Source organism: Halopolyspora algeriensis, assembly GCF_003337235.1.
Classification (GTDB): Bacteria; Actinomycetota; Actinomycetes; order Mycobacteriales; family Pseudonocardiaceae; genus Haloactinomyces; species Haloactinomyces algeriensis.
This window is the reverse complement of sequence record NZ_QPJC01000021.1, coordinates 1-40,620: the sequence shown is the minus strand read 5'-3', so window position 1 is coordinate 40,620 and position 40,620 is coordinate 1. Positions and strand designations below refer to the sequence as shown.

Here is a 40,620-nt window from a genome sequence, read left to right as displayed (position 1 = left end):
TCCGGCAACCGCTCCCGCGACGACGACGTCACCTGACCAGGCCTGGGCATGAACACACACTACCAGCCACACCCAACCTAAATCAGCGGTATTGCATCTAGGTGATTGCCGGGCGATAGGTGCAGATGTGCACCCCGGTCGAGGCTGTCCTGGTGTCGACGAGCGTCAGGGGGCGAGCGACCCCGTCATCCGGGAAGAGCTTCTTGCCTCCGCCGAGGACGATCGGCTCGAGCATCAGGCGGTACTCGTCGACGAGATCGTGGGCGATGAGCCGGCGGGCAAAGCTCACGCTTCCCATCACCTGCACATCGCCGCCCTCGGTCTCCCGGAGCTTGCGCACTGCACCGATCGCGTCTTCGGACGGCAACAGAGTGGAGTTGTTCCACTCGAGGTCGGAAGCGGTGAGGGTGCGCGAGGCCACGTACTTGAGGATCGCGTTCATCCGGTCGGCGAACGGGTCGCCGGCACGGCCGGGCCACGCCTGGGCCATCACCTGCCAGGTGCGCCTGCCGAACAGCAACGCGTCGGTGGTGCTCATGGCCTCGTCGATGGCCGAGCCCATGGTCTCCGGATCGAAGTACGGCATCGACCAGCCACCGTGTGCGAAGCCGCCGTCGGTGTCCTCGTCCAGGCCCTCCCGGAGCCTGCACAACACCGTCGAGGCTCATGAAATCGCTGAGTACGACGCGCATGGTGATCATCCAATCGCTTGGACTCGAGAGCGTGGAAACAGCTTAGCCGTACCGCTTCTGATCCTGCGGATACGATCCGTCACCTCACTCGTGAGTCCGGTACGGGAGTTCCCTGGTGGTGCAGCAACAGCCATGCGTCTCCCTCGCGGACCCATACCGAGGTCCGCAACGACGCCTCGTTGCGGCGTCGTGCCGTGTAGGTCAGCAGGATCGCGTCCGGACCGAGCCGTACCGGCCGAAAGTCCTCCGCATCGATGTACTCCGCGGTGGTACTCGTGGCCTGCACGATCGACTGTCGATCCCACACCGTGCCGGAAGCTCCGAACTCGCCGAAGTCACTGTGCAGGTGCGCTCGAACCGCCGCGTCGTCACAGCGAGTCTCCGGTTCGAGCAGCCTGCGTTCATTCGCGACGACTGTTTCGAGATCCTGATCCATGACGAGAGCCTATTGCCGCCTCGTGGGGAGCTCCCGTCCATGAGAAGAACCCACCGGACGCGGACACCGCGAGAGTCAACGCTGCTCCGCGACGAGGCGCGACGTGTAGCCGGCCTCGACCAGTCGCGCGTAAGCGGTCTGCACCACGTCCGGGACGTGCTGCTCGATGGCGAAGCCCGCTTGCGCGTATGCGGTGATCCGCTGCGTGTCGCCGACGAGCATGTTGACGACATGGTCGACGTCACCACTGCCTGCGAGGTAATCGTCGAGGGTCATGCGCTGGGACGAGCACAGGATGTCGATCCCCGGCCAGAGCTTTTTGGCGGTCGCGAAGGCTCGCCGCTGCTGATAAGGCCGCGAGGCGAGCAGGGCCGAACCGACGTCGATTCCCCGGTCTTCGAGCAGCTTGCGGGTAAGGGCGATGTTGTCCCCTGTGTTCCTGGCCTCGGTCTCGATCAGGATCGCGGCATCGGGAACACCGCGTTCCATCGCGATCTCGCGGTAGTGGACAGCTTCCCCACGCGGGAAACGATCCACCGTGGCCGGAGCGTTGGCGCCGGTGAAGACGATGAGCGGGAACAGCCCTTGCGCGTACAGGTCGGCCGTGTGGATGGCTACGCCGGAGTCATGGCCGCCGAGGCCCACCGCGACATCGACCGGACGGAGCTCGTCGTCCAGGCGGTGGTAGTCCCACAGGGTCTGCACGTCGCCGCGCAATTCGTCAGGCAGGAACTCGGTGGCCACAGCTGCTGTCCTTCCGGCCGGATCAATTCGTCGATCTTGGAGGTGTGGGACCGGGAGAGGCGCGATGCGGAGTGCCCGCCACGGGCACACTCCACCACGTCGTCATCGGCCGTACAGGTCACACGATGCAGGAGTCCCTTCGGCGCGTTCCGGCTTGCCGTAGCTCGTGAGCGTATGTGCCGGGCAGAGCCTCCGCAGGAGGGCGCCTGAGACGAGGACCGAGACGAAGCAAGAAGCGGGGCCCGATGACGTGATCGTCACCGGGCCCCGCTTTGCCTGCTCAGCGCTGCGGAAGCGGCGGGATTCGAACCCGCGGACCCTCTCGGGTCGCTCGCTTTCAAGGCGAGTGCATTCGGCCGCTCTGCCACGCTTCCAGTCCCGGACCCTAGCCAATCGGTCCACCAGCGGCCACACCAGGGGCTGGAGTCAGTCCTCCTCGCTGCGCAGATGTCCGGTGATTCGCCGGAAGACATCGGCGAGCATCCCCCGCTCCTCCGGAGCGAGAAGGTCCACCATGTGCTCGCGGACACCGGCGACATGCGTGGGCGCCGCCCGCTCGAGCAGGTGCTCGCCCTCCTCGGTGAGCAGGGCGAACACGCCCCGAGCATCCTCCGAGCACTCGCTGCGCTGCACCAGCCCCTTGGCCTCCAGGCGGCGGATCTGGTGCGAGATACGGCTCTTGGAGTGCGCGACATCCTCGGCCAACCGGCTCATCCGCAGCTGCCTGTCGGGGTGTTCGGACAACCGCACGAGGATCTCGTAGTCGGCCAGGGAGATCCCGTGTTCCGCCTGCAGCTCGTGACTGAGCCGGTGCTCCAGCAACGCGCTGCCGACGATGTAGGTTCGCCACGCCGCCATCTCCTGCCGGGACAGCCACCGGGTTTCGTCACCTCCGGTCATGGACACTCATTCAGGTTAGCTACCGTGCCGTGATACGTCCCACCGCGACGATCTCACCCGCGCGGGGGGCCACGAACGGTCTTTTCGACTCGATTCGCCGGACACTGATCCGGTGCCCCTGGGCGGTGAGCTCGATGGCCGGCGAGTCGTAGGATCATGTGTCCGCTGCCGTCGAAGAGCGGAGAAAGCTCGACGCGCACCGGCGGGCCGATCAATCCGCGGACACCGCGCTCGCCACCTGTGAGAGCACCTCCTCGGCATGCTCTTTGCGGCAGATAAGCAGGTCCGGCAGGTAAGGATCGAGGTTGTTATAGACGAGCGGTGATCCGTCGAGTCGGGAGACGTGAAGTCCAGCCGCAATCGCGACCGCGGCAGGTGCACAGCTGTCCCACTCGAACTGGCCGCCCGTATGCAGGTAAATATCGGCCTCGTTGCGGACGACGGCCATGGCCTTGGCGCCGGCGGATCCCATGGGCACCAATTCAGCCCCGAGCGCAGCCGCGACGGCCACCGCCTCGGCAGCGGGACGGGTCCGGCTGACCACCATACGCAGCCTGCCGGGCGCCTGCACGATGCCGGGTACGTTGTCACTGCTCAGCGTCAAGCCCAGGCCCGGCAGCGCCACCGCTCCGAGCTTCGGAACACCACCGACGGCGAGCGCGATGTGGACGGCCCAGTCCGTACGCGTCTCACCGAATTCGCGAGTGCCGTCCAGCGGATCGACGATCCACACCCGGCTCGCGGAACTGCGAGTCCCGTCGTCCCTTTCCTCTTCGCACAGGACCGCGTCCCTACCGCGATGCTCTCCCAGTGCGGCCATGATGAACGCACTCGACATCTGGTCGCCAACCCGGCCCAGAGTCTTACCCTCGAACAGGCCCGAACGTTGCACACGGACGAGGAGCTCACCCGCGGCGTTCGCGATCCGGTAGGCCAACTGGGTGTCGGTCTCCGTCATCATCGATCCTGAAGGATCAGATCGACGATCGTCGCCGCCGCGTCTTCTGGCGTCGTCGCAATGGTGTCGATGCGCAGGTCCGGGTTGGCAGGCGGCTCGTATGGCGAGTCGACCCCGGTGAAGTTGGGCAACTTCCCGGCTCGCGCCTTGGCGTAGAGACCTTTGACGTCACGGCGCTCCGCCTCGGCCAGCGTCGTGTCGACGTGGATCTCCACGAACTCGCCCGGCTCCATCATATCGCGCAGCATGATCCGTTCGGCTTCGAAGGGGGAGATGAACGCGGCGATGGCGATCAGGCCCGCATCGGTCAACAGTTTCGCCACCTCACCCACGCGGCGGATGTTCTCCACCCGGTCCGCGTCGGTGAAACCGAGGTCCTTGTTCAACCCGTGCCGGATGTTGTCACCGTCCAGAAGGAAGCAGTGCTTACCCAGCGCGTGCAGCCGCTTCTCGACCAGGTTGGCGATGGTCGACTTGCCCGAACCCGACAGCCCGGTGAACCAAACGACCTTGGGCCGCTGGTTCTTCTGCTGGGCGTGCGCGTCACGACTCACCTCGATCGCCTGCCAGTGCACGTTCTCGGCTCGACGCAGGGCGAAGTGCAGCATGCCGGCCGCAACGGTCGTGTTGGTCAGCTTGTCCATCAGGACAAACCCGCCGAGCGCCGGGTCCTTCCGGTAGGGCTCGAAGACGATGGATCGGTCGGTGGACAAATTCGCGACACCGATCGCATTGAGGCTCAACGTCTTCGCCGGCTGCTGTTCCATCGTGTTGACGTCAACCTGGTACTTCGGGCTCTGAATGGTCGCCGTCACCGTCTGCGTACCGATCTTGAGCCAGTAGGGTCGCCCCGGGAGCATCGGCTCCTCAGCCATCCAGACGAGCATGACCTCGAAGCCATCGGAAACGGCCGGCGAATCGTCGGCGGCCGCGATCACGTCACCCCGGGAACAGTCCTCCTCCTCGGTGAGAGTGATCGTCACCGACTGACCGGCCAGGCCTCGATCGAGATCACCATCGAACGTCACAATGCGCGCGACCGTGCTGGTCCGCCCGGATGGCAGGATCCGCACCGGATCACCCACCCCGACCGAGCCACTGGCGATCAACCCGGCGAACCCACGGAAATCGTGACTTGGGCGGTTCACCCACTGCACCGGCATCCGGAACGCCGCGCCATGGTCGAACGCGTCGCCGACCTGCACGCTCTCCAGCACCGGGATCAACGCAAGCCCCTCGTACCATGGCGTGTTATCGCTGCGCGCCGCCACGTTGTCGCCGGCGAGAGCCGAAATGGGAATGGCCGTGACGTCGGTGAGGTCGATGCTCTCGGCGAATTCGGTGTATTCGGCGACGATGGCGTCGAAAATGGCCCGGTTGTACCCAACGAGGTCCATCTTGTTCACCGCCAACACGATGTGCCGCACCCCCATCAACTGCGCGAGGTAGCTGTGCCGGCGGGTCTGAGTCAGCACCCCCTTCCGAGCGTCGACCAGGATGACGGCGACGTCAGCGGTGGAGGCACCGGTGACCATGTTACGCGTGTACTGCTCGTGGCCCGGGGTGTCGGCAACGATGAATTTACGCTTCTCGGTGGCGAAGAATCGGTAGGCGACATCGATGGTGATCCCCTGTTCGCGCTCAGCCACCAGTCCGTCGACGAGCAGCGCGAGGTCACTGTCTTGCCCCTGTGTGCCGACGCGTTTGCTGTCCGCCTCCAACTCGGCCAGCTGATCCTCGAAGATCAGCTTGCTGTCGTACAGCAGCCGCCCGATCAGGGTCGACTTACCGTCATCCACGGAACCACAGGTGATGAAGCGCAGGAGGCTCTTGTGCTGATGCTGCTCGAGGTAGGCGTCGATGTCCTCAGCAATCAGCCGATCCGCCTCGTAAACGCTGTTCCGGACGTCCTCCGTCATCAGAAGTAGCCCTCCTGCTTCTTCTTCTCCATGCTTCCGGCTCCGGCGTCGTGGTCGATGACGCGCCCCTGTCGCTCCGAAGTCGTTGTCAGCAACATCTCCTGGATAACCTCGGAAAGCGTTGCGGCCTCACTTTCGATCGCACCGGTGAGTGGGTAACAGCCCAGCGTGCGAAAACGGATCGACCTCGTCACCGGCTCTTCCTCGGGAAGAAAACGGAACCGCTCGTCGTCCACCATCAGAAGTTGCCCGTCGCGCTCGACCGTCGGCCGTGGCGCCGCGAAGTACAGCGGGACAATGTCGATGCCTTCGAGTTGGATGTACTGCCAGAGATCGAGTTCCGTCCAGTTCGAAATCGGAAAGACGCGGATGCTCTCTCCCTTGGCCTTGTTCGCGTTGTAGAGATTCCACAGCTCCGGCCGCTGATTCTTGGGGTCCCACCGGTGCGTCGCCGTCCGGAACGAGAATATTCGTTCCTTGGCCCGTGATTTCTCCTCGTCGCGGCGCGCTCCTCCGAATGCCGCGTCGAACTGGTACTTGTCCATCGCCTGCTTGAGGCCTTCGGTCTTCCACATGTCCGTGTGCAGGGAACCGTGGTCGAACGGGTTGATACCACGCGCCTTCGCCTCGGGATTGTGGTGCACCAAGAGCTCCATGCCGGCCTGCGCGGCGGCCCGGTCACGCAGCTCGTACATGTCCTGGAACTTCCACGTGGTGTCTACATGCAACAGCGGAAATGGCGGCGGTGACGGATGGAAGGCCTTCCGCGCGAGGTGCAGCAGGACCGAACTGTCCTTGCCGACCGAGTACAGCATCACCGGGTTCTCGCACTCGGCGACCACTTCCCGCATGATGTGAATGGACTCCGCCTCCAGCCGCTGGAGGTGCGTGAGCGTCGACGACGGATGCTCGATCGTACCGTCCTCGCCCATTGGAGCTCCCTTCCTGTTCACTTCTCTTGTTCTGTCCTGACAGGTTGGTAATGCGGCTGGCGGGCGAACCGCCGATGCTGGTGTGGTGCCGGTGATGGTTGTACCAGTGCAGGAAACCGGGCAGTGCGGCGCGTCGGGCGGTTTCGCTGGTGCAGGCCTCAGCGTAAGCCCGCTCGTCGAGCAGGATGCGGTCGAAGCGCTCGACGTGGCACCCGTTCACAACCTCCGTGGCCAGTACAGCGGCGGAACCGGACAGGTCTCCGAACGCACCGGCGGTGCCGGTGTCATGCACACCGACTCATCGGAGCCCTTGATGTGATCTTCCGTCTTCCGCGAGAAGGAATGATCGACCAAGGGATTCACTTATGCTCTACCGAGGTCATCTCAACCACACCCGGCTCGACAACGAGCTGGGCGGTGGGCTCGACATGACATCGAGCGCGAAGGAGGAACCACATGACCCCTGCGGTCGAGGTGCTCGATCTGGTCAAGCGGTATCCGAAAAGCTCGAGCAATGCCGTCGACAACCTGAGCTTCGAGGTCCACCCGGGTGAGGTGTTCGGCCTGCTCGGTCCGAACGGGGCGGGTAAGACCACCACGGTCGGGATCCTGACCACCCGGGTGACACTGACCGCGGGCACGGCCAGGATCGGTGGCGTCAGTGTCGGGTCGGACCCGGTTGCCGCCCGCCGGAAAGTGGCCGTGGTGCCACAACAGGTCAACCTGGACCGGTCGTTGAACGCGCGGCAGAACCTGATCTTCCACGCCGCTTACCACGGAGTGCCCCGCACCGAGCGGCGTCGGCTCGCCGACGAGCTGCTCGACCGCATGGGGCTGACGGACAAGGCCAAAGCCCGCATCGACGACCTCTCCGGCGGCCAAGCGCAACGGCTCATGATCGCCCGAGCCCTGATCCACCGCCCCGAGGTGCTGTTCCTCGACGAACCCTCCACCGGTCTGGACCCGCAGGCCCGGCTGTTCGTGCACGATCGGGTCAGCGGTCTGCGCTCGGAAGGAGTGACCGTCGTGCTGACCACGCACGACATGGACGAAGCCGAGAAGCTCTCCGACCGTGTCGGCATCGTCGACCACGGCAGGATGCTCACCCTCGACACCCCGGAAAAGCTGATCAAATCGCTGCCGGGCAGCGGCACCATCGACGCCACGGTCCACCCGAACGGCTTCACCCCCGACGGCCTCACCGACGTTCTGGCCGCCGTGCAGGGCGTCGAACAGGTGGAACCGGTCGGCACCGTGCCGTCGCAGACCGGGGAGGACCCCGGGCTGCGCATGCGGCTCTACGTCGCGGACGAACCGGCCGCGCTGCTCGGTCCGGTCGCCGCGGCCCTGCACGAACGACAGGTGACGGTCAACGATCTGTCGCTGGGATCGGCGACGCTGGAAGACGTCTTCATCGACCTGACGGGGAGGGAGCTGCGTTGAGCAGGACCGCGACGAACGGGTCCGCGGCGAGCGGGAGTGCGGTACGCGGAACCACGGCGAGCTCGGTACGCGCGTTCGTTGCCGTACTCGGTCGCGACGTGTTCGTGACCGGCCGCGAACTGCCGAGCTTTCTGGCTCAGGTCCTCGTGCAGCCGGTGGCGCTGCTGTTCATTTTCGGCAAGGTGCTCGGCCAGCTCGGCTACACCCAGCCCGGCTATGCCCAGATCCTGTTCCCCGGCATGATCGCGCTCAACGCGTTCCTGGTCGCGCTGCAGAACACGTCCTTCCCGCTGGTGCTGGACTTCTCCTACTCCCGCGAGATCGAGGACCGGCTGCTCGCGCCGCTGCCGATCAGCTGGGTCGCGGTCGAGAAGATGCTGTTCGGGGCGCTGCGTGGGCTGGTCGCCGCACTGCTGATGTTTCCGATCGGTCTGGTGATGCTCGGGGAGATCCACTGGAACCTGTCCGGGCTGCCGTTCGCGGCCCTGTGCATGGTGCTGGGCTCCCTGGCGGGAGGCACGGTCGGTCTCACGGTGGGTGCTGCCGTACCTCCGCGGCGGATCAACATCATGTTCGCGGTGATCCTGGCTCCGCTGATCTTCACCGGTGCGAGTCAGTTCCCGTGGGCGCAGCTCGACGGGCTGCGCTGGTTTCAAATCCTGTGCGCGTTCAACCCGCTGACCTACGTCAGCGAGGGGATGCGCGGGGCGCTCCTGCCGTGGGTGCCGCACATGGCGCCGTGGGTGTGCGTGCTCGCCCTCATCGGCGCGTGCGGTCTCTTCGGTGCCCTGGGCATCCGCTTCTTCCTGCGCCGGGCACTGGACTGAGCCGGACCTCGGTGCTCTATCCGGTACCGCCGCCCACGAGCATGTGCCTGCACTGCTCGAAACCCTCCACCTCGGGTTTCCAGCGAGGTCGGTGCGCGTCGAAGCGCTCGCGGGTCAGCAGCAGTCGAGTGATGTCGGCAGCCTGCCCCCGGCGCTGCCTGCGCTGCGTGCCGTCGGCGACATAGCCGAGCTTGCGGCTCACCCGCTGTGAGGCGGGGTTGTCGGTGAAGGCATCGGACCGGGCCTGCTCGGCTTCGAGGTGGTCGAACGCGAAAGCCAGCGCCGCCGCCCGCATCTCCGTTCCATAGCCCTGCCCCTGGTACCTGCGACCGATCCAGGAGCCGGTGTGCACCTGCCGGGTCACGGCGAAGTCCTTCGCCACCAGACCCTGGGTGCCGATCACCCGGCCGTCGAGCCGCACCAGGAAGTTCAGCACCCACGACTCCGGCATGAACTCCGCGCGCAGTTTCCAGTGGTGTTGCAGGGTATTGCGACCGAGCTCCTCGGAGGGAGCGTCGGTCCACGGGAACCCGAAAGGCATCGTCTCCGGCGGATGAACACCTCGATGTGCCTCGTCTGCGAGCTCCAACAACCCGGCATCGTCGTCGGGACGCAGCTGCAGTCCGGGTGTACGGAGGACGAGGTGCCGCAGCGGCCACGGTTCCGGGTGGTTCACACGGTCAGCTTGCACGAGGACACCCCCAAAGTGCACGCGATGACTCGTAAACCGGATGGGGCGTTTCCTGTGCGGAAATCGCCCCATCCGGTTACGTGTTCACCTCAGCGCGGAATCACTTCAGCGGGAGCTGGCAGGTGTGGCCCTGCGACTCCTGCGAAGCCTGCGACGAGGTCGTGAAGGACTGCGCCCCGACCGAGTTCGCCCGCACACTGGTGACTTCCTCGGCGTTCTGCGCGTACTTCGTGACGACCATGGCGATCGCCTTGGTGTTGCGCTTCAACGCCTGACGGTCCACGTTGTCCATGTCATCGCCGACCGTGTGGTAGTTCGGGTCGTAGGCCTTACCTGCCTCGCCGCCCCACTTCTCGGCCTGGGCCTGGGTCTTGACCCCCTCGGCACCGGTGAACAGGCCTCCGGCCGGGATGCCGTTGGCGATGAACGGGCCGTAGTCGGAACGGCCGGTGAAGTCGGTGCCCTCGACCTCGACGCCCTGCGAGTTCAGCGCGTCGACGAAGGCCTGCTCGATCGCGCCGGAGCCCTTCGGGCCCGGGCCCGCGCCGACACCGTCGGAGTTGTCACCGTCGTAGGCGAAGTACCCGGCGTTCGGCGAGCCGATCATGTCGAAGTTCAGGTACATCGCGATCTTGCTCTGCTGTTCGGAGCTCAGACCCTGCACGTACTTCGTCGAGCCGATCAGGCCGGACTCCTCGGCACCCCACCACGCGAAACGCACGGCGTTGTTGATGTCGGGGCTGCCACCGAGCTGGATCGCGGTCTCCAGCAGACCGGCACTGCCGGTGCCGTTGTCGTTGATGCCCGCACCCTCGGCGACGCTGTCCAGGTGGGCACCCGCCATGACCACGTTCTCCGGGTTGCCCGTGGAGGTCTGGGCAACCACGTTCTCGGTGGTGACCTCGTCGAACCGAGCCTGCAGGTTCAGGGTCGCTTCGGTACCGGCCTGGCCCACGAGCTGCTCACCGACGGCCTTGGTGACTCCGGCGGTGGGGATCACCCCGGCATCGGCGCCACCGAGCGTGCCGTTGAGGGCACCGTCGACGTTGTTGTAGATGATCGCCGCGTCCGCACCCTGCTCGGAGGCGATGCGCTGCTTCTTGGCGAAGGTGCAGGCGCCGCGCTTGATCAGCGCGATGGTGCCGGCGACGTCAGTGCCCTCGTAGTCGGTGGCCTCGCAACCGGTGGAGTCGTCGGCCGGGACGACCGACAACGGCGCGGTGACGTTGCCCGCCGGCGAGTACTCCATCGCGCTCGCCTCGACCGGTTCGCCGCCCACGCTCAGCTCGATGGACTCGAGGTAGTACTTCGTGTACCGGAACTCCGGGGTGGACACGTCGAAACCGGCGTCGCGGAGCTTGCTCACGACGTAGTCGACACTGGCCTGATACCCCGAGGTCCCGGACGCACGGTTGCCGTCGTTCTGGTGCGCGATGCGCTGGAACGCGGCCAGGTGGCGGTTCACCGCGTTGACATTGAGTTCCTCGCCCGGGTTCGCGGGCTGGGTGGGCACAGCCGTGGCCGTGGCGGGGACAACGGCCACCGCCGTCGCCGCGCCCGCGGCGACGAGTGCCTTCACCGCGCCTCTGGGTCCGACGTTTCGCACTCTCATCATACTCCCCGAATCGGGTGGATTATGTGCCGCACAAGCGTTCATAAAGATCCCCATCCGAGTCAATACTTCGCCGACAATGATCGGATATCGGAGCGCACCGAGTGATCCGCGTTACTCTGCGACAACATTTTCGAACGAGTTTTTCCCAGTTTTGCCGCAAATACCGCTCGTCCACTTTCGCCTGTCGAGTGTCGGTAGAAGCGACCCCGACGGCCAGTCGATCGAGGACGTCGGCACGAACGCACACCGCGCGGTGACTACGGTCGTGAGTATGTATGCGATCACCATCCGTGAGCCGGGCGCACCGAACGTACTGGAGTGGACCGAACAGCCGGAGCCGCAACCGGGCCCCGGCGAGGTCGCCATCGACGTCGCGGCCGCCGGGATCAACCGCGCCGATCTGGCCCAACGCAAGGGCGCCTACCCACCGCCGCAGGGTGCGAGCGAGATCCTCGGTCTCGAATGCTCGGGCACCATCGCCGAACTGGGCGACGGCGTCACCGGGTGGCAGCCGGGTGACAGGGTGTGTGCCCTGCTCGCCGGCGGGGGGTACGCCGAACGTGTCGTCGTGCCCGCCGCCCAGCTGCTGCCCGTGCCCGCCGGCATGGACCTCGTCGAGGCGGCCGGGCTGCCCGAGGTGGGCTGCACCGTCTGGTCGAACGTGATCATGGAGGCCGGACTGCGCAGCGGGCAGGTGCTGCTCGTTCACGGCGGCTCGGGAGGCATCGGCACCTGCGCCATCCAGATCGGCACGGCCATGGGGGCGAGGGTGGTGGCCACCGCGGGCTCGGCCGAAAGCCTGCAGCTGTGCCGCGACCTCGGTGCCGAAGTCGCGATCAGCTACCGCGAGCAGGACTTCGTCGAGGAGGTCAAAAAGCTCGGTGGCGCCGACGTCATCCTCGACAACATGGGCGCGGAGTACCTGGACCGCAACATCAGTGCACTCGCCCCGGACGGCCATCTCGCCGTGATCGGCATGCAGGGTGGTCGCAAGGCCGAATTGGATATCGGCAAGATGCTGGTCAAACGGCTGCACATGTCGGTTCTCGGCCTGCGCGGGCGTCCGGTGGAAGGTCCGCAGGGCAAGGCGGCCATCGTCACCGACGTCGCAGAACGCCTGTGGCCGCTGGTCGAGCGGGGCGAGGTCCGTCCCATCGTCCACGGAAGCATGCCCATGTCCGACGCGGCGAAGGCGCATGCGCTCCTCGAAGCAGGTGGTGTGCACGGCAAGATCCTGCTGCAGGTGCCGTAGGCGGAAAGCCGCCGTGAGTGAACTTCAACTTTCGTTACTTCTATGCGAGTGAAAGTTGGCGTTCACTCCGTCAGAGCCGGGGCTCAGCCGAGTTCGCTCACGGCTCGCAGGAGCTGGTCCACCTCGGCTGCGTTGGTGTAGTGCGCCAGTCCGACCCGGACGGCACCGCCGACCTCGCCGACCCCGAGCACCTCGTAAATCCCGTGCGTGCCGGGGTCGGCGAACACGCACACTCCCCGTTCCGAGAGGTGTTCGATGGCGTCGGCGGCCTTGACGCCCTCCACGGTGAACGCCATGGACGGCACCCTGCGCATCGCGTCACCGATGACCATCACATGCTGCATCCGACGCAACCCGTTGGTCATGTTCGCCAGCAACCCCGCCTGGTAGGCCTTGACCGACCCCATCGAGGTGAGCAGGCGTTCCCTGCGGGGGCCGAGCGCGGCATCGTCGAGCCCCGCCAGGTAGTCCACCGAGGAGACCAGACCGGCCAGCAGCGGATAGGCGTGCGGTCCGAGTTCCATGCGTTCGGCACCGCGGGCTTGTGGCTCCAGCGCCGGCGAGGGCAGCCGATCGAGTACCGCGGGATCCCGGAACACCAGGGCACCAACCGGTGGTCCACCCCAGGCCGAGGCATTCAACGCCACCACATCGGCACCCATCGACGTGATGTCCAGCGGCAGGAAGGGCGCCGCCGACGATGCGTCGACGACCACGAACGCGCCGTGCTCGGCGGCGGCCTCGGCGGCCTCGCGCACGTCGGGCCTGGTCCCGACCGCACCGGAGGCGGCGGTGATCGCCACGACCTTCGTCGTCGGCGTGACCAGTTCCCGGAACTGCCAGGCAGGCAGCTCACAGGTTTCGATGTCGACTTCCGCCCACCGGACGGTTCCCCCGGCGCGCTGCGCGGCACGCTGCCACGGCGTGACGTTCGCGGGGTCGTCCAGCCGCGAAACGACCACGTCGTCCCCGATCGTCCACTCGTCTCCGAGTGCGTCGGCCAGCCGCTGCAGGAGGACGGCCGCACTCGGGCCGAGCACCACTCCGGCAAGATCGGCCCCCACGAGGTCGGCCATGGAACGGCGGGCAGCGTCCACGATCGCCTCGGCGCGCTGCGAGGCGGGAAAGATCCCGCCCGGTCCGGACACCGGAGCGCGCAGCGCGGTCGACACCGCGGTGGCCACCTGCTCGGGAACCTGCATGCCCGCCGGCGCGTCCAAGTGCACCCAGCCGTCCCCCAGCGCAGGGTAGAGCCCGCGAACAGCAGCGACGTCGAACGCCATGCACCCACCGTACGGAGATCATCGAGCGCGTTCTCCGTCGGGTGACCGGTTGCGCGAAATCACCGAGCGTGTCCCCTCGCGCACCGGGCGTAGCCCGGCGAAGATGGAGGCATGAATCACAGTGATCAGACCCGCGGCGAGGGTCCGTCGCGGATGCTCGCGGTCAGCCGGGCCGGCTCCCCGGTCGGCGCAGGCGATCCTGCCGGCAGCACCGGCTCTCCCGCGGAGGAGGAAGCTTCCGCGGATCGTCAGGAACTCGCCGAGCTCGTCGAGCAGCCCGCGAAGGTGATGCGGATCGGCACGATGATCAAGCAACTCCTGGAGGAGGTGCGTGCGGCCTCGCTGGACGAGGCGGGCCGTCACCGGCTCAAGGAGATCCACCGGTCCTCGATCGCCGAACTCGAACAGGGGCTGGCACCGGAGCTGGTCGCCGAGCTCGAACGGCTGTCACTGCCGTTCGCCGCCGACGAGACTCCTTCGGAATCGGAGCTGCGCATCGCGCAGGCCCAGCTCGTCGGGTGGTTGGAGGGCCTGTTCCACGGGTTGCAGACGGCACTGTTCGCCCAGCAGATGGCGGCACGTGCACAGCTGGAGCAGATGCGCCAGGGCGCACTGCCCACCACCCACGGCCCCGAGGAAGCTTCCGGCGGGCGCAGCGGCCACCAGCACGGCAGGGGCACCGGCCAGTACCTGTGAGACGGCGCCCTCGGTGGGGCGGGCAGGACCGGAATCGGGCGCTTTCGCGAGAAGCCGACCAACGCCGGGCCCGCCGCGGCTCTGGTCACCGTCCGCGTCCGGACATCCGGAATGCGCCGTTCGTGCGATCACTGATCCACGGGAGAAACCCGGAGGAAGGCACATCCCGGCAGTCGGTACCCTGACGCACTGTGCAGGCCACGAGCACGCTAGACCGCCCACCGGCACCGCCCGAAGCTTCGTCGCGGACCTGGCGCAAGGCGTTTCACGACATCTCCGCAGGTGCACGGCAACGGCAGTTGTGGGCGCACCTCGGCTGGCAGGACATCAAGCAGCGCTACCGCCGCTCGGTGATCGGCCCTCTGTGGATCACCATCAGTATGGGCATGACGGTCACCGCGCTCGGGATCCTCTACTCCCAACTGTTCGACCAGAACCTGGCCGAGCATCTGCCCTACCTCGCGGTCGGCTTCATCGTGTGGGGCTTCGTCTCGGGCTGCCTCAACGACGGCACCGAGGTCTTCATTCAGAACGAAGGTCTGATGAAGCACCTGCCCGCGCCCCTGAGCGTGCACATCCTGCGCCTGGTGTGGCGACAGACGCTGCTGTTCGCACACAACCTGGTCATCTACTTCATCGTGCTGGCCATCTTCTGGATGCCCATCACGTGGACAGCCTTGATGGCCATCCCGGCGCTTCTGCTCATCATGGCCAGCGGTGCTTGGGTCGCTCTGCTGTTCGGTATCGTCTCCACTCGCTTCCGGGACATCCCGCCGGTGGTCGGCAGTCTCATGCAGCTGATCTTCTTCATGACGCCGATCGTGTGGAACGCCGACATCCTGGAGGAAAAGGGCGGGAACATGAGCATCGCGAAGCTCAACCCGCTGTTCCACTACATCGAGATCATCCGTGATCCACTGCTCGGTGAGAATCTGGTCATGACGAACTGGATCGTCGTCGGATGCATCACGCTGGCAGGATGGGCGCTGGCGTTGTTCGTCCTGCGCAACTACCGGGCTCGCGTCACCTACTGGATCTGATCGGGAGCGGGGAGAACAGTGGTCAGCATCGACGTCTGGAACGCGGCGGTCGACTTCCCGATCTTCGACGCGAAGTCCCGCTCACTGAAGAAGGCCGTCCTCGGCAAAACCGGCGGCAAGATCGGCACCGAGAGCAAGGTGCCGATCATCGAGGCGTTGCACGACATCAACCTGTCATTTCGACACGGTGACCGGATCGCTCTGGTCGGGCACAACGGAGCGGGCAAGTCGACCCTGCTGCGACTGCTGTCCGGCATCTACGAACCCACCCGGGGCAGTGCCCGTATCGAGGGCAAGGTCGCCCCGGTGTTCGATCTCGGCGTCGGCATGGATCCGGAGATCTCCGGATACGAGAACATCATCATCCGTGGCCTGTTCCTGGGCATGAACCGCAGGCAGATGGAAAAGCGGATGGACGACATCGCCGAGTTCACCGAGCTCGGCGACTACCTGGCGATGCCGCTGCGCACCTACTCCACCGGCATGCGAGTGCGCCTGGCGCTCGGTGTGGTGACCTCGATCGACCCGGAGATCCTGTTGCTCGACGAGGGAATCGGCGCGGTCGACGCGGACTTCCTGGACAAGGCCAAGGAGCGCCTGCACGAACTGGTCAAGCGCTCCGGCATGCTCGTGTTCGCCTCGCATTCCGACGAGTTCCTCGTCGAGCTGTGCAACACCGCGCTCTGGCTGGACAAGGGTGGGATCAAGGAAGAGGGCTCGCTGCGCGACGTGCTGACGCACTACAAGGGCAAGGATCCCTTCAAGAACCTGAACCCGCAGACTCTGGCCCGGATCGGTGCGTCCGATTCGGCGGCCCCGATCGGGAGCAACGAGGATTCATGAGCGACTCGCCGCAGCAGCCCATGCCCGACCTCGTCGACGATGCGGTGGTCACGGTGGTCGTCACCCGACACCGCCCCGAACTGCTGGCCGAGTCCCTCAAGGTCATCGCCACTCAGACCCGGGTGCCGGACCACCTCGTCGTGGTGGACAACGGTGCGGACGAGTCCACCGCGAAGGTCGTCGCCGAGTGCCCGCTTCCGTCGACCTACCTGCCGTCGCGGCGCAACCTGGGTGGCGCGGGCGGCTTCGCGCTCGGGATGATGTACGCGCTCGCGCTCGGCGCCGCGTGGGTGTGGCTCGGTGACGACGACGGCCGCCCCGCCGACGATCACGCACTGGCCACGCTGCTGGAGGTGGCCGAGGCACGCGGGCTGGCGGCCGTGTCGCCGGTGGTGGTCAACATCGACCATCCCGAGCGACTCGCCTTCCCGCTGCGGCGCGGACTGACCTGGAAACGCCGCCCGGAGGAACTGCGCGGCGCCGATACCCACGGTGACGACGAGTTCCTGCCCGGGATCGCGTCGTTCTTCAACGGCGCCCTGTTCCGCGCGAGCACCCTGGACGTCGTCGGAGTGCCGGACTACCGCCTGTTCTTCCGGGGCGACGAGGTCGAACTGCACCGCCGCGTGGTGCGCTCGGGGCTGCGGTTCGGCACCACGCTGCGCACACGGTTCGTGCATCCGGACGGCTCGGCGGAGTTCAAGCCGATGCTCGGTGGCCGCTTCCACGCGCAGGACCCGCCGGATGCGAACAAGCGCTACTACACCTACCGCAACCGCGGCTACCTGCTCTCCCAGCCGGGGATGCGCAAGATCGGGGCGCTGGAGGTGCTGCGCTTCGGGTTGTACTTCCTCGGACAGCGCCGAAGCCCGAAGGCGTTCGCGGAGTGGCTGCGCCTGGTGCGCCAGGGCCGCCGCGAACACTTCTTCCGCCGGTGAGCTGCACTGAATCCGAGCACAATCACTCGTGAAGACAACCTGTGGGTAGCGGAGGCCGGTGACCTGCACGGAGGTGTTACGGACGTCGAGCAGTTCGAGGACATCGAGGTGGAAGTCAGGGACATGATCCACTTGCTCACCGAACAACCCGAGGACTCCTTCGACATCGACTGGCATTACGTGCAGGCAGGCAACGATTACACCCGTGCTGTCGAGGATCTGCATCGCTGGGAGGAGCAGACCGCTCAGGCGGTCGCCAACCGGGATCGGGCGCGGCGCGAGATCATCGCGACGCTGAGGAGTGCCGGACTCAGCCAACGCGCCATCGCCGAGGTCATCGGCACGTCACATCAGCGGGTCGCCCAGCTCATGGCCGAGACGAGCTGACTCCACACGTGTAACCCCTCACACGAAGCGACGAGAAGGACACCGTGGGTTACCACGGTATCGAGATCACCCTGTGATCCACCTGAGATCACACTGAGATCGCAGCTCACCGCGTTACGGACAGTGCCGAGCCCCACAGGCACCGAATACCGCGCAAAGCCGTGTTCGTGCGACTACTATTCTTCACGCTGTGCGTAACGCGGGGCAGGACAACAACGGGCAGCCCACCCCGGACGGCGAATCGTCCGGGGCCACTGCGGCACGCGCCACGACGCAGCGCAGGGACCCGTCACTGAGGCGGTTGAAGGTGATCGCCTCGGTGCTGGGGCTCCTCGGCACGATCCTGTCGCTTTCCGTTCCCTTCCTGCCGGTGCACCACAACATCACCACATTGCACTGGCCCACCTCGCAGGGCACGAAATCGGTGTCGGCTCCGCTGGTCAGCTACTCGCCGATCTGGCTCGACACCACCATCCCCTGCGATTCGGCCCGGAGCCTGGACGCGCGTACCCAGGGTCCGGGCATCCTGCTCAGCACGAACCCGCCGTCCTCGGAGTACGGCAAGCTCACGGGCATGGTCATGCAGGTCGACAACGGCCGGCTGACACTGCTGTCCAAGGGCAGGCAACTCGGCACGACACCGCTGCCGAACGGCAACTGCACGATCTCGATGCACTCGGATGCATTCAGCACCACCGCCACGGTCGGCAACCAGCCCCTGGCCGACATCCACGGCAGCGACCGCCGCCCGCAACTGACCGGCATCTACTCCGACCTCGAGGCCCGGCAGGATCCCGTGCAGGGGCTGTCGTTCCAGGCGCAGGTGGACAACCGCTACGCCACCTCGGCGACCATCCTCAAGTTCGTCGCCATCGGGCTGGCGATCCTGGCGTTCATCGGATCGGTCATCACGCTGCGCAGGCTCGACGTGCGGGCGGGCCGACGGCCTCCCAAGCTCGCCCCCTCGGGCTGGTGGAAACCCACACCGCAGGACGCCTCGGTCTATGCCGTACTGATCATCTGGTGGCTGATCGGAGCGATGACCTCCGATGACGGCTACATCCTCACCATCGCACGCGCCCGCGAGGAAGCCGGCTACATCAGCAACTACTACCGGTGGTTCGCGGTCCCGGAAGCACCGTTCGGCTGGTTCTACGAGCTCTACTCGCTGTGGGTCCAGGTCTCCACGGCAGCTCCGTGGGTGCGCCTGCCCGCACTGATGATGGGCATCGTGAGCTGGTTGTTGCTCAGCCGGGAGGTCCTGCCCCGGTTGGGCCAGCAGGTGCGCCGCAGCCGCGCGGCGGGCTGGGCGGCCGCAGCGGTGTTCCTCGCCTTCTGGCTGCCCTACAACAACGGCCTGCGCCCCGAGCCGGTCGTGGTGGTGTTCTCGCTGCTGGCGCTGTGCGCGGTGGAGCGCGCGGTCGCCACCAACCGGCTCATGCCCGCAGCGGTCGGCCTCGTGGGGGCGGCTCTCGCCCTGGGAGCCAATCCGCACGGCCTCGTGGCGGTGCTGCCCTACGTCGTCGCGCTCAAACCGCTGATCCGCCTCGTCCGGGCACGTATCCGCGAATTCGGCTGGCTGCCGGTACTGGCCCCGATCTCCGCGTCCGGCTTCGTGATCCTGACGGTGGTGTACTGGGATCAGACGTGGAAGTCGGTGCTGGAGGCCACCCAGCTGCGCACCGAGCTCGGCCCCAGCCAGGACTGGTATCAGGAGCTCAGCCGCTACACCCTGCTGTTCAGCCAGACACCGGACGGTTCGCTGGCACGCCGGTTCCCGGTACTGCTGGTCATCCTGTGCCTGGTGACGTGTGCGGTGGTGCTGCTGCGCCGAGGGCGCATCCGCGGTGCCGCGCTGGGACCGAGCCGCAGGTTGCTCGGCGTGACGGCGCTGTCGTTCTTCGTCCTCATGCTCACCCCGACCAAGTGGTCCCACCACTTCGGTATCTTCGCCGCCGCCGGCGGTGCCCTGGCGGCACTGACGGCGCTGGCCACCAGCGACACGGTGCTGCGCTCCCGACGCAACCGAGCGGCGTTCTTCGCCGGGTTGATGATGATCTGTGCGCTGGCGGCCACCGGCCCCAACGCGTTCTGGTACGTCTCCGGCTGGGGCGTGCCGTGGTTCGACAAACCACCCTCCTTCCAGGGTTACGAATTCAGCACCATCCTGCTGGTCATCGCGGCGATCGCCCTGCTCGTGGCGTTCATCGAGCACGTGCGCATCGACGAGTACCGGCCCCGCGTGGTCAGAACGGCCCTGCGCGACAAGAACGGCCGCCGGACCGGGATGGAGCAACGCAGCCGAGCACTGCGCCTCGGGACGGCGCCGCTGTCGATGATCTGTGCGCTGCTGGTGGTCGGTGAGGTCGCGACCTTCGGCAAGGTGATCCAGGAGCAGTGGGGCACGTACAGCCTCGGCAGGGACAACATCAAGCAGCTGGCCGGCCAGAGCTGCGGCCTGTCCGACTACGTCTACGTCGAGAAGAATCCGCTGGCCGGGATGCTGCGGGTGTCGGCGCAACAGCCGCGCGACCCCGTGCCGGACGGCTACGTCCCGGACCGCAATGCCGACGAGGAAACCCCCGCGGAGTACCTGCACGCCACGATGCAGGGCTTCCGCCGCAACGGTCTGCCACCGGGCGACGGGTCGGACCCCCTCGAAAAGGACTGGCAACCGCCGTACGAGTTCGGTACCGACGACGCACCGGTGTGGGGAAGCTACGACCCGCGGGGGCTGGCCACGGGTGAGCTGCGCACGCAGTGGTACGACCTGCCCGAGCGAGCCCGGAAGGGCCACGTCCCCGTCGTGCTCACTCTCGCCGGAGTCGAGGCCGGCGCGAACTCGCTGTTCGTCGAGTTCGGCAAGCAGACCGACGAGGGCTTCGAGGTGATGGAGCGGCGGCCGGTGCTGAAGGGTCCGCCGCCCGGCTGGCGGGACGCGCGGATCAGCGTGTCGCACAAGGCCGAGGGCGCCGAGAAGATGCGGATCGTGGCCATCGACCAGTCACTGGGCACCGATGGCTGGCTGGCCGTCAGCGCGCCACGGGCACCGCGGCTGACCAACATGACCGAGTTCATCGGCGACGCTCCCACGTTCGTGGAGTGGCCTGCTGCTTTCGTGTACCCGTGCCTGGAGGTGCCGAGCATCAGCAACGGCATCGCCGAGATGCCCCGGTTCCGCATCACGGCAGGTGGCGGCGCCCGCGGCGTCGGGCAGGGCTGGTCGTCCCCGGACGCGGGCGGCCCGTTCGGGTGGATGAACGTCACGGCGAGCATGCGAGCGCTGCCGACCTATCTCCGGGGCAATATTCACCGGGATTGGGGCACGCTGTACGCGGTGGACCCGTACGCGCCGGAGGCACTGCCCGCCGAGGCGGCGATGAACGTGCGCTCGGAGACGCACTGGGGCACCTGGACGCCGGGGCCGGTGAGCAACACGGTGCAGTTGCCCGGGGACGTGCCGAGCTCGGACGATCGCAACGACATCAGCGGATTCGGCGACAGCGAGGACGACAACGACAACGGCGACGGCAACCGGGGGTAAGTGACCGCACGGATCGGGCCGGCCGGCCGGCTGTTTGCCGCCACGCGAGCCAACCCGCGCACCCGCTGACCCACCGGAGCGGGCGGCACGGGCGGACCGAGCCACCGGCCGGGAGCCCGGCTGCGCTCACTCGCGGAAGACGACCCACTTGAGCAGCACGAAGTTGAGTCCCGTGCCGAGCCCCTGGCCGGCCACCCAGCAGATGGTCCAGCGAAGCTGGGCACCGTAGTCGAAGGCGAGCTCGGGCAGGGTGAGAAACAGCAGCTGGTTCGTGCCGATGTTGACGAAAAACGTCGCGATGTAGACCACCACGAACGCGCCCGCCTTCGCCTTGGTGTTGCCCGTCCTCGCCCCGTGGAACGTCAACCTGCGGTTGGCGATGTACGAGCACGAGGTGCCCACGACGAAAGCCAGCGACCGCGCGGCCCAGTTCGGCCAGCTCAGGCCCAGCAGCAGCATGTAGCTGCCGTAGTCGAGCACGGCACAGACACCGCCGATGAGCCCGAAACGGACCAACTGGTGGAGGAGGCCGAGCTTCTTCGCCTCGGGATCGGCAGCGGATTCGGCCACGGCCACTAACTCACCTCAGACATCCGGCACAACGATCCGGTGGCAACGTACCCCCGGGCACTCCCAGGTACTCCCCCAGCGGACGCTGCAAGTATATCGGTCGCCGGGGACCGTACCGCTCGCACTGCTCACCCACCGGGGGACGGAGATAACAACTCGATAGACTCGGCCAGGTGGGATCGGTCAAGGACGAGCAACAGACGCTGACCGGCTGGGGGCGCACCGCGCCGACCCGGGCACGAGTCGTCAGCACGCCGGACGTCGAGGCGATCGCCCGCACCGTGCGCGAGTCCGGTGAGCGCGGCGTCATCGCACGCGGGCTCGGCCGCAGCTACGGCGACCCGTCGCAGAACGCCGGTGGCCTGGTCATCGACATGACCGCGCTGAACCGCATTCACTCGATCGACGCCGACAGGGGCGTCGTGGACGTGGACGCGGGCGTCAATCTGGATCAGCTCATGCGGGCCGCGCTGCCCTTCGGGCTCTGGGCGCCCGTGCTGCCCGGAACGCGCCAGGTCACCATCGGCGGCGCCATCGGTTCGGACATCCACGGCAAGAACCATCACTCGCACGGTTCCTTCGGCAATCACGTGCTGTCGCTGGATCTGCTCACCGCCGACGGCGAGATCCGCACACTCACCCCGGACGGGGAGGGCTCGGAACTGTTCTGGGCCACCGTCGGTGGCATGGGGCTGACGGGCATCGTCCTGCGCTCCCGGGTGGCGATGAAGCACACCGAGACGGCGTACTTCATCGTCGACAACGATCGCACTGCCGATCTCGACGAGACGTTGGAGCTGTTCGGCAACGGTTCCGACGCGAACTACGACTACTCGATGGCGTGGTTCGACTCGATCTCCACCGGCCCGAAGCTGGGCCGCGCGGTCTTCTCCCGCGGATCACTGGCCAAGCTCGAGGACCTGCCCAAAAAGCTGCGCGGCGATCCGCTGAAGTTCGACGCCCCGCAACTGCTGACGTTTCCGGACGTCTTCCCCAACGGGCTCGCCAACAAGCTGACGTTCAGCGCGCTGGGCGAGGTCTGGTACCGCAAGGCCCCGAAGAAGGGGCGCGGGCTGATCCAGAACCTCACCAACTTCTACCACCCGCTGGACATGTTCGGCGAGTGGAACCGGGCCTACGGGTCCCGCGGGTTCCTGCAGTACCAGTTCATCGTCCCGTTCGACGCCGAAGACGAGCTGCGCCGGATCGTGCGGCTCATGGCCGAGTCCGGCCACGTCTCCTTCCTCAACGTGCTCAAGCGCATGGGAGAGGGCAACCGGGCCCCGCTGTCGTTCCCGACCCCCGGCTGGACGGTCACCGTGGACTTCCCGATCGTGCCGGGGCTGCACGAGTTCTGCAGCCGGCTCGACGAGATCGTGCTCGGCGCGGGCGGGCGGCTGTACCTGGCCAAGGACTCGCGGACCACACCCGAGATGATCCAGCGGATGTATCCGCGCATCGACGAGTGGCGCAAGATCCGCGACTCGGTCGACCCCGATGGAATCTTCACCTCCGATCTGTCCCGAAGGCTGGCCCTGTGATCGACGCGGTTGGAAACCCCCAGTCCCTGCTGCTGCTCGGCGGCACCTCCGACATCGCGCTGGCCACGGCCGAGCGCTACGCCCGGCAGCGTCCGTTGCGCATCGTGCTCGCCGCGCGCCCGTCGGAGCGTCTCGAGGCCGCCGCCGAACGGCTGCGCTCCACCGGCAGCACGGTGACCACGGTTTCGTTCGATGCCCGCGATCCCGGTACCCACGGCGAGGCCATCGAGAAGGCCTTCGCCGACGGCGACATCGACATCAGCATCGTGGCCTTCGGCATGCTCGGTGATCAGGAGAAGCTCTGGACCGATGTGGAGGCCGCCCGCGAACTGGCCGAGATCAACTACGTCGCGCCGGTGACGGTGGGTGTGCTGCTGGCCGAGAAGCTGCGCAAGCAGGGGCACGGCCACATCGTGGCGCTGTCCTCGGTGGCCGGTGAGCGGGTTCGCCGGTCGAACTTCGTGTACGGCTCCTCGAAGGCCGGGCTGGACGGTTTCTACACCGGCCTGACCGAGGCGCTGCGCCCGTCCGGGGTGAAGGTCACCGTGGTCCGGCCCGGGCACGTGACGTCGAAGATGACCGAGGGCCTGTCCGAGGCCCCGCTGGCGCAGACGCCGGAGCAGGTCGCGCAGATCATCGTGGAGTCGGTGCGCAAGGGCAAGGAACTGGTGTGGGCGCCCGCGCAGTTCCGCTACGTCATGAGCGTCCTGCGCCACCTGCCCCGCGTGATCTTCCGCCGCCTGCCGTTCTGAAGCTCGCACCGTTTCTGCCGTGGGCCGCCGGGTGATCCCGGCGGCCCACTTTCGTGAGCACTCCGCCGGATTTCGCGGGTGAACTGCGCGGTACCGGTCGGCCGGTGGACGCACTGCCGCAGGCGTCCGGAGATTCGTTTTCGAAAGACGAGCACCAAATCCTCACCCGAATCAGTGAGAGCAACATTTTTATGCGCTCCAAGGCAACCTCGATCGGGTGCCAAACGTCCGTCGGCGCCCGCTTACCGATCCGCCTCACTCGACAGTGATGCTGAGCACGTACCGGGGGTTGCACGTCCACGATCGGATTGCGCGGCTGTGCTGAGCAGCGGATTTCCTCCGAAAGGGACTCCCTCTCACACCATCCGGTTCGAGCAGGTCGTCGCGTCCCCACACACCGTATCCACGGTATCCGTGGATCAATAACGATGCGGTGAAATATCGGACCAGTCTCGACATCAGCCCCGCACGCGCGGAGAGCAGTGATGTAATCTTTTCGCCGTTCGGGACGATTCCCGCAACAGTGGGGAGCAGCGGGAACCCCGTGATCACGTGTGCTGCGGCGAGGGGCCCGCCTGCTGAAAGACACCCGAGCACCCACCGCCCTCCTCGGAAAGGTCCTTGCGTGATGAGCTGGCTCGACGCCGTCCCGGCGCTGGTCGCAGCCGTAGCGTGGTTGCTGGTGCCGGGTGTGCTGAGCAGTTACGCGCTCGGGCTGCGCGGGCTCGCTGCCTGGACGGTGGCCCCGGTCTTCTCCACGGCCGTGATCGCCGTGTCCGCCATCGTCTTCGGCAAGCTCGGCATCGCCTGGTCGGCGAGCGCGGCGGGCGCCGCCGCGCTCGTTCCCGCCGCCGCCTTCCTGCTGGTCCGGCTCGCGTTCGGGCGCGGGTTCTCCCCGGCGGTACGGCCGGACCAGGTGAAGGTGCGGCTGGCTGGCTGGCTGGGGCTACTGCCGGCGTTGGCCATCGGCTTGTCCATCATCGTGCAGGGCTTCCGCACCCCGGCGAACCTGTCCCAGACCTACGATGCCGTGTTCCACTACAACGCGCTGCGCTGGGTCCTGGAGTCGGGCAATGCGTCCTCGCTGGCCCTCGGGAGCTTCGGGTCCAGCTTCTACCCGGCCGCCTGGCACGACATCACCTCCCTGGCCGTGCTGAGCAGTGCTGCCCCGCTGCCGGTCGCGGCCAACATGACAACCGCTGCGATCGCCGTGTTCATGTGGCCGCTGGCCTGCCTGTTTCTGAGCAGGCAAATCTTCGGGCCGTCGATCCCCGCTCTGGCGATCACCGGCACGGCCTCGGTCGCCTTTGCGGCCTTCCCCTGGGGATTGCTCCACTTCGGCGTGCTGTGGCCGAACGCGCTGAGCTTCGCCCTGGTGCCCATCGGCGTCGGCGCGGGGCTGTCGATTCTCGGCATGACCACACAGGGTCTGCTGAATCGCACGGCGGCGTGGGTGCTGTTCGGGACGACTCTGGTCGCCACAGGCCTCGCCCAGCCGAACGCGACGTTCAGCATCGCCGCGCTGCTGTTGCTGCCGGGCTGCCACGCGCTGGTGAGCTGGATGCACGGGCAGCACCGGGCCGGCCGGACGACCCGGGGACTGCTCGGCGGTGCCGCCGTGTTGGCGCTGGCGGTGGCGTCCTGGGTGTTCGTGCATTCACTGTCGAGGATCACGTCCGTCAAGAACTACGATAGATGGCAACCGTTCCAGTCGATCACGGCTGCCGTGGGCGAGGTCCTGCTCAATGCCACGAACGGGCGTGACGCGTTGTGGCTGCTCTCGGCAGCCGTGGTGGCGGGCATGTTCTTCGCGTTCCGCAGCCGCATCACGCTGTGGCTGCCGTTCGCGCACGTGGGCCTCGCGGCGCTGTTCGTAATGGCCGCGGCAGTCCAGACATCGACCACCCACATCTTCACCGGGTTCTGGTACAACGACTCGCACCGGCTGGCCGCCATGCTGCCGATCACCGGTGTGCTCCTCGCCGTGGGCGGGGTGATCGGAACGGCCGCGAAACTACGCGAGTGGGCACACACCCGGGAGCTACCGAGCCGGATGCGAAACACTCGTCTGATTTCTGTTCCTGCCCTCACCGGAGCACTCGGTGCACTGCTGCTCGTGGTGACCACGACCTGGTACCAGAATTGGGCGGTCGAGAGTCTCAGGATGACATACCGTGCAGTCGGGAGCTCAGCAGAAACATTGGTCGAATCCTCCGAACAGGAATTCTATTCCCGGGTCGATCGTGTGGTTCCGGACGATGCGGTGGTTGCCGGTGATCCGTGGGACGGCAGCGCGATGCTATGGGCTCTCACCGGTACACACGTGCTGTTCCCGCACCTCAATCCGAGCTCCGGGAACGAGTACCTCGCCGAGCATCTCAACGAGGCCGCGACCGACCCCAAAGTGTGCAGGCTGATGAGCAAGCTCAATGTGCGCTATGCCATCGAGGGAACATCACAATACTGGCTCAGCAACCCGGGGAACGACAGCTATCCCGGACTGACCGACCTTTCGAAGTCCGCCGGTTTCGAACTCGTGGAGCAGCAAGGCCCCTTGAGGCTGTACCGGATCACGGCGTGCGATCCCGAGCTGGCGTCCCACACCCCCGAGCCGCGCAGCGGTGCTTAGGAGTTGCGATGTCTTACAGTGACACGTGGCTGGTCGTGCCGGTGTACAACGAGGCCGAAGTGCTCGGAGAGGTTGTGAGCGAGGCGCTGCAGACGTTCCCGAACATCGTCTGCGTCGACGACGGCAGCCGGGACGATTCGGCGAGGATCGCGCTGAACAGCGGAGCCCACCTGGTGCGGCACCCGGTCAACCTCGGTCAGGGGGCGGCGCTGCAGACCGGGGTCGAGTACGCGCGCAGCCGGCCCGGCGCGAACTACTTCGTCACTTTCGACTCCGACGGGCAGCACCAGGTTGCCGACGTGGAGCGAATGATCGACAAGCTGCGCGCGGACGAAGCCGACATCATCGTCGGCACGCGGTTCCACGGCGACACGAGCCATATTCCGTGGACCAAACGGCTTCTGCTGCGCACGATCGTCGCCCTGAGCCCGCAGTTGCGCACGCTGCAGCTCAGCGATGCCCACAACGGATTGCGCGCGTTCAACCGGACCGTGGGCGAGCAGTTCACCATCACCCACAACGGCATGGGGCACGCTTCGGAGATCATCGCGATGGTGCGCCGGTACGGCTGGCGAGTCACGGAGAGCCCGGTGACGATCGCCTACACCGAGTACTCCATGGCCAAGGGCCAGTCACTTCTCAACGGCGTGAACATCCTGTTCGAGAGCCTCCTCAGAACGAGCTTCAGGCGGTAACAGTGCTCATCCAGTACATCCTGATCCTCGGTGTCGTGCTGCTGCTCGTGCTGTTCCTGCGGCATCACGGCACGAGTCGCACGGCGGCCTGGGTCAAGGTCGGTTTCGTCCTCTTCGTGGTCTTCAGCGTGTTCGCGGTGCTGCGTCCGGACACCGTCTCCGTGCTCGCGCAGTTCCTCGGGGTCGGCCGCGGGACCGACCTGCTCATCTACGTCATCGCGGTCGGGTTCGCCTTCACCTCGATCAACACCTACCTGCGGTTCAAAGAGCTCGAGGGGCGGTATGCCCAGCTCGCCCGTGCCATCGCCCTGCGCGACAGCCGGGTTCCCGAGCACACCGCCGCAGCTGGCCGGGAATGCGGGTCCGATGACGGCTGAGGGCTCCTCTCGGGACTCGCGTTCCGGAAGGCTTGCCTTCAGCTGCGGGTGCGGAAGTACTCGACGGTGCGTGCAACACCGTCGGCGACGGTGATTTCGGGTTTCCAGCCGAGGTCTCGGGCTGCCGCGTCGGCGTCCAGGGCGGAGAATCGCACGTCGCCGGGCCTGGCAGGGGCGTATGCGGGGTCGTCGGTGGCGCCGGCCGCGGCGGCGGCCAGGGTGTGCAGCTCGCGGTCGGAGGTCTGCACGCCGGTTCCGATGTTGTAGCGGCATCCGCTGCCGTGTTGTCCGGCCGCGGCGAGGAATGCGCGGGCGACGTCTCCGACGTAGACGTAGTCGCGGGTGTTGCCGCCGTCGCCGAACACGGTGGTCGGGCGGCCTTCCAGCAGGGCACCGGCGAAGATGGCCACGACTCCGGCTTCGCCGTGCGGGTCCTGCCTGGGCCCGTAGACGTTGGCCAGGGCCAGGTGGGTGCAGTCCAGCCCGTGCAGGCGCCGGTAGGTGTCCAGGTAGATCTCGCCGGAGATCTTCGAGGCCGCGTACGGCGACTGCGGGCACAGCGGGGCCTGCTCGTCGACCGGCAGGTGCTCGGGCACGCCGTAGATGGAGCCTCCGGAGGAGGTGAACACGATCTTGCGCGTTCCGGCACGGCGGGCGGCCTCGGCCACGTTGAGCGTGCCGAGCACATTCCGGGTGGCGTCGCCGAGGGGGTCGGCCACGCTGACACGAACGTCGATCTGGGCGGCCAGATGGAACACGACCTCGGGGTGCACTTCGGACACCACGTCCGCCAGCTCGTCCGAGCACACGTCGACCCGGTGCACGGGACACCCCAGTTTTCCACCGGGTGTGGTGAGGTTCTCCTCCCGGCCGCGGCTGAAGTCGTCGACGACGTGCACCTCGTGACCGTTTTCGAGCAGCAGGTCCACCAGGTTCGAGCCGATGAAGCCCGCACCCCCGGTCACAAGAACGCGCATGGCGGGGAGTGTACCGACCGGAAGTCGAGGGCTCGGCGTGGTCGAGCCGACCCCACCACGTCACTCTGCCGTCCGGGTGAGGGAGGCGACTCGGCTCCGGACGGCGCCGGGGCCGTGGAGTGGGCAAGGGTGAGGATGTCCGCCCGTCTCGGTCACGTTAGGCTGCAGCCGACATATCGCGCGCCACTGCTGTACCACCGAAAGAGGACTGTCTCGGTGAAGATCGCTGTCATCGCCCTGGGGAAGATCGGCCTTCCGCTCGCCGTGCAGTACGCCTCGAAGGGTCACGAGGTCATCGGTGTCGACGTGAACGCCGAGATCGTCGAGCAGGTCAACCGCGCGGTCGAACCGTTTCCGGGTGAGAAGCACCTGCAGGACAAGCTCGGCGAGCTCGTCCCCGCGGGGGCCCTGCGCGCCACCACCGACTACGCGGAGGCGATTCCCGGTGCCGACGCGGTGGTCCTGGTCGTGCCGCTGTTCGTGGACGACGAGGCACGACCCGACTTCGCCTGGATGGACTCCGCGACCGAGGAGCTGGGGCGGCACCTGACCGCGGGCACTCTGGTCTCCTACGAGACCACGCTGCCGGTCGGTACCACGCGCAACCGGTGGAAACCCGTGCTGGAGAAGAATTCCGGGTTGGTCGAGGGGACCGACTTCCACCTGGTGTTCTCCCCGGAGCGGGTGCTCACCGGCCGGGTGTTCGAGGATCTGCGCAAGTATCCGAAGCTCATCGGCGGGTTGTCCGAGGCGGGTGCCGCGCGAGCCGTCGAGTTCTACGAGGCCGTGCTGGACTTCGACGAGCGTTCCGATCTGGCTCGCCCGAACGGCGTGTGGGACCTCGGCTCGGTGGAGGCGAGTGAACTGGCCAAACTCGCCGAGACCACGTACCGGGACGTCAACATCGGGTTGGCGAACCAGTTCGCGCGCTACGCCACGACCGCGGGCATCGACGTCTACCAGGTCATCGAGGCGTCGAACTCCCAGCCCTACAGCCACATCCACCAGCCGGGCATCGCCGTCGGCGGGCACTGCATCCCGGTGTATCCGCGGCTGTACTTGTGGAACGATCCCGAGGCCAGTGTCGTGCGAGCGGCCAGGGAGGCTAACGCGGGCATGCCCGACTTCACCATGGGGCTGCTGGAAGGTGCGCACGGCGACCTGACCGGCGCGCGGGTGGTCGTGCTCGGTGCGGCCTACCGGGGCGGGGTCAAGGAGACCGCGTTTTCCGGGGTGTTCGCCGCGGTGGAGGCGCTGCGCTCCCGCGGCGCGACGGCCCTGGTGCACGATCCGATGTACACCGACGAGGAACTCCGAGCGCTCGGTTTCGAGCCCTACCACCTCGGCGACAAGGTGAACGCCGCCGTGGTGCAGGCCGATCACCGTGAATACGCCGAGCTCGGACCGAACGATCTGCCGGGCATCAGCACCTTCGTCGACGGTCGGCGGGTCAGTTCCGCCGACCGCTGGCCGGGTGTCGACTACCGGGTGATCGGCAAGGCCTGAGATACAGCACAGCCTGGAGAAATGAGGAGCATGTCGTTCGTCGCTGACGGAGCCGACGTGGCGCAGACCGCGAAGCTCGGCGAGGGATCCAAAGTCTGGCACCTGGCGCAGGTCCGGGAGGACGCCGAGCTCGGCGAGAACTGCATCGTCGGCCGCGGTGCCTACGTCGGCACCGGAGTCCGCATGGGGGACAACTGCAAGATCCAGAACCACGCGCTGGTCTACGAGCCCGCCGAACTCGCCGCGGGCGTGTTCATCGGGCCCGCCGTGGTGCTGACGAACGACACCTACCCCAGAGCGATCAACCCGGACGGCACGTTGAAGAGCGCCTCGGACTGGGAAGCCGTCGGCGTCACCATCGCCGAGGGCGCCTCGATCGGCGCTCGAGCGGTGTGTGTCGCGCCGGTTCGGATCGGCGCGTGGGCGACCGTGGCCGCGGGAGCCGTGGTGTCCAAGGACGTGCCGGACTTCGCTCTGGTGGCCGGGGTGCCAGCGCGTCGGGTCGGCTGGGTCGGCAAGGCCGGAGCGCCGCTGCGCGAGGAGGGGCAACACTGGGTCTGTCCCATGACCGGACAGACCTACACCGAGGTCGACGGAACGCTCACCGAGTCCGGCGCGCCAGGCTGAACGCAGCGGTCGTGCGGAAGGGTCGCAGCACAATGGCAGGTGCGGTCACAACGACGGTGACCAGACACCGAGGAAGCTGCCGCAGGTAATGAGCTGTCCGGTCAGCCGGGACTTGATCTCTTTTTCGAGACCGGCATAGTCGATGATCTCGGTGTCCGCGGGCACCGATCCCGGCACCGACGCGTCCTTCCCCAGCTTGATTCGTGCGTCCACGGTCTGGAACAACACCAGGTAGTCGCCTTCCCGGTTCAAGAGCTCCGCGGTGGTCAACATTCGCTCGCGGGCATCCGCAACCAGCTCGAGTGGTCGTGGCCAGTCCATCGGAAACGGGTTGTGCAGGCCAAAAGCCGGGTAGGCGAACGCATTGTCGGGCAACACCGCCACCTTTCTCGCCGGATAGCGCCGCACGCAATTTCCGATCTGCTCGATGTAGGTATAGGTGTCCACATTGGTGCGGATGCCCCGCAGACTCGAGTCAACCCCACCGAGGTCTGCTACGAGCTGTCCCTGCGGGCGGTCACGATAAGGCGATGCATCATGTGACCGAGTCAGCAGCATTCCGGACAGCAACACCGCCACCATCCCGAGTGCCCCCGCAGACACGGTCCAGCCGACATGACCTCGCCGCTCCAGTACGGTACCGAGCAGACGAAACGAATCGCCACCTAGCAAGTACAGGGCGGTCAGAGCCAACGTGCCACCGAGGAAAGTCGGCGAGTCGTAACCCCAGGACAAACTGCTCATCCAAGCTAGCAGCACGACGAGCAACGCACGCCACGGCAACCGTCTGCGGCACACCGTGTCCACCACGCAGGCCAGCACGAGCAGCCAGAACAGTTCGATCCCCCAGTCGCCCGCCCTGGCCAACTCGCCGTCCACGAGCAGCCGAACCACGAGCACTCCGAAGGCCAACACGATCCCGAGCTCGGCGATGTGCATCGGGACGCCGATGCGGAAAGTGAGCAGACGAGCCACAATCAGCAGTCCGGAGCCGATGAGCATCGGATACAGCGGGTTCGGCGCGATGGCCGACAGCTCGAACAGGCGTTGTGCGTAGGTCGGTTCCGCGCCGGTGAGCTGCGCGATGAGCTCGGGGAGGCCGCCCGCGACCGTGACCACACCGATGTACAGCAGCCCCGGGAGGCACAAAATCAGCAGATCACCGAGCCTGTGAAGCCACCGGCCCCCGATGCTGGCACGGTCGCTATGCACGGCCGGGTGCAGCAGCACCATGGCCATCCCGATCGGCGCGGCGAGCATGAAGCTCTGCTTCGTCAACGCGGCCATGCCGAGCATTACCAGGCCAGCCCGGTAATGCCACGGCCGCCCGGCGCGCAACCCGGTGTCGACCGCCCACAGGCCGCAAGCGGTGAGCATCAACCCGTCCACGGTGTGCCACGCGGTCAGACCGTGGGTGTGCAGGTTGACCAGGCTTGCCGCGGCAACAAGACCAGTCAGCAGTGGCCCCCACCGGAGTAGCGAGCGCCGGGTAACCAGAGCCGCAAGCGCGATCGTGAACAAGGTGATCTCCACCATGGACACCAGCCTGGACATGAAAAACAGCGGCCCCGGCAGCAGAAAGTCGAGGGTGTGCAGCAGCGGGGAACCCAGTGGCCGTGCCGAGATGATGTCCTGATGTGGGATCTCGCCGTGCAGCAACCGCCAGCTCGTGCCGAGGATGAAGCCCTGGTCGGTCGGTGTGAAGCCGAAGCGGCCTACCCGGTAGGTCACCGCAAACGAGAGCACACCGATCCAGCCGGCGTGTGCGAGCAGCACCATCGTCCGCCGTCTACGCCGACCGTCTCCGTCCAGTGCGGATCCCTCCGATGCCGAGCTGCGCGCCAGGCGTACCAGAGACATGACATCCCTTCGGAAGTTCCGGAAACGGTTTCCCACCTCGGTAGGCAAGGATTGTGCGATCAGGCAACTCCGTGCATGGTCGTGACCGCAGTCAAGGGTCACCCCGGCAACAGGTTTCCCACGACTGTCCGGATCACGGCGGAGTCCTCGGCCGAGTTCAGTACCTCGGCCGCCTTGTCCGCGTTCTGTTTGAAGGTGCGTACCTGCTGTTCATCCAGCGCTGCGAGGGTGTCACGCATGGCCTGCGCAGAGGCATCGGCAGCGATCGCACCCAACTCGTGTTCCGAGATCAGTCGGTCGGTCTCCGGTGCGGACCCGAACACCACCGCCAGCCGTGCCTGCACGAAATCGAAGATCTTGTTGGGCAACATAAACCGGTGATTCGGTGTGAGCGGCGGCAGGCTGAAGATTCCCACGTCGTACTGGTTCAACGTGTCCACCAGTTCACCCGGACTGACCGGAGGATGCAGAGAGATGCGGGGATCGCCGGCAATCAGTGCGCGAATGCTGTTCAAGTACCGGCCATCATCACGGCCCGGTACGAGATACAGGTCGAGGGTGTAGGTCGAGTCGAGTTCGCGCACCGCCTCGATGAGCGTCTCGAGATTGCGGCCGGGTACCGCGCCACCGCTGTGTACCAGTCGAATGCGGCCCTCGCGAACCTCGCCCGGCTCCAGCTCACGGAACGCGCCCGCGTTGCGCACGGTGTGGGGGTGTACGCCGAACCGGTCCCGGTAGAGCCCGCCGATCGAGTCGTTCACCGCGGTCACTGCGGTCATCTTCGGCAAATACTTGCGGCACTGGTGAGTCATGAACGGTTTCACCAGCAGCCGCCACGACCGCACGTGGGCACGTTCCTCCGGCGCCCACTCGTGCATATCGGCGACGACCGGCGCTCCCTGGGCGACGTGGTGGCCGAGCGCCATCGCGCGCGCCTCATTGGCCACCACCACATCGAACCGCCTGCCCTCGAGAAGATCGAGCGCGGCGCGAACGGCGGGTGCCATGAACTCGACCCGGTCGAAACGGCGCGACGCGAGCAGCGCGATCCCGGCGGACGTCTGCGGCAGTGAGGGCAGACCGGCGTCGATCTCCAGGTGTTCGGTTGCCGCCTGGGGCTTGTCGCCGTATCCGATGGTGGTCACGTCGCCGAGTTCGGCGAGCACGTCCAGCTGGCGAAGCACTCGAGAATCACGATTGATATCCGAAAAGGAGATACAGAGAATCCGCGCACGACACTCACCACCGGCCATGGCCGGGGAGTCTAAACCCACACCTGTGCACTCGCTGCGGGGCTCATCCTGCCGCCCCGCGGCGTACCGATCGACGCGCCACGGCCACCAGATCGCCGCGGTGCAGCAATGCCCAACCGAGCGCGAACACCGCGATCATCGCGACGTCGAGCCATCCGGAAACGTCGGTGGCGGAACTGAGCCCCACCAGCACTCCTGCCATCACAACTCCTCCGAACACCCGCAGCATGAGTGTCCCCCAACGGTGCCGATCGCGTCGCCACACCAGCACCACCGGCAGACAACAGGTGATCCCCATTCCCACCAGATAGCCGAACGCTATACCGAGGACCGACATGCCGGGAATGAGCGCCACGGCGACACCGAGACCAACCACGAATCCCGTGCCGCGGATGAGCGCGACCACCCGTGCTCCGTGCTCGCTGTAGGATCTGATGGCTTCGCTGGTCACGTTGGACACGGTGAGTAGGAAGGTGGCCACGAGCAGCACCTCCAGTACCGGCACCGCCGCGGAAAGCCGCGGCCAGATCAGCTCCACGATCAACCTGCTGCCCACCACAAGAACACCGAACACCCCACCAGCGGTGGTGATCAGTCCCCGGTACACCACGTCGGTGTGCCGCCGAACGGCATCGAAATCACCCCGTCCCACCGCACCGGACAGCGCGGGCAGTAACAACAGGCTCAGCACGGAACCGAGCATCGAAGCCGGGGTCGCCAGAGTCAGTGCCGCCGCGTAGGCGTCCGCACTCACCACGTCCCCGGTCTGGTCGGCGAGCACCATGGTCAGCTGCAGAAATCCGCCAGTGGCCAACGAACCGAGCACACCCCACGCCACGAACCGGTTGATCTCGGCGCGCAACTCCGAACCGATCGGTCCGCGTGCGGCCCGGGGCCAGCCTGCGATGGTGTACAGCAGATATCCCGCGGTCAGCGGCGCCAGCAGCCAGGCACGCAGATCGAGCACGAGCACCAGCACGAGACCGCCGACCGCGACCACGAAGGACAGCCCGTCCCACACGGTGGCCCGCAACACCCGCCCGGTCGCGTACTGCGCACCACGGACGAACGTGTAACCCGACCAACCGATGGTCAGCAGCGCAACGAAAAACGCCGTCGTGAGCTGCCCCGGCGCGAGCACGAAGTAGGTCAGCAGTCCGGCACCGGCGCCGAGCGCGGCGGAGGTGAACAACGACAGGCGGGCCAGATAATGCGTCAGGGCCACTCGGAGCTCGACATCGCCGGCCTCCCTGGCCACGAACTTGGACGCCGCCGCACCAAGGGAAGCCGGCCACAGCATGGTCGCCAGCAATGCGGTGGAGATCGCACTGTTCGTGGCCGCCAGGAAGCCGGCCGGCAGCATGCGACCGACCAGCAGGCTGTAGACGAACCGTACCAGCCCCTGCACCGCGATACCTGTGGCGGAAACCAGGCCGCGATGCGCGGCCGGCAGCGACACGGCGTCCGTGCGCGCGTCGGCTCGGGTCAGCAGCGAACGGCGATGACCGATGAGCTCGATTTCCACCCCGGTGCCGTCCACACCACCGTCGGTCGTCCCAGTCATGGACCGCACAGTAACCGCCGCTGCGGCCGGGGCGTTGCCCAGCCGGGCTTCAACTGCATGAGAGCGCCACATAACCGTGAAGTTGCATTGCTGCGGCCCCCGCTGAGATCCACCGGGACGGCGAATAAGGTGAGGTCGCCATTCCCTCATCGACATCGAGGACACCTCGTGAGTAAGGACTTCATCCCGGCCGCCAAGCCGCTCATCGGCGACGCGGAACGCGACGCCGTCGACGGCGTGCTCCGCTCCGGCATGCTGGCGCAGGGCGCCGAGGTCACCGAGTTCGAGCAGGAGTTCAGCCGGGTGCTGCTGGACGGCAGGCCGACCGTGGCGGTCAACTCGGGCACCGCGGGGCTGCACCTCGGGTTGCTCGCCGCCGGAGTCGGCCCCGGCGACGAGGTGATCGTGCCCTCGTTCACCTTCGCCGCCACGGCGAACGCGGTGGCGCTGACCGGTGCCACCCCGGTCTTCGCCGACATCGAACTCACCCACTACTGCCTCGACCCGAAGCACGTGGCCGGGCTGATCACCGAGCGCACCAAGGGGATCATGCCGGTGCACCTCTACGGGCACCCGGCGAACATGCCGGCGCTACAGCAGCTTGCCGAACAGCACGGGCTGGCCCTGTACGAGGACGCCGCCCAGGCGCACGGCGCGAGCCTCGACGGCAAACCGGTCGGCACCTTCGGCACCTTCGCCATGTTCAGCCTGTATCCGACGAAGAACATGACCTCCGGCGAGGGCGGCATGGTCTCCACCGGGGACACCGAGGCGGAACAAGCGCTGAGGCTGCTGCGCAACCAGGGCATGCAGCGCCAGTACGAGAACGAACTCGTCGGTTTCAACGCGCGAATGACCAATCTGCACGCCGCGATCGGACGAGTACAACTGGCCAAGGTCGGCGAGTGGACCAAGACCCGGCGAGCCAACGCGCAGTTCCTCGACCGGAACCTGCACGGCGTCGGAGTGCCCGCGGTCGCCGAGAAGGCCGTGCACGTCTACCACCAGTACACGATCACGGTGCCCGAAGACCGGGACGGTTTCGCCGCCGCGTTGAAGGAGGAGTACCAGGTCGGCTCCGGGGTGTACTACCCCGTGCCGAACCACCGGCTGCCGTCCTTCGCCCGGGAGGAGGACCTGCCGAACACCGAGCAGGCCTGCAACACCGTGCTGTCGCTGCCGGTGCATCCGTCGTTGGACGATGAGGACCGCGAGCGCATCGTGACCGCGGTGAACACACTGGCGAAGGCAGGTGCATAAGCGTGACCGAACTGCGAGTCGGCCTGATCGGGCTCGGCATGATGGGGCGCCACCACGCGCGGGTGATCCGTGAGGTCGACGGACTGACGTTGGCCGCGGTCGCCGACGCCGCCGGCGATCCGCACGGGGTCGCCGATGGGATGCCGGTACTCGGCAGCGTGGCGGAACTGATCGACGCGGGCATCGACACGGCCGTGTGCACGGTACCGACCGGAATGCACGAGGAGGTCGGTCTCGCGCTCGCCGACGCGGGAATACACACGCTGATCGAGAAACCGATCGCGCACAGCATCGAGGCCGGGAACAGGCTGGTCGAGGCATTCACCGCGAACGGCCTGATCGGCGCCGTCGGCCACATCGAACGCTACAACCCGGCGCTGCAGTCGCTGCGCGAGCGCATGGCCGCAGGCGAGCTCGACGACATCTACCAGATCGCCACCCGCAGGCAGGGACCGTTCCCGGCGCGGATCGCCGACGTCGGTGTGGTCAAGGATCTCGCAACGCACGACATCGACCTGACGGCGTGGCTGGCCAAGTCCGAGTACACCAGCGTGGCCGCCCAAGTCACCACCCGCTCCGGGCGGGCACACGAGGACATGGTTGCCGCCACCGGCAGGCTCGCCAACGGCACCATCACCAACCACCTGGTGAACTGGCTTTCCCCGATGAAGGAACGGGTCACCGTGGTGACCGGTGAGAAGGGTGCGTTCGTCGCCGACACGCTCACCGCCGACCTCACCTTCTACGCCAATGCCGTGATCAGCACCGAGTGGGAATCGGTGGCGAACTTCCGCGGTGTCGCCGAGGGCGACGTGACCCGGTTCGCGATCCAGAAGCGGGAACCGTTGCGTGTCGAGCACGAGAAGTTCCGGGACGCCGTGCTGGGCGTCTCCTACGATGTGGTGACCCTGCAGGAGGGCCTCAACACCCTCCGCACCGCCGAGGATCTGCTGCTCACTGCCCGGCAACCGGTGGACATGCGGAGCGCCTGACCCGATGTCCCAGCGAATCACGATCGTCTCCAGATTGTTTCGCCCCGAGGCGGGCGCGGCTGCTTATCGCCTGGGTGCCCTGGCTGACGAGTTGGTGGCACAGGGATACCGCGTCAGAGTGCTGACCACCGTTCCCCCCGAGGGCGCACGTATCGATGATGCCGGGCTCGACGTTCGGCGATGGCCGGTACTGCGCGACAAGGGCGGAAACGTCCGCGGATACGTTCAATACCTCAGCTACGACATACCGCTGTTCTTTCGACTGCTGTTCACGAAAAGCGACGCGGTCGTGGTGGAACCGCCGACCACCACCGGTGTGGTCAGCAGGATCGTGTGCGCACTGACACGCACCCCGTACTTCCATTACTCCGCCGATGTGGTGTCGACGGCGGCGGAAGGCATCGGAGTCAATCGCACAGTGGTACGTGTCCTGAAATTGTTGGAGCGCTGGGTGCTCAACGGGGCTCGGCACACCATCGCCGTCTCGGATGGCGTGAAGAAGGACCTGCTGTCGCTGGGCGTGCCCGAGGATCGCATCACAGTCGTCGGCGTGGGCATCGACACCACAAGGTTCGACTTCGCCCCGAACGACGAGCAGGTACCGGCCAAAAAGCTGGTTTACGGTGGAACGATGTCGGAGATCCACGGCGCGGAAATCTTCGTCCGCGCTTTTTCGAAGGTTGCCGACAAGCATCCCGACGCCACCCTGTTGATGATCGGCCAGGGCGTGGACGTGCCCATGCTGAAAGACCTTGCCGCCGACCTGGCTCCGGGGCAAGTGGAGTTTCGTCCACCACAGTCAGCGGAGCACTTGAGTGACGAGTTCGCCACCGCCTCGGCCGCGCTGGCTTCGGTGAAGCCCGGGGTCGGCTACGACTTCGCGTTCGCGACGAAAGCCCTCTCGAGCCTGTCCGCCGGCGCCCCCGTCATCTATACCGGAGTCGGCCCGATGGCTTCGATCATTCGTGACAACGACCTGGGCTGGACCGTCGAATGGGACGACACCGCCGTGTCCGAAGCCATGGACAAGGCATTGACGGACCATCCGGACACAGCGCGCCGAGTAGCGCTGTCTCGATGGGTTGAGCACCACCACAGTCTGCAGACCGTCGCCGCCCATACCGTCGACGTCTTCAACCAAGAGCAGTAGTCCACCTTCGCCGAGCTCACGGAGCGGAGAAGCCAGGGAGGCAGCGACCCGAACGGCGAGACCCAACCATGATCCACGGACACGGTGCGGGTACTGATCGCTACAGCAGGGCTGAGACAATCAGCCTCCAGGCTGAGGCGAGGGAGATTCGGGTATGGCGTTCAGGTGCTCCTTTGTGGACGATGCGCTGGTCGTGGAGTTCGACCCGATCATGCACAACTGGTTGCGCGTGTCGCTGCCGCGCTACCGGGGCATGGTGCAGTCCCGCATCGACGAGTACCGCGAATACGACTCGCTGTGCGAGATACTGGGCATACCGCTGCCGGTCACCCCGCTCAACTCGGCGATCCTGCGCACGCTGCGCGACAACTGGTGCGGTCCCACCGGTGACGACGCGCTGGACCAGTGGCGCGAGGCCGACCTGATGACCCGGCTGCGCGAGGACGCCGATGTGGCACTGTCCACGATGCCCGCTCGTGGGCAGCCGCTGGAGTTGCACTACGCGGAGGAAGTCGAGTCCTGGTTCTGGGTGCTGACGAACCTGCGGATCGGCTACGGCGTGCAGCACGGTGTGCTCGGCCCGGACCGCCCTCCCCTCACGGAACAGGTCGGCGAGCAAGCGGACTGGAGCGACCCGCAGACCCCGGCGCGGTTCACCGTGTGGTGGCTGGGCAGCCTCGCCCACGCGCTGCGCAAGGTCTCCGGCCAACCACTGCCGGAGTACTCCTTCTACTGACGCGCGGGCGCGGCCAGCGCCTTGACCATCTCCTCCAGCTTCGCCGCCACCTTGCGACTGTCGGTGGGCGCGAGGGTGAACCACTCGCGCCCGTCACCGCCCGGTTGCTTCTGAGCCATGTAGCTCCCGTTCTCGGTGACGAAGACCTGCAGTTTGACCGGCAGCTTGTGTGTGCGGCGCACCTTGCGGTCGTAGGAGCGGACCGTGAACACGCCCTCGAGGGTGCGTGGTGCGCCGAACGCCTTCGCCAGGACCTGCGCGTCCGCCTGCCGGACCCCGGCCGAGGCCAGCGCGGTCTGCATACCTCCCGATGAGTTGGTCGTCATGCGTTTGCTCGCCTCCTCCAGGAGTTCGGCGGGCAGGGTCGCCGAACCACCGGTGGCGGGTTCGAGCCGGCCGAGCAGATTCACCGCGTTGCCGGCCGGACCGCCGTACTCGTGCCTGCTGAGCACGATGTCCAGCAGCTCCTCGGGGGTCTGCCCGTCGGCCTGATACGCCTGGATGGTGCTGCGGCCCTGCTCGACCAGGACCGCGTTGAAGTTCTCCCCCGCCCGGGACTGCACGGCCAGCCCCACCGCCAGCGGCGGGTGGGCCAGCAGGTGCCAGGCATCGTCGAGGAACGGGTGCACCTCGTCGGTTCTGATCAGCCCCTGCTGCATGAGCTGCTTGCGGGCGTCCTCGCTCGCCTGCCTGCGCTCGTCCTCGCTCTCTCCCGGCATCCGACCGACCCGCAACAGCGGGTGCAGGTGCGTGTCGAAGCGTTCACACAGGTACGCGGCGGACTCGGGGACGATCGAGATCCGGTTGTCTCCCATGGTCAGCGGCCTTGTTCTTCGTGGGGCAGGGCGCCGAGTACGGGTGGGGCGACGCGGTGCATGTCGTTGGTGAACACGTCTTCGGTCTCGACCAGCCAGGTCGGGCGCTCGTGCTCCTGTTCGGCACCGTCGCCCCGCTGCTGCCCGCCGCCGGCGGCCATCGGCGCCCCGCGCAC

The 40,620-nt window shown here is 66.7% G+C and carries 35 protein-coding genes, 1 tRNA gene and 2 pseudogenes; 20 read left to right on the top strand and 18 right to left on the bottom strand.

The window, feature by feature from the left end:
* Positions 1 to 97 precede the first annotated feature (97 nt).
* The 9 genes and pseudogenes from DFQ14_RS20830 to DFQ14_RS22490 all read right to left on the bottom strand — a co-directional run.
* A pseudogene (locus DFQ14_RS20830) lies at positions 98 to 692 on the bottom strand (dihydrofolate reductase family protein).
* Between the two features lie 79 nt (positions 693 to 771).
* Positions 772 to 1,128 (bottom strand): nuclear transport factor 2 family protein, encoded by a 357-nt coding sequence (locus DFQ14_RS20825; RefSeq protein WP_114455034.1) that lies wholly within the window; start codon positions 1,126 to 1,128, stop codon positions 772 to 774.
* A 75-nt stretch (positions 1,129 to 1,203) separates the two neighbouring features.
* Positions 1,204 to 1,872: a YdcF family protein gene (locus tag DFQ14_RS20820; protein ID WP_246195879.1), complete on the bottom strand. Its 669-nt coding sequence runs from the start codon at positions 1,870 to 1,872 to the stop codon at positions 1,204 to 1,206.
* Positions 1,873 to 2,161: 289 nt separating this feature from the next.
* A tRNA-Ser gene (locus DFQ14_RS20815) sits at positions 2,162 to 2,246 on the bottom strand.
* A gap of 52 nt (positions 2,247 to 2,298) precedes the next feature.
* A complete protein-coding gene (locus tag DFQ14_RS20810; protein ID WP_114455033.1) occupies positions 2,299 to 2,772 on the bottom strand; it encodes a MarR family winged helix-turn-helix transcriptional regulator in 474 nt (157 codons plus the stop codon).
* Between the two features lie 211 nt (positions 2,773 to 2,983).
* The gene (locus DFQ14_RS20805; RefSeq protein ID WP_114455032.1) at positions 2,984 to 3,730 is read right to left on the bottom strand and encodes a 3'(2'),5'-bisphosphate nucleotidase CysQ; all 747 of its coding nucleotides are present in this window, start codon (positions 3,728 to 3,730) and stop codon (positions 2,984 to 2,986) included.
* On the bottom strand, positions 3,730 to 5,649 hold the full coding sequence (gene cysN / locus DFQ14_RS20800) for a sulfate adenylyltransferase subunit CysN (protein ID WP_114455031.1): 1,920 nt from the start codon (positions 5,647 to 5,649) through the stop codon (positions 3,730 to 3,732). Before cysN ends, DFQ14_RS20805 begins: the two co-directional genes overlap by 1 nt.
* On the bottom strand, positions 5,649 to 6,581 hold the full coding sequence (gene cysD, locus DFQ14_RS20795) for a sulfate adenylyltransferase subunit CysD (protein WP_114455030.1): 933 nt from the start codon (positions 6,579 to 6,581) through the stop codon (positions 5,649 to 5,651). The genes cysN and cysD overlap by 1 nt, the downstream gene beginning before the upstream one ends.
* A 31-nt stretch (positions 6,582 to 6,612) precedes the next feature.
* Positions 6,613 to 6,786 (bottom strand): annotated as a pseudogene (locus DFQ14_RS22490) (integrase core domain-containing protein); the annotation flags it as partial.
* Between the two features lie 251 nt (positions 6,787 to 7,037).
* On the opposite strand from DFQ14_RS22490, the gene DFQ14_RS20785 reads away from it, so the two are divergent.
* Positions 7,038 to 8,024, top strand: a complete 987-nt coding sequence (locus tag DFQ14_RS20785) for an ABC transporter ATP-binding protein (protein ID WP_114455029.1) — start codon at positions 7,038 to 7,040, stop codon at positions 8,022 to 8,024.
* Positions 8,021 to 8,851 carry an ABC transporter permease gene (locus DFQ14_RS20780; protein ID WP_114455028.1) on the top strand — a complete coding sequence of 277 codons (831 nt, stop codon included), beginning with the start codon at positions 8,021 to 8,023 and terminating at the stop codon, positions 8,849 to 8,851. Before DFQ14_RS20785 ends, DFQ14_RS20780 begins: the two co-directional genes overlap by 4 nt.
* 16 nt (positions 8,852 to 8,867) lie before the next feature.
* Here the strand turns inward: DFQ14_RS20780 and DFQ14_RS20775 are convergent, their stop codons facing one another.
* The gene (locus DFQ14_RS20775) at positions 8,868 to 9,527 is read right to left on the bottom strand and encodes a GNAT family N-acetyltransferase (protein ID WP_257233778.1); all 660 of its coding nucleotides are present in this window, start codon (positions 9,525 to 9,527) and stop codon (positions 8,868 to 8,870) included.
* Positions 9,528 to 9,642: 115 nt separating this feature from the next.
* On the bottom strand, positions 9,643 to 11,157 hold the full coding sequence (locus tag DFQ14_RS20770) for a M28 family metallopeptidase (protein WP_420810209.1): 1,515 nt from the start codon (positions 11,155 to 11,157) through the stop codon (positions 9,643 to 9,645).
* A 271-nt stretch (positions 11,158 to 11,428) separates the two neighbouring features.
* Between DFQ14_RS20770 and DFQ14_RS20765 the strand changes: the two genes are divergently transcribed.
* Positions 11,429 to 12,409, top strand: coding sequence for an NAD(P)H-quinone oxidoreductase (locus tag DFQ14_RS20765; protein ID WP_114455025.1), 981 nt, complete (start codon positions 11,429 to 11,431; stop codon positions 12,407 to 12,409).
* A gap of 83 nt (positions 12,410 to 12,492) precedes the next feature.
* Here DFQ14_RS20765 and DFQ14_RS20760 read toward each other — a convergent pair whose 3' ends face one another.
* On the bottom strand, positions 12,493 to 13,692 hold the full coding sequence (locus DFQ14_RS20760; protein ID WP_114455024.1) for a cysteine desulfurase-like protein: 1,200 nt from the start codon (positions 13,690 to 13,692) through the stop codon (positions 12,493 to 12,495).
* A 153-nt stretch (positions 13,693 to 13,845) separates the two neighbouring features.
* Between DFQ14_RS20760 and DFQ14_RS20755 the strand changes: the two genes are divergently transcribed.
* From DFQ14_RS20755 to DFQ14_RS20730, 6 genes are all read left to right on the top strand, one after another.
* Positions 13,846 to 14,388: a bacterial proteasome activator family protein gene (locus DFQ14_RS20755; protein WP_114455036.1), complete on the top strand. Its 543-nt coding sequence runs from the start codon at positions 13,846 to 13,848 to the stop codon at positions 14,386 to 14,388.
* A 191-nt stretch (positions 14,389 to 14,579) separates the two neighbouring features.
* Complete coding sequence (gene wzm, locus DFQ14_RS20750) at positions 14,580 to 15,428, top strand: galactan export ABC transporter permease subunit Wzm/RfbD (RefSeq protein ID WP_114455023.1); 849 nt, start codon at positions 14,580 to 14,582, stop codon at positions 15,426 to 15,428.
* Positions 15,429 to 15,446: 18 nt separating this feature from the next.
* Positions 15,447 to 16,271 carry a galactan export ABC transporter ATP-binding subunit Wzt/RfbE gene (wzt, locus tag DFQ14_RS20745; RefSeq protein WP_114455022.1) on the top strand — a complete coding sequence of 275 codons (825 nt, stop codon included), beginning with the start codon at positions 15,447 to 15,449 and terminating at the stop codon, positions 16,269 to 16,271.
* Entirely contained in the window at positions 16,268 to 17,209 is a 942-nt protein-coding gene (glfT1, locus tag DFQ14_RS20740; protein WP_114455021.1) for a galactofuranosyltransferase GlfT1, read from the top strand. The genes wzt and glfT1 overlap by 4 nt, the downstream gene beginning before the upstream one ends.
* 108 nt (positions 17,210 to 17,317) lie before the next feature.
* Positions 17,318 to 17,596, top strand: coding sequence for a helix-turn-helix domain-containing protein (locus DFQ14_RS20735; protein ID WP_246195877.1), 279 nt, complete (start codon positions 17,318 to 17,320; stop codon positions 17,594 to 17,596).
* Positions 17,597 to 17,786: 190 nt separating this feature from the next.
* A complete protein-coding gene (locus tag DFQ14_RS20730) occupies positions 17,787 to 21,140 on the top strand; it encodes an arabinosyltransferase domain-containing protein (protein WP_114455019.1) in 3,354 nt (1,117 codons plus the stop codon).
* Positions 21,141 to 21,266: 126 nt separating this feature from the next.
* Here DFQ14_RS20730 and DFQ14_RS20725 read toward each other — a convergent pair whose 3' ends face one another.
* Positions 21,267 to 21,716, bottom strand: coding sequence for a GtrA family protein (locus tag DFQ14_RS20725; RefSeq protein ID WP_114455018.1), 450 nt, complete (start codon positions 21,714 to 21,716; stop codon positions 21,267 to 21,269).
* Between the two features lie 167 nt (positions 21,717 to 21,883).
* Between DFQ14_RS20725 and DFQ14_RS20720 the strand changes: the two genes are divergently transcribed.
* The 5 genes from DFQ14_RS20720 to DFQ14_RS20700 all read left to right on the top strand — a co-directional run bounded on the left by DFQ14_RS20720 (position 21,884) and on the right by DFQ14_RS20700 (position 27,704).
* Positions 21,884 to 23,251 (top strand): decaprenylphosphoryl-beta-D-ribose oxidase, encoded by a 1,368-nt coding sequence (locus tag DFQ14_RS20720; RefSeq protein ID WP_114455017.1) that lies wholly within the window; start codon positions 21,884 to 21,886, stop codon positions 23,249 to 23,251.
* Positions 23,248 to 24,003, top strand: coding sequence for a decaprenylphospho-beta-D-erythro-pentofuranosid-2-ulose 2-reductase (locus tag DFQ14_RS20715; protein ID WP_114455016.1), 756 nt, complete (start codon positions 23,248 to 23,250; stop codon positions 24,001 to 24,003). Before DFQ14_RS20720 ends, DFQ14_RS20715 begins: the two co-directional genes overlap by 4 nt.
* A gap of 628 nt (positions 24,004 to 24,631) precedes the next feature.
* Positions 24,632 to 26,632: a DUF6541 family protein gene (locus DFQ14_RS20710; protein ID WP_114455015.1), complete on the top strand. Its 2,001-nt coding sequence runs from the start codon at positions 24,632 to 24,634 to the stop codon at positions 26,630 to 26,632.
* 8 nt (positions 26,633 to 26,640) lie between these two features.
* Positions 26,641 to 27,327, top strand: a complete 687-nt coding sequence (locus DFQ14_RS20705; protein WP_114455014.1) for a glycosyltransferase family 2 protein — start codon at positions 26,641 to 26,643, stop codon at positions 27,325 to 27,327.
* 2 nt (positions 27,328 to 27,329) lie between these two features.
* Positions 27,330 to 27,704, top strand: a complete 375-nt coding sequence (locus DFQ14_RS20700; protein WP_114455013.1) for a DUF2304 domain-containing protein — start codon at positions 27,330 to 27,332, stop codon at positions 27,702 to 27,704.
* 38 nt (positions 27,705 to 27,742) lie between these two features.
* Here the strand turns inward: DFQ14_RS20700 and DFQ14_RS20695 are convergent, their stop codons facing one another.
* Entirely contained in the window at positions 27,743 to 28,681 is a 939-nt protein-coding gene (locus DFQ14_RS20695) for an NAD-dependent epimerase/dehydratase family protein (RefSeq protein WP_114455012.1), read from the bottom strand.
* Between the two features lie 216 nt (positions 28,682 to 28,897).
* Here DFQ14_RS20695 and DFQ14_RS20690 point away from each other — a divergent pair, with 216 nt between their 5' ends.
* Positions 28,898 to 30,187: a nucleotide sugar dehydrogenase gene (locus tag DFQ14_RS20690; protein ID WP_114455011.1), complete on the top strand. Its 1,290-nt coding sequence runs from the start codon at positions 28,898 to 28,900 to the stop codon at positions 30,185 to 30,187.
* Positions 30,188 to 30,217: 30 nt separating this feature from the next.
* Positions 30,218 to 30,814: an acyltransferase gene (locus tag DFQ14_RS20685; RefSeq protein ID WP_114455010.1), complete on the top strand. Its 597-nt coding sequence runs from the start codon at positions 30,218 to 30,220 to the stop codon at positions 30,812 to 30,814.
* Between the two features lie 45 nt (positions 30,815 to 30,859).
* On the opposite strand, the gene DFQ14_RS20680 is transcribed toward DFQ14_RS20685, so the two are convergent.
* The 3 genes from DFQ14_RS20680 to DFQ14_RS20670 form a co-directional block, all read right to left on the bottom strand.
* The gene (locus DFQ14_RS20680; RefSeq protein WP_257233774.1) at positions 30,860 to 32,593 is read right to left on the bottom strand and encodes a hypothetical protein; all 1,734 of its coding nucleotides are present in this window, start codon (positions 32,591 to 32,593) and stop codon (positions 30,860 to 30,862) included.
* A 179-nt stretch (positions 32,594 to 32,772) separates the two neighbouring features.
* Positions 32,773 to 33,858, bottom strand: a complete 1,086-nt coding sequence (locus DFQ14_RS20675) for a glycosyltransferase (RefSeq protein WP_338072640.1) — start codon at positions 33,856 to 33,858, stop codon at positions 32,773 to 32,775.
* A 112-nt stretch (positions 33,859 to 33,970) separates the two neighbouring features.
* A complete protein-coding gene (locus DFQ14_RS20670; protein ID WP_114455008.1) occupies positions 33,971 to 35,491 on the bottom strand; it encodes a hypothetical protein in 1,521 nt (506 codons plus the stop codon).
* A gap of 168 nt (positions 35,492 to 35,659) precedes the next feature.
* Here DFQ14_RS20670 and DFQ14_RS20665 point away from each other — a divergent pair, with 168 nt between their 5' ends.
* The 4 genes from DFQ14_RS20665 (at position 35,660) to DFQ14_RS20650 (ending at position 39,629) form a co-directional block, all read left to right on the top strand.
* Positions 35,660 to 36,751: a DegT/DnrJ/EryC1/StrS family aminotransferase gene (locus DFQ14_RS20665; RefSeq protein WP_114455007.1), complete on the top strand. Its 1,092-nt coding sequence runs from the start codon at positions 35,660 to 35,662 to the stop codon at positions 36,749 to 36,751.
* Positions 36,748 to 37,743 carry a Gfo/Idh/MocA family protein gene (locus DFQ14_RS20660; protein WP_114455006.1) on the top strand — a complete coding sequence of 332 codons (996 nt, stop codon included), beginning with the start codon at positions 36,748 to 36,750 and terminating at the stop codon, positions 37,741 to 37,743. The genes DFQ14_RS20665 and DFQ14_RS20660 overlap by 4 nt, the downstream gene beginning before the upstream one ends.
* Before the next feature lie 4 nt (positions 37,744 to 37,747).
* On the top strand, positions 37,748 to 38,893 hold the full coding sequence (locus tag DFQ14_RS20655; RefSeq protein ID WP_114455005.1) for a glycosyltransferase family 4 protein: 1,146 nt from the start codon (positions 37,748 to 37,750) through the stop codon (positions 38,891 to 38,893).
* A gap of 154 nt (positions 38,894 to 39,047) precedes the next feature.
* Positions 39,048 to 39,629 (top strand): DUF2017 family protein, encoded by a 582-nt coding sequence (locus DFQ14_RS20650; RefSeq protein ID WP_114455004.1) that lies wholly within the window; start codon positions 39,048 to 39,050, stop codon positions 39,627 to 39,629.
* Here DFQ14_RS20650 and DFQ14_RS20645 read toward each other — a convergent pair.
* Positions 39,623 to 40,444: an ESX secretion-associated protein EspG gene (locus DFQ14_RS20645; protein WP_114455003.1), complete on the bottom strand. Its 822-nt coding sequence runs from the start codon at positions 40,442 to 40,444 to the stop codon at positions 39,623 to 39,625. The two genes, DFQ14_RS20650 and DFQ14_RS20645, sit on opposite strands and share 7 nt — an antisense overlap.
* Positions 40,445 to 40,620 lie beyond the last annotated feature (176 nt).

What these genes read in the sequence shown, in the direction of transcription:
- DFQ14_RS20825 (WP_114455034.1), bottom strand. Translation starts at nt 1,128, where the DNA reads ATGGATCAGGATCTCGAAACAGTCGTCGCGAATGAACGCAGGCTGCTC.
- DFQ14_RS20810 (WP_114455033.1), bottom strand. Translation starts at nt 2,772, where the DNA reads ATGACCGGAGGTGACGAAACCCGGTGGCTGTCCCGGCAGGAGATGGCG.
- DFQ14_RS20805 (WP_114455032.1), bottom strand. Translation starts at nt 3,730, where the DNA reads ATGACGGAGACCGACACCCAGTTGGCCTACCGGATCGCGAACGCCGCG.
- cysN (WP_114455031.1), bottom strand. Translation starts at nt 5,649, where the DNA reads ATGACGGAGGACGTCCGGAACAGCGTTTACGAGGCGGATCGGCTGATT.
- cysD (WP_114455030.1), bottom strand. Translation starts at nt 6,581, where the DNA reads ATGGGCGAGGACGGTACGATCGAGCATCCGTCGTCGACGCTCACGCAC.
- DFQ14_RS20785 (WP_114455029.1), top strand. Translation starts at nt 7,038, where the DNA reads ATGACCCCTGCGGTCGAGGTGCTCGATCTGGTCAAGCGGTATCCGAAA.
- DFQ14_RS20770 (WP_420810209.1), bottom strand. Translation starts at nt 11,157, where the DNA reads ATGATGAGAGTGCGAAACGTCGGACCCAGAGGCGCGGTGAAGGCACTC.
- DFQ14_RS20765 (WP_114455025.1), top strand. Translation starts at nt 11,429, where the DNA reads ATGTATGCGATCACCATCCGTGAGCCGGGCGCACCGAACGTACTGGAG.
- DFQ14_RS20760 (WP_114455024.1), bottom strand. Translation starts at nt 13,692, where the DNA reads ATGGCGTTCGACGTCGCTGCTGTTCGCGGGCTCTACCCTGCGCTGGGG.
- DFQ14_RS20755 (WP_114455036.1), top strand. Translation starts at nt 13,846, where the DNA reads ATGCTCGCGGTCAGCCGGGCCGGCTCCCCGGTCGGCGCAGGCGATCCT.
- glfT1 (WP_114455021.1), top strand. Translation starts at nt 16,268, where the DNA reads ATGAGCGACTCGCCGCAGCAGCCCATGCCCGACCTCGTCGACGATGCG.
- DFQ14_RS20710 (WP_114455015.1), top strand. Translation starts at nt 24,632, where the DNA reads ATGAGCTGGCTCGACGCCGTCCCGGCGCTGGTCGCAGCCGTAGCGTGG.
- DFQ14_RS20705 (WP_114455014.1), top strand. Translation starts at nt 26,641, where the DNA reads ATGTCTTACAGTGACACGTGGCTGGTCGTGCCGGTGTACAACGAGGCC.
- DFQ14_RS20695 (WP_114455012.1), bottom strand. Translation starts at nt 28,681, where the DNA reads ATGCGCGTTCTTGTGACCGGGGGTGCGGGCTTCATCGGCTCGAACCTG.
- DFQ14_RS20685 (WP_114455010.1), top strand. Translation starts at nt 30,218, where the DNA reads ATGTCGTTCGTCGCTGACGGAGCCGACGTGGCGCAGACCGCGAAGCTC.
- DFQ14_RS20680 (WP_257233774.1), bottom strand. Translation starts at nt 32,593, where the DNA reads ATGGTGCTGCTCGCACACGCCGGCTGGATCGGTGTGCTCTCGTTTGCG.
- DFQ14_RS20670 (WP_114455008.1), bottom strand. Translation starts at nt 35,491, where the DNA reads ATGACTGGGACGACCGACGGTGGTGTGGACGGCACCGGGGTGGAAATC.
- DFQ14_RS20655 (WP_114455005.1), top strand. Translation starts at nt 37,748, where the DNA reads ATGTCCCAGCGAATCACGATCGTCTCCAGATTGTTTCGCCCCGAGGCG.
- DFQ14_RS20650 (WP_114455004.1), top strand. Translation starts at nt 39,048, where the DNA reads ATGGCGTTCAGGTGCTCCTTTGTGGACGATGCGCTGGTCGTGGAGTTC.
- DFQ14_RS20645 (WP_114455003.1), bottom strand. Translation starts at nt 40,444, where the DNA reads ATGGGAGACAACCGGATCTCGATCGTCCCCGAGTCCGCCGCGTACCTG.